Annotated in this window: 48 protein-coding genes and 2 tRNA genes (1 of these 50 running past the window's edge); 41 read left to right on the top strand and 9 right to left on the bottom strand. The window is 47.1% G+C overall.

All coding sequences use genetic code 11. From position 1 onward, the window contains the following. The first annotated feature begins 208 nt into the window (after window positions 1-208). Entirely contained in the window at window positions 209-1,171 is a 963-nt protein-coding gene (locus QOX44_RS07845) for a hypothetical protein (protein WP_283682491.1), read from the top strand. Window positions 1,172-1,184: 13 nt separating this feature from the next. Beyond that, window positions 1,185-1,847 (top strand): Ig-like domain-containing protein, encoded by a 663-nt coding sequence (locus QOX44_RS07850; protein WP_283682492.1) that lies wholly within the window; start codon window positions 1,185-1,187, stop codon window positions 1,845-1,847. A 205-nt stretch (window positions 1,848-2,052) separates the two neighbouring features. On the opposite strand, the gene QOX44_RS07855 is transcribed toward QOX44_RS07850, so the two are convergent. Beyond that, the gene (locus tag QOX44_RS07855) at window positions 2,053-3,027 is read right to left on the bottom strand and encodes an Abi family protein (protein ID WP_283682493.1); all 975 of its coding nucleotides are present in this window, start codon (window positions 3,025-3,027) and stop codon (window positions 2,053-2,055) included. 239 nt (window positions 3,028-3,266) lie between these two features. On the opposite strand from QOX44_RS07855, the gene asnS reads away from it, so the two are divergent. The 9 genes from asnS (at window position 3,267) to rpsR (ending at window position 9,788) form a co-directional block, all read left to right on the top strand. After that, complete coding sequence (asnS, locus tag QOX44_RS07860) at window positions 3,267-4,655, top strand: asparagine--tRNA ligase (RefSeq protein ID WP_283682494.1); 1,389 nt, start codon at window positions 3,267-3,269, stop codon at window positions 4,653-4,655. Window positions 4,656-4,750: 95 nt separating this feature from the next. Beyond that, window positions 4,751-5,446 carry a VanR-ABDEGLN family response regulator transcription factor gene (gene vanR, locus QOX44_RS07865; RefSeq protein ID WP_283682495.1) on the top strand — a complete coding sequence of 232 codons (696 nt, stop codon included), beginning with the start codon at window positions 4,751-4,753 and terminating at the stop codon, window positions 5,444-5,446. Then, window positions 5,436-6,563, top strand: a complete 1,128-nt coding sequence (locus QOX44_RS07870) for a sensor histidine kinase (protein WP_283682497.1) — start codon at window positions 5,436-5,438, stop codon at window positions 6,561-6,563. The genes vanR and QOX44_RS07870 overlap by 11 nt, the downstream gene beginning before the upstream one ends. Before the next feature lie 38 nt (window positions 6,564-6,601). Next, window positions 6,602-7,465, top strand: coding sequence for a class B sortase (srtB, locus tag QOX44_RS07875; RefSeq protein ID WP_283682498.1), 864 nt, complete (start codon window positions 6,602-6,604; stop codon window positions 7,463-7,465). A 47-nt stretch (window positions 7,466-7,512) separates the two neighbouring features. After that, a complete protein-coding gene (locus QOX44_RS07880) occupies window positions 7,513-8,238 on the top strand; it encodes an NAD-dependent protein deacylase (RefSeq protein ID WP_283682499.1) in 726 nt (241 codons plus the stop codon). 68 nt (window positions 8,239-8,306) lie between these two features. Continuing rightward, the gene (locus tag QOX44_RS07885) at window positions 8,307-8,501 is read left to right on the top strand and encodes a DUF951 domain-containing protein (protein ID WP_283682500.1); all 195 of its coding nucleotides are present in this window, start codon (window positions 8,307-8,309) and stop codon (window positions 8,499-8,501) included. A gap of 168 nt (window positions 8,502-8,669) precedes the next feature. After that, the gene (gene rpsF / locus QOX44_RS07890) at window positions 8,670-8,957 is read left to right on the top strand and encodes a 30S ribosomal protein S6 (RefSeq protein WP_283682502.1); all 288 of its coding nucleotides are present in this window, start codon (window positions 8,670-8,672) and stop codon (window positions 8,955-8,957) included. 19 nt (window positions 8,958-8,976) lie between these two features. After that, window positions 8,977-9,447 (top strand): single-stranded DNA-binding protein, encoded by a 471-nt coding sequence (locus QOX44_RS07895; RefSeq protein WP_283682503.1) that lies wholly within the window; start codon window positions 8,977-8,979, stop codon window positions 9,445-9,447. Between the two features lie 77 nt (window positions 9,448-9,524). Beyond that, a complete protein-coding gene (gene rpsR, locus QOX44_RS07900) occupies window positions 9,525-9,788 on the top strand; it encodes a 30S ribosomal protein S18 (protein ID WP_158439533.1) in 264 nt (87 codons plus the stop codon). Window positions 9,789-9,885: 97 nt separating this feature from the next. Here rpsR and QOX44_RS07905 read toward each other — a convergent pair whose 3' ends face one another. After that, complete coding sequence (locus tag QOX44_RS07905) at window positions 9,886-10,719, bottom strand: IclR family transcriptional regulator (RefSeq protein ID WP_283682504.1); 834 nt, start codon at window positions 10,717-10,719, stop codon at window positions 9,886-9,888. Window positions 10,720-11,127: 408 nt separating this feature from the next. Between QOX44_RS07905 and QOX44_RS07910 the strand changes: the two genes are divergently transcribed. The 14 genes from QOX44_RS07910 (at window position 11,128) to QOX44_RS07975 (ending at window position 29,278) form a co-directional block, all read left to right on the top strand. Then, complete coding sequence (locus QOX44_RS07910; RefSeq protein WP_283682505.1) at window positions 11,128-12,021, top strand: dihydrodipicolinate synthase family protein; 894 nt, start codon at window positions 11,128-11,130, stop codon at window positions 12,019-12,021. Between the two features lie 21 nt (window positions 12,022-12,042). Beyond that, window positions 12,043-13,017 carry a Bug family tripartite tricarboxylate transporter substrate binding protein gene (locus QOX44_RS07915; RefSeq protein ID WP_283682507.1) on the top strand — a complete coding sequence of 325 codons (975 nt, stop codon included), beginning with the start codon at window positions 12,043-12,045 and terminating at the stop codon, window positions 13,015-13,017. A gap of 126 nt (window positions 13,018-13,143) precedes the next feature. Next, window positions 13,144-13,629, top strand: coding sequence for a tripartite tricarboxylate transporter TctB family protein (locus QOX44_RS07920; RefSeq protein WP_283682508.1), 486 nt, complete (start codon window positions 13,144-13,146; stop codon window positions 13,627-13,629). A gap of 18 nt (window positions 13,630-13,647) precedes the next feature. Beyond that, complete coding sequence (locus QOX44_RS07925) at window positions 13,648-15,168, top strand: tripartite tricarboxylate transporter permease (RefSeq protein WP_283682509.1); 1,521 nt, start codon at window positions 13,648-13,650, stop codon at window positions 15,166-15,168. Window positions 15,169-15,205: 37 nt separating this feature from the next. Then, entirely contained in the window at window positions 15,206-16,168 is a 963-nt protein-coding gene (eda, locus tag QOX44_RS07930) for a bifunctional 4-hydroxy-2-oxoglutarate aldolase/2-dehydro-3-deoxy-phosphogluconate aldolase (protein ID WP_283682511.1), read from the top strand. 33 nt (window positions 16,169-16,201) lie between these two features. Continuing rightward, a complete protein-coding gene (locus QOX44_RS07935; protein WP_283682512.1) occupies window positions 16,202-17,224 on the top strand; it encodes a sugar kinase in 1,023 nt (340 codons plus the stop codon). Between the two features lie 26 nt (window positions 17,225-17,250). After that, window positions 17,251-18,243 (top strand): dihydroxyacetone kinase subunit DhaK, encoded by a 993-nt coding sequence (locus QOX44_RS07940; protein ID WP_283682513.1) that lies wholly within the window; start codon window positions 17,251-17,253, stop codon window positions 18,241-18,243. 11 nt (window positions 18,244-18,254) lie between these two features. Then, entirely contained in the window at window positions 18,255-18,893 is a 639-nt protein-coding gene (locus QOX44_RS07945) for a dihydroxyacetone kinase family protein (RefSeq protein ID WP_283682514.1), read from the top strand. A gap of 304 nt (window positions 18,894-19,197) precedes the next feature. Next, entirely contained in the window at window positions 19,198-23,571 is a 4,374-nt protein-coding gene (locus QOX44_RS07950; RefSeq protein ID WP_283682516.1) for a SpaA isopeptide-forming pilin-related protein, read from the top strand. A gap of 139 nt (window positions 23,572-23,710) precedes the next feature. Continuing rightward, window positions 23,711-24,394: a GTP pyrophosphokinase family protein gene (locus tag QOX44_RS07955; protein WP_331488354.1), complete on the top strand. Its 684-nt coding sequence runs from the start codon at window positions 23,711-23,713 to the stop codon at window positions 24,392-24,394. A gap of 273 nt (window positions 24,395-24,667) precedes the next feature. Beyond that, window positions 24,668-26,734: a DHH family phosphoesterase gene (locus tag QOX44_RS07960; RefSeq protein ID WP_283682517.1), complete on the top strand. Its 2,067-nt coding sequence runs from the start codon at window positions 24,668-24,670 to the stop codon at window positions 26,732-26,734. 2 nt (window positions 26,735-26,736) lie between these two features. Next, window positions 26,737-27,183, top strand: coding sequence for a 50S ribosomal protein L9 (gene rplI, locus QOX44_RS07965; RefSeq protein WP_283682518.1), 447 nt, complete (start codon window positions 26,737-26,739; stop codon window positions 27,181-27,183). Between the two features lie 78 nt (window positions 27,184-27,261). Next, window positions 27,262-28,590, top strand: a complete 1,329-nt coding sequence (gene dnaB, locus QOX44_RS07970; RefSeq protein ID WP_283682519.1) for a replicative DNA helicase — start codon at window positions 27,262-27,264, stop codon at window positions 28,588-28,590. Between the two features lie 91 nt (window positions 28,591-28,681). Further along, window positions 28,682-29,278: a MerR family transcriptional regulator gene (locus tag QOX44_RS07975; RefSeq protein WP_283682520.1), complete on the top strand. Its 597-nt coding sequence runs from the start codon at window positions 28,682-28,684 to the stop codon at window positions 29,276-29,278. 118 nt (window positions 29,279-29,396) lie between these two features. Here the strand turns inward: QOX44_RS07975 and QOX44_RS07980 are convergent, their stop codons facing one another. Next, on the bottom strand, window positions 29,397-29,567 hold the full coding sequence (locus QOX44_RS07980; RefSeq protein ID WP_283682521.1) for a DUF362 domain-containing protein: 171 nt from the start codon (window positions 29,565-29,567) through the stop codon (window positions 29,397-29,399). 362 nt (window positions 29,568-29,929) lie between these two features. On the opposite strand from QOX44_RS07980, the gene QOX44_RS07985 reads away from it, so the two are divergent. Then, window positions 29,930-30,142: a DUF1858 domain-containing protein gene (locus tag QOX44_RS07985; RefSeq protein ID WP_283682522.1), complete on the top strand. Its 213-nt coding sequence runs from the start codon at window positions 29,930-29,932 to the stop codon at window positions 30,140-30,142. A 165-nt stretch (window positions 30,143-30,307) separates the two neighbouring features. Here QOX44_RS07985 and QOX44_RS07990 read toward each other — a convergent pair whose 3' ends face one another. Together QOX44_RS07990 and QOX44_RS07995 are read right to left on the bottom strand one after the other, a co-directional pair. Next, the gene (locus QOX44_RS07990; RefSeq protein ID WP_283682523.1) at window positions 30,308-31,081 is read right to left on the bottom strand and encodes a TIGR03915 family putative DNA repair protein; all 774 of its coding nucleotides are present in this window, start codon (window positions 31,079-31,081) and stop codon (window positions 30,308-30,310) included. A gap of 55 nt (window positions 31,082-31,136) precedes the next feature. Continuing rightward, complete coding sequence (locus QOX44_RS07995) at window positions 31,137-32,462, bottom strand: putative DNA modification/repair radical SAM protein (RefSeq protein ID WP_283682524.1); 1,326 nt, start codon at window positions 32,460-32,462, stop codon at window positions 31,137-31,139. Window positions 32,463-32,736: 274 nt separating this feature from the next. Between QOX44_RS07995 and QOX44_RS08000 the strand changes: the two genes are divergently transcribed. From QOX44_RS08000 to QOX44_RS08030, 7 genes are all read left to right on the top strand, one after another. Next, complete coding sequence (locus QOX44_RS08000) at window positions 32,737-33,492, top strand: MerR family transcriptional regulator (protein ID WP_283682525.1); 756 nt, start codon at window positions 32,737-32,739, stop codon at window positions 33,490-33,492. A gap of 193 nt (window positions 33,493-33,685) precedes the next feature. Next, window positions 33,686-33,964 carry a DUF2325 domain-containing protein gene (locus tag QOX44_RS08005; protein WP_283682527.1) on the top strand — a complete coding sequence of 93 codons (279 nt, stop codon included), beginning with the start codon at window positions 33,686-33,688 and terminating at the stop codon, window positions 33,962-33,964. 126 nt (window positions 33,965-34,090) lie between these two features. Next, window positions 34,091-34,501, top strand: coding sequence for an EamA family transporter (locus QOX44_RS08010; protein WP_283682528.1), 411 nt, complete (start codon window positions 34,091-34,093; stop codon window positions 34,499-34,501). Window positions 34,502-34,628: 127 nt separating this feature from the next. Beyond that, window positions 34,629-35,300 carry a response regulator transcription factor gene (locus QOX44_RS08015; protein ID WP_283682529.1) on the top strand — a complete coding sequence of 224 codons (672 nt, stop codon included), beginning with the start codon at window positions 34,629-34,631 and terminating at the stop codon, window positions 35,298-35,300. Beyond that, window positions 35,284-36,702 carry a sensor histidine kinase gene (locus QOX44_RS08020; RefSeq protein WP_283682530.1) on the top strand — a complete coding sequence of 473 codons (1,419 nt, stop codon included), beginning with the start codon at window positions 35,284-35,286 and terminating at the stop codon, window positions 36,700-36,702. Before QOX44_RS08015 ends, QOX44_RS08020 begins: the two co-directional genes overlap by 17 nt. Window positions 36,703-36,831: 129 nt before the next feature. Continuing rightward, window positions 36,832-37,644, top strand: a complete 813-nt coding sequence (locus QOX44_RS08025; protein ID WP_283682531.1) for a hypothetical protein — start codon at window positions 36,832-36,834, stop codon at window positions 37,642-37,644. Between the two features lie 213 nt (window positions 37,645-37,857). Further along, window positions 37,858-40,569 (top strand): ATP-dependent DNA helicase, encoded by a 2,712-nt coding sequence (locus tag QOX44_RS08030; RefSeq protein ID WP_283682532.1) that lies wholly within the window; start codon window positions 37,858-37,860, stop codon window positions 40,567-40,569. A gap of 313 nt (window positions 40,570-40,882) precedes the next feature. Here QOX44_RS08030 and QOX44_RS08035 read toward each other — a convergent pair whose 3' ends face one another. Further along, the gene (locus tag QOX44_RS08035) at window positions 40,883-42,001 is read right to left on the bottom strand and encodes a PD-(D/E)XK nuclease family transposase (protein WP_283682533.1); all 1,119 of its coding nucleotides are present in this window, start codon (window positions 41,999-42,001) and stop codon (window positions 40,883-40,885) included. 425 nt (window positions 42,002-42,426) lie between these two features. Here QOX44_RS08035 and QOX44_RS08040 point away from each other — a divergent pair, with 425 nt between their 5' ends. The 3 genes from QOX44_RS08040 to QOX44_RS08050 all read left to right on the top strand — a co-directional run bounded on the left by QOX44_RS08040 (window position 42,427) and on the right by QOX44_RS08050 (window position 50,215). After that, window positions 42,427-43,413: a 2-hydroxyacid dehydrogenase gene (locus QOX44_RS08040; protein WP_283682534.1), complete on the top strand. Its 987-nt coding sequence runs from the start codon at window positions 42,427-42,429 to the stop codon at window positions 43,411-43,413. A 254-nt stretch (window positions 43,414-43,667) separates the two neighbouring features. Then, window positions 43,668-47,513 (top strand): phosphoribosylformylglycinamidine synthase, encoded by a 3,846-nt coding sequence (locus QOX44_RS08045; RefSeq protein ID WP_283682536.1) that lies wholly within the window; start codon window positions 43,668-43,670, stop codon window positions 47,511-47,513. Further along, window positions 47,513-50,215 (top strand): CapA family protein, encoded by a 2,703-nt coding sequence (locus QOX44_RS08050; RefSeq protein ID WP_283682652.1) that lies wholly within the window; start codon window positions 47,513-47,515, stop codon window positions 50,213-50,215. Before QOX44_RS08045 ends, QOX44_RS08050 begins: the two co-directional genes overlap by 1 nt. A 70-nt stretch (window positions 50,216-50,285) precedes the next feature. Here QOX44_RS08050 and ltrA read toward each other — a convergent pair whose 3' ends face one another. Both ltrA and QOX44_RS08060 read right to left on the bottom strand, forming a co-directional pair. Continuing rightward, window positions 50,286-51,677: a group II intron reverse transcriptase/maturase gene (gene ltrA / locus QOX44_RS08055; RefSeq protein ID WP_283681000.1), complete on the bottom strand. Its 1,392-nt coding sequence runs from the start codon at window positions 51,675-51,677 to the stop codon at window positions 50,286-50,288. A gap of 46 nt (window positions 51,678-51,723) precedes the next feature. Further along, window positions 51,724-51,864: a hypothetical protein gene (locus QOX44_RS08060; protein ID WP_283680641.1), complete on the bottom strand. Its 141-nt coding sequence runs from the start codon at window positions 51,862-51,864 to the stop codon at window positions 51,724-51,726. Between the two features lie 472 nt (window positions 51,865-52,336). Here QOX44_RS08060 and QOX44_RS08065 point away from each other — a divergent pair, with 472 nt between their 5' ends. The 5 genes from QOX44_RS08065 to QOX44_RS08085 all read left to right on the top strand — a co-directional run bounded on the left by QOX44_RS08065 (window position 52,337) and on the right by QOX44_RS08085 (window position 55,155). After that, window positions 52,337-52,870: a hypothetical protein gene (locus QOX44_RS08065; protein ID WP_283682537.1), complete on the top strand. Its 534-nt coding sequence runs from the start codon at window positions 52,337-52,339 to the stop codon at window positions 52,868-52,870. Window positions 52,871-53,296: 426 nt separating this feature from the next. After that, a complete protein-coding gene (locus tag QOX44_RS08070) occupies window positions 53,297-53,980 on the top strand; it encodes a hypothetical protein (protein ID WP_283682538.1) in 684 nt (227 codons plus the stop codon). Window positions 53,981-54,219: 239 nt separating this feature from the next. Continuing rightward, the gene (locus tag QOX44_RS08075; RefSeq protein WP_283682539.1) at window positions 54,220-54,903 is read left to right on the top strand and encodes a phosphatase PAP2 family protein; all 684 of its coding nucleotides are present in this window, start codon (window positions 54,220-54,222) and stop codon (window positions 54,901-54,903) included. A gap of 92 nt (window positions 54,904-54,995) precedes the next feature. Then, window positions 54,996-55,068: transfer RNA gene (locus QOX44_RS08080), tRNA-Val, on the top strand. A gap of 13 nt (window positions 55,069-55,081) precedes the next feature. Further along, a tRNA-Met gene (locus tag QOX44_RS08085) sits at window positions 55,082-55,155 on the top strand. 181 nt (window positions 55,156-55,336) lie between these two features. Here QOX44_RS08085 and QOX44_RS08090 read toward each other — a convergent pair. After that, a protein-coding gene (locus QOX44_RS08090) for a cation-translocating P-type ATPase (RefSeq protein ID WP_283682540.1) crosses the window boundary here: on the bottom strand, window positions 55,337-57,671 show its 3' portion. It continues 266 nt past the right edge of the window; 2,335 of the gene's 2,601 nt are visible here — the last part of the coding sequence; the start codon falls outside the window, past its right edge — the gene reads right to left on this strand; its stop codon occupies window positions 55,337-55,339.

Here is a 57,671-nt window from a genome sequence, read left to right on the forward strand (position 1 = left end):
CGGACGCGAAGTCCAAGAAAGGAAGCCGACATACCGATTGCTCCATCATTATACAGCTTAAGCAACAAGATGGATAATTCCTTACTGGCTGTAAGGGATATTAACCATATTTATATTGTAGTAGAAAAATGATTGAAATGATTGAAAAAAATTAGGAGAGAGATTAATATGAAAGTATAAAATCTAAAAAAGAGGGAGGATGTTGAAAATGAAGCAAATAAAGAGGTATTTGTGGGGAATACTTAGTATGATGTTTGTATGTTGGGTGTTTTTAAATACTCACATGATACATGAGGTACAGGCAAGCGGGTACGATACGACGGCTCCCAAGTTAAATGGAGTGACTTTAGACAAGGCAGAGATTATTCTGCCAGGAGTTGTAAATGTAACTTTGGATATCACAGAAGAAGAAACAGGTGTAGAATCTGTGTTTATTCAGTTGAATTACGTTAAAGAAAATGGCGAATGGGTTAATAATGTATGTAGAATGGTACAATATACTTCAGGTGTAGATGGAGGAGCGTTATTTACCGGAAAACATACTTTTTCCATTGCCATGCCAAGCAAAATTCCGGCGGGAACATATGTTGTATATGTATCGTTAAATGATGGGCAGCAAAATAGAGCGGAATATTGTGGAGTAGAAGAACCTCATGGTGATGAACAAGGAAATATTGTAAGTGTGGGTAGACCCTTAATTTTGCAAAATGTGAACGGCAAAGAAGACGATCGTTGTCCGCTTAATACGTTCCTTACTGCAAAATCAGAGTTTGATGTTGCTTTTCAGAATGGCATTGAAAATCCTAAACTTTATGACAATTTAAAACAGATGAATAATAATGCGACAGCTATGGTTAACTATACTACATCGTCGCATATAGCGCCGGAACAGTTTTTTGAGGCTATAAAACAGACGGGTAAAACGTTGGTATTTTCGGATAATGAAGTACAATGGGTATTTCGCGGAAATGATATTATCAATCCGCTAAAAGCTGTGGATCTGTCGGTTAAAATTAGAGAGGTAGATGGCTCTGTATATGGAAACGATAATCGAGTGCTACAGCTTGATTTTGCCGAGAATGGTCTTTTGCCCGGAAAGGCCAGAATTCGTTTAAAGTCAGATTATATATATACATTGTTTTCGCTGAAGGAACCGGTTCGTTTATATTGATAAAACAGCTACGTTGCAGGATGCAAATGTAAAACTTATCGTCGATGGGACAGACAGTTGGTGCGAATTTTATGTGACACATAACTCTAGATATGTTCTCAGTTCTGGAAAAGTAACTTTACAGAATGCAGAAAATCCAAATAAAAAAGTTAAGGTTAAAAAAGTCAAGATTACAGGCGAGAAATCCGCACCGGCAGGAAGCAAGATCCGTCTGCAGGTAAAGGTTACGCCGAAGAACGCGACGAATAAAGACGTAAAGTGGAAGAGCAGCAATACGAAGGTGGCGACAGTCAACGCAAAAGGCGTTGTGACGCTGAAGAAGAACAGCGGCGGCAAGACGGTGACGATCACGGCGACGGCGAAGGACGGAAGCGGCAAGAAAGACACGATCAAGATCAAGTCCGAGAAGAAGCGCGCAAAAGTAAAATCCATTAAAATTTCGGGCAAGACAAAAATGAAAGCCGGAAAGACGCAGAAGCTCAAAGCTACTGTAAAGGTACAGGGGAATGCGCCGAAGAAGGTAAAATGGTCGGTGGATAACAAGAAATACGCGACGGTCAGCGCGAACGGCACGGTCAAGGCAAAGAAGGAAGGAAAGGGAAAGACGATCCGCGTGACCGCGAAGGCGATGGACGGATCGAATGTAAAGGCTACGTTTAGAATTAAGATCAAGTAATTTGAAAATTTAAAGTCAGTCCAAAAACAGAGCTTGTGCGATACTAAGGTATTGGCACGGCTCTGTTTTTATTTGGAAAAGGGCAACATAAAAGGGAGCCACAGAGTGACTCCCCCAGTGCAGTCCTAAAACATACACCTCTTTCAATAAATATAATATACAGTACAAGCAAAAAAAATGCAAGGAAAATTTTATGCCTAAACAATTAGGTATTGAGATAGACCTCTAACGCAGTTATCTTTTGCGTGACATTTTGCTGTATAATTTGAGCATAAATTGTAGGTGCAACATTGGCTTGAAGAAGCTGATTTTGATTTTTGTAGGCATGAACTAATTGTTTTGCTCTTGTTGAACTAAAATCAACGCGTTTTAACAAACAACATACAATAATTATGTAGTCAATCAGAGAATATAAAGTAATATTTTGTATACCGGTTTCTTTTTCAATCCATCTTTTAAGTACAGGACTGATTCTTCTGTCCTTGAATCTGGTATCAAAAATTATATTATTATGGGCAACACAGTTGCGCAGAGCTTTGATGGTATATAACATGCTGCTTAACAGGTTTCTGTTTGTATCAATGGAAACATCAAACATATTTAATTGTACCATAATGTGTTCTCTTAAAGTCTTGTTTAAACATTCAAAAAAACTGGCAAGATCACTAAGATATAGTATTTCAAAAACGACCCACAAAGGGGCATCTTCTCCACGGTTGTAAAAATGGCGCACCATTTGATTGTCGCTGTCTTCCTCATCGTGATAGCGCGCGGATAATTTTGAATATACAGAATTTCTTAATCTGAGTCGCTTGGACTGTAATTTTGTGTTTGTGGTATTATCACGCATGCGTTCTTTATAGACATGTTCGAATGTTCCGAGTTTTAGACCATTTACAGACTCATTGCAGACAATATTTTTTATGGCAGTTTCGATAAACATGAAGTCAGAATATAACGCGGATTTTAAATTATTATCGTATTCAATTACAGCTACTATTTCGCTGAAGTCTGTATATGGAATTTGAGTGTGTCTGTTTCTTACGAAGCGATAGCCTTTATATCCGTGATAGTAACCGTAACTGATTAATTGCTGCTTTTGATAACTGCCGCGGATCTGAATATTACAGTCATTTCTTAAATGCCGCATTAACCCGTTTATTGTTTGTGGAGCGCTCATTTTGCACCTTCTTTCTATATACTATATAAAGAGTATAACAGTAAATGAAAATAGACACAATATAAATTTAGTTATACAGAAACAAAATCTCTCCTCAAGCCCTCTCTTTTTAGAACTTGCAGGAATGAAAGAAAAACGGTATAATAACTTAAATATACGCAAATTCCGTGTGTCGGGGTGGCAGAGATGCTGTGCGGCATGCGGGAGCACGTAAAGAAGCGGACAGAAGGAGAATTATTATGAAATTTACTACGGTCAGAGAATTATACCGCAACAGCGATGCTTACATCGGAAAAGAGGTTACGGTAGGCGGATGGGTAAGAAGTATCCGCGACTCAAAAACTTTTGGTTTTATTGTACTGCATGACGGTACGTTTTTTGAGACACTGCAGATCGTGTACTCAGATAAGCTTGAAAATTTTGCCGAGATCTGCAAGCTGAACAGCGGAGCTGCGATCATTGTAAAGGGGACGCTTGTCGCGACTCCGAATGCAAAGCAGCCGTTTGAGATCCAGGCAGAGAGCGTTTCTGTAGAAGGAACCTCTACGCCGGATTATCCGATGCAGAAAAAACGTCATTCCATGGAGTACCTGCGCACGGTGCCGCATCTGCGTCCGAGAACGAACACCTTTCAGGCAGTGTTCCGTGTGCGCTCTCTGATCGCGTATGCGATCCACAAGTTCTTTCAGGAGAGAGATTTCGTGTATGTGCATGCGCCTCTTATTACAGCGAGCGACTGTGAAGGCGCCGGAGAGATGTTCCAGGTAACAACGCTTGATCTGACAGATGTGCCGAAGACGGATAAGGGTGAGGTTGATTTTTCACAGGATTTTTTCGGAAAGGCAACAAAGCTTACGGTAAGCGGGCAGCTTGATGTGGAGGCCTTCGCGCAGGCGTTCCGCAATGTTTATACATTCGGACCGACATTCCGCTCTGAGAATTCCAATACTGCGCGCCATGCGGCTGAGTTCTGGATGATCGAGCCGGAGATCGCATTCGCAGATCTGCAGGATGATATGAGACTGGCTGAGGATATGATCAAATATATCATTGCCTATGTACTGGAGCATGCACCGGAAGAGATGAAGTTCTTTAATTCTTTCGTGGACAAGGGCCTGATCGAGCGCCTGACGCATGTGATGAATTCTGATTTTGGTCATGTGACATATACAGAAGCGATCGAGATCCTGGAGAAAAATAACGACAACTTTGAGTACAAGGTATCCTGGGGCTGCGACCTGCAGACGGAGCATGAGCGGTATCTGACCGAGCAGGTTTACAAGAAGCCGGTGTTCGTTACAGACTATCCGAAGGAGATCAAAGCATTCTATATGAAGCTCAACGATGACGGAAAGACGGTTGCAGCAATGGACTGCCTCGTGCCGGGTATTGGTGAGATCATCGGCGGAAGCCAGAGGGAGGATGATTTTGACAAGCTGCAGGCGCGTATCGAGGAGCTTGGCATGAATGCGGAGGATTACAAGTACTATATGGATCTGCGCAGATATGGTACTACACACCATGCGGGCTTTGGCCTTGGCTTTGAGCGCTGCGTGATGTATCTGACTGGTATGTCAAACATCCGCGACGTACTTCCGTACCCGCGTACAGTTGGAAACTGCGAGTAAATAAAACGGCATGCCGGGGGACTGATCCTGCAAGCAGTCCCCGGTATGCGGATTTATAAAACAGAAACAAATGACAGGTTTTATGGGGAGTAAGCATGAGCAGTAAAATTTTAGTACTGGATGATGAAAAAGAGATTGCAGATGTCATTGCCCTGTATTTAAAAAATGACGGATACGAGGTGGAGACTGCATATACGGGGCGGGAAGCGCTTGCGATGATTGGCAGGGAGCAGCCGGATCTGGCGCTGCTTGATGTGATGCTTCCCGACATTGACGGCTTCCGTATCCTTGAGAAGATCCGCGAAAAATACAGATTTCCGGTGATCATGCTGACGGCGAAGACAGAGTACACAGACAAGATCGAGGGGCTGACTTTAGGAGCCGACGATTATATCGCAAAGCCGTTTAACCCGCTGGAGCTTGTTGCGAGAGTAAAGGCGCAGCTGAGGCGGTATACAAAGTACAATGAGACAGGGAAGCAGCAGGGAAATGTGATCGACTTTGCCGGACTTTTGATGAACCGTGATACGCATGAGTGCACGTACAATGAGCGGGAGCTTGTGCTGACGCCCATTGAGTTCGATATTCTCTGGCTGCTGTGTGAGAATCGCGGAAAAGTGATCAGTTCAGAACAGCTTTTTGAGGCGATCTGGAAAGAAAAATACTTTAAAAACAGCAATAATACAGTGATGGTCCATATCCGTCATCTCCGCGAAAAGATGGGAGACGGACGGAGGAAGGATGATTTTATAAAGACTGTCTGGGGAGTGGGTTATAAGGTTGAAAAATAATTACAGCAGACTGAAACGCTCGATTGTTGCCCGGACCCTTTTGATCTCCGTATTGTCTGTGGCTGTAGGATACGGCATTCTGACATTTCTGGTAGACGGCGTGTTTCAGGACAGCTTTGCTAATCTCGTTGTCCGTGTGTTTATGAAGTTTGGGATGAACGAATGGCGCGCGATCGAGTGTTATAATGAGATTTTTATTTACAATAAAACACAGTTTGTGGTCGGAGGCTTCTGCATTCTGTTTTTATTTTCCTTTTATGTGTCGGTCGGCAGACTGACCAGATATCTGAACAGCATCAGCGAAGCGCTGGAGAAGACGCTGGATGTATCTGATGAGCCGATCCTTCTGCCGCCGGAGCTGGAGCCGATGGCGGATACGCTCTCTACGCTGAAACAGAAGCTCAAGCGGCGTGAAAAACAGGCGGCGGAGAGTGAAAAACGGAAAAATGAGCTGGTCGTTTATCTGGCGCATGATCTGAAGACGCCGCTCACATCTGTGATCGCGTATCTGACGATGCTGGATGAGCAGCCGGATATGTCTGCGGAGGATCGTGCGAAGTATACCCATATAACGCTTGAAAAGGCGATCCGCTTAGAAGAGCTGATCAATGAATTTTTTGATATTACACGCTTTAATCTGCAGAACATTGTTCTGGATAAAGAGCTGCTTAATCTGTCGATCCTGCTGGAGCAGCTGGCAGATGAGAGCTACGGTATGCTGAGTGAGAAAAATATGACGTGCGCCGTCGACGTTGAGGAAAAGCTGATGTTTCGCGGCGATCCTGACAAGCTGGCGCGCGTTTTTGATAATCTGCTGCGAAATGCGGCAGCGTATGGATATGAGGATACGCAGATTTTGATCCAGGCGCGCGGCGGAAACGGAAGGATTACGATCATATTTACAAATGAAGGACCTCAGATCCCTCAGAAAAAGCTGGAAATGATCTTTGAGAAATTTTACCGCGTAGATGATGCGCGTTCCAGCCGGACAGGAGGCGCGGGGCTGGGGCTTGCGATCGCCAGACAGATCGTAGAGCTGCACGGCGGCTCGATATCTGCCGCGAGTGACAGCCGCAATACGCGGTTTATTGTAAGCCTGCCATCGCAGGAGGTCTAGGCGGTGTCGGAGAGTAAAACTGATGGGGAGGTGGCCGGATGGCACAGAAGAAAAGGCGGAAAAGGAGCAGATTCGCAGATATTATGAGCGGTCTTTTGATGGCGATCGCGCTTGTTGTGTTTCTGTTCTCCGGGTATATGCTGTACGGATATTATAAAGAGTATAAAGCGGGGACGGATGAGTACGATAACCTCGAAAACAGCTATACGGTGGAGCGGCAGTCGGAGCAGGATTTTGAGGAGCTCGAGGATGATTCGGCGCTGCAGGAGATCACCGGACATGAGGTGCGCACAGTTATGGAGAACGGACAGGAGATCACGGTCCCTGTTGTGAGCAATCCGATTGATTTTGAAGAGCTTGAGGCGGTCAATGAAGATATAGTAGGGTGGCTGCGCATCAGCGCGCTGGATATATCCTATCCGGTCGTCCAGGGGGATGACAATGACTTCTATCTGCACCGGACCTTTGAAAAGGAAGACAATTTTGCGGGCTGCATTTTTCTGAATGCAGATAATAAGGATGATTTTACGGATCAGAACACGATCATATACGGACATAATATGAAAAATGGTTCGATGTTCGGGAAGCTGAAAAATTTCCGGGACGAAGAGGTATTTAACAAAAGCAAATATTTCTGGATGTTTACGGATGATCTGATCTACCAGTATCGGATCTTTTCTGCATCCGTTGTAAATAAGACAGGACTTACGTACCAGACATTTTTCCTGAATAATGAGTTTGAGGAATTTATAAATGCAGCGTACGCAAATTCTGAGGTGGATACGAGCGGTGTGGAGGTAACAAAAGAGGATCGCGTCATGACGCTCTCTACCTGTACCGGCGATGATGCAACGCGCTTTGTCGTTATGGGCAAGCTGGCGCAGATCTATGCGTCAAAATAGAGACAGACAGGCGTCGATGAAAGCTCTGTAAAAGGAGGGATCTGTGGATGGAGGACAGTGTAAAAAGACTTCAGGAAATGGTTGATGAGAGCAGGCGGATTGTATTTTTTGGCGGAGCCGGCGTCTCGACAGAGAGCGGTATCCCGGATTTTCGAAGCGTAGACGGACTGTACCATCAGAAGTACGATTTTCCGCCGGAGACGATTTTAAGCCATACGTTCTTTGTGCGCAATACCAGGGAATTCTATCGGTTTTACCGGGACAAAATGCTTTGTCTGGATGTAGAACCAAACGCGGCGCACCGGAAGCTTGCCGAGCTGGAGAAAAAGGGCAGACTGACTGCTGTAGTGACACAGAATATTGACGGGCTCCATCAAAAGGCCGGAAGTACAAATGTGCTGGAGCTGCATGGCAGTGTGCATAGGAACTACTGCCAGAAATGCGGAAAAAGCTATGATGCTCAGTATATGAAGGACGCGCCGGGAGAGGTACCGCTGTGCAGCTGCAAAGGAGTGATCAAGCCGGATGTTGTACTGTACGAGGAGGGCCTTGACCAGCAGACGATGCAGGCTGCGGTCTATCATATTTCGCACGCAGATATGCTGATCATCGGAGGCACATCGCTGGCAGTCTATCCGGCCGCCGGGCTGATCGATTATTTTGAAGGAAAATATCTCGTTGTGATCAACAAATCTCCGACTCCCCGGGATAAATTTGCCGATCTGTTGATCGCGGACAGCATTGGCGAGGTTCTCGGAGGGATACGGGTGTGACGCAGGGCAGCCGAAATTCAGGCTGCAGATGCGACAGGCAGAGCGCAAGGTAAGGATACAGGTGTGATATGGAACGGCAAAATTATGAAGTGGGCGATATTGTAAAATTAAAGAAGCCGCATCCCTGCGGAAGCCAGGAATGGGAAATCCTGCGTGTGGGAGCAGATTTTCGCCTCAAATGTATGGGCTGCGGCCATCAGATCATGGTCGCGCGGAAAGTAGTGGAGAAAAATACGAAAGGCTTGAGAAAAAAAGAAGCGTAGCAGAAATACTGATAAAACAGAGAAAATCCTGCAAAAAATAGGAATAATTCCATGTGGAAACTTCTTGAAAATCATCGAGACGTATGCTAGAATAAATACTTGTGATATATTATTTCCTTGCTCCTTTCATGGAAAAGGGGCCAGAGACCATAAGGAGGTGCGAGAAGCATGAACAAATATGAATTAGCAGTGGTTGTCAGCGCAAAACTTGAAGACGACGACAGAACCGCTACGATCGAGAAGGTAAAAGAGTACATTACACGCTTTGGCGGTACTGTAACAGAAGTAGAGGAGTGGGGCAAGAAGAAGCTCGCTTATGAAATCCAGAAAATGCATGAAGGATTCTATTACTTCGTTCGCTTTGAGGCTGATGCAACATGTCCGGCAGAAGTCGAGAGACGTGTCCGTATCATGGAAAATGTCATCAGATATTTATGCGTTAGACAGGATGCATAAATAGAAAAGAGGAGATAGAATGAATAAAGTCATCTTAATGGGACGTTTAACGAGAGACCCTGAAGTACGTTATTCCGCAGGGGATAATTCCATGGCGATCGCCAGATATACACTGGCAGTTGACCGCAGATTCCGCCGCGACGGCGCAGACCAGCAGAGCGCAGATTTTATCGGCTGTGTTGCGTTTGGCAGGAGTGCGGAGTTTGCTGAGAAATATTTGCGTCAGGGTACAAAGATTGTAGTGACTGGACGTATTCAGACGGGAAGCTACACCAACAGGGATGGCCAGAAAGTATATACGACAGATGTAGTCGTAGAAGATCAGGAATTCGCCGAGAGTAAGGCAGCATCCGCAGACAGCGGTATGCCGCGTTATTCGCAGCCGTCGCCGATGGCAGCGGCTTCGATGCCGTCACCAAGTCAGGCGTCAGCAGGAGACGGATTCATGAATATTCCGGACGGAATCGATGAAGAGCTTCCGTTCAACTAAATGCTCGGATATTCCCCGGCGATACGGTGCCGAGGCATCCGACGCATCCAGATAATGCGTAAAAGGAGGAATAAGCAATGGCATTCAATAAAGACAGAGGCGATGCTCCGATGAAGAGAAGAGGCGGCATGCGCAGAAGAAAAAAAGTTTGCGTTTTCTGTGGTAAAGAGAACAACGAGATCGATTACAAGGACGTAAACAAGCTGAAGAGATACGTTTCCGAAAGAGGAAAGATCCTTCCGAGAAGAATCACAGGAAACTGTGCAAAGCATCAGAGAGCACTGACTGTTGCGATCAAGAGAGCACGTCACGTTGCACTTATGCCGTACGTTCAGGACTGATCCTGACTGAATTAAGAGAAAAAATAAAATCCCCTCAAATACCGGTTTCGGTGTTTGAGGGGATTTTTAGATATCACCTTCCAGGTCTGAAAGCATATCATTCTTCTTCGCTGGATTCTTTTAGCTGTTTTAAGAGCAGCATCTGACCGGCAGGAAATTCATTGGCATTGGAAGACAGCGCCCGGCAGGCGTTTGTCAGAAAGTCTGCATACTGGAAAAACTGATCCTCCTGCATAGAAAGAACGGCGCCGGAAATACTGATTGCGGCAGTCGGATAGCCTTGCGCATTGCGGATGGGCGCCGCTACGCATCGGACGCCGAGCGTTTCCTCCTCATAATCTATAGAATATCCCCGGGCTCGGATTTCTTCCAGCTGCTGATAAAGCGTGTTTCTGTCTGTGATCGTGTTGGGAGTAGAGGCCGGGAGGCCTTCTGTATTTAAAATGTGTTCGATTTCCTCTGGGGGCAGGAAAGCAAGCATGGCTTTTCCGCATCCTGTACAGTGCATAGGCAATGTTTTGCCGCTGATGGAGTAGGAATACATTCTTCGATTTTGATGAAAGACATCCAGATAAAGCACGCGTCCGTTGACGTGAGTCGTAAGATAAATAGTTTTTCCTGTTTTTAGCTGCAGATCCTCCAGAAAAGGAAGTGTAAACCGAAGTACAGGCATGGACATCTGTGTGCAGTAATTTAACTGCATGATAGAGTAGCCAAGCCGGTAATTCATGGAGGGGGCAGTGCGGATAATGTATCCGTAGTATTCCAGGGTGCGCAACAAATTTAAGACGGTACTTTTCGGAAGCCCCAGCTTTTTACTGATGTCTGCCAGACTTAATTCTGGAGTATCTGGAGTAAAGCAGGATAAAATATGAATTGCCTTTGTGACAGATTTCACCTGCCATGGGGGCGCAAGATCATTTTTTTTCAAGATCAGATATCCTCCTTTGTTCAATATAGCTGAATGGTTGTGCTTAAATACAAAATCGTTTTTGTTATATCATGAAAAATAAGGCATGTCAATGAAAGAAAAACTATTTCTCCTGCAGGAAGAATTCTTTTCAATTTCCACTTAAAATTCTGTATATGAATTCTGTATTACTGAACGATAATGCAGAAAACAGAACGGCTATAAAAACCTAAATCATTATACTACACTCATCATGCAATTGTAAATGAAAAGAAATTGGATAATATGCATAAAAATTAGATATATAAACAGGCAAAATATACAAAATATTGAAAACATCTTGACAATAGATATATTTGAATGTATATTGAAATTACAAAAAATATATACGATATTCAGTAATACTGAACGAGAAGAGGGGGCATTTTTTTGAAGAAACTATATGGTGTAATTACAGCTATGACGACTCCGTTTACCGTGGAGGATTGTGTAGATGTATCAGCTTTAGAACAGCAGACAGAATTTTTGATCGAGAAGGGTGTCGACTGCCTGTATCCTACAGGAACTACAGGTGAAATGTATCTGATGAGCCCGGAAGAACGTGAGCTGGTAGCAGAGACTGTAGTGAAAAAAGCTGCGGGGAGAGTGACCGTATTTATCCATGCAGGTGCGATGACCCTGGAGGAAACCATTCGTCTGGCACAGCATGCGCATAAAATTGGCGCAGATGGTGTGGGGGTAGTAACTCCCAGCTACTTTACGGTGGATGATCGCGCTATGGTTCAGTATTACAAAGACGTATGCAGTGCGCTGCCACAGGATTTTCCGGTGTATGTATATGTAATTCCGCAGCTGGCTCACAATGATATTTCGCCAGAAACGATGAATGAAATCTGCAAAGCCTGCCCGAATGTGATAGGTGTAAAATACAGCTATGCGGATATGGGAAGAGTATTGCAGTATCTTCGCGTGAATGACGGAAACTTTTCGGTGGTATTTGGTGCAGACTCTATGTTCCTTCCGGCTCTGGTAGCTGGCTGTGACGGAACTGTTTCCGGATGCTCCGGTCCGTTTCCGGAATATTTTGTGGAAGTATACAGACAGTTTAAAGCCGGAAATATGGAAGCGGCAAAAAAGGCGCAGGATACGGCAAATGATCTGGTATGGCTGATGAAGGCCGGTGCAGATATGTCAATCTTCAAAAATATTCTGACATTCAGGGGGATTCCCGGAGGCCATATGAGAAAACCGCTTCTGGACCTGTCGCAGGAAGATGTGAGAACTTTGTATGAGGCCGTTCAGCCTTATATTAAAAATTTATAAAAACAAAGGGAGGATTTACAAATGAACATGAAAAAACTGGTATCCGCAGCAATCGCTGCAGCAATGTGTGTATCGCTGACAGCTGCATCTGTCAGTGCAGCAGATTTTCCGGGTAAGAAATCTATTACGATCGTTTGCCCATACGCAGCAGGAGGAGCATCCGATACGACTTCTCGTATTTTTGCATCTGAGCTTGAAAAAGCCATCGGAACGACGGTTATGGTGCAGAATACGACGGGTGCATCAGGCGCGATCGGTCTGGAAACTGTCAGAAACAGCAAGCCGGATGGTTATACGATCGCTTATATGCCTGTAGAGTCGACCATGCTTTCTGCTTTAGGATATACGGATTTAACTACAAATGATTTTCGGTTTATCGGACGTGCTATGACGATTCCGGCAGCGATCACAGTCAAGGCTGACAGTGAATGGGAAACTTTTGAAGACTTTATCGCATATGCAAAAGAGCATCCGGGTGAGGTTCGTGTAGGAAATTCCGGCACAGGTTCAATCTGGCAGGTGGCAGCAGCTTCTGTAGAGGAAGTCTGCGATGTTGAGTTTAACCATGTTCCGTTTTCAGATGGTGCAGCGGCAGCAGTTACTGCTCTGCTTGGCGGAAACATTGAAGCAGTAGCAGTAAGTCCGTCTGAGGTGTATACAAATGTTGAGTCTGGAGATTTCCGTACGCTGGCAATTTTAGGCGAAGGTCCGTCCTCTGTTCTTCCAGATGTTCCGGTGGCAACAGATCTTGGATATGATATCGTGATCCAGGGATGGGGTGGATTTGCAGTACCGAAAGATACTCCGGACGATGTGGTTGAGATTCTTGAGGCTGCAGCTGAAAAAGCAATCAACTCTGACGCTATGAAGGAGCTTCTGGAAAGCAATGGATATGAGCATGCATATTTAAATGGCGCTGATATGGATGCTAAGGCGGCAGAAGAGCTGGAGTACTACTCAGAATTAATTCCTACTATGGGGATTGTAATGGAGTAACCTTACTGCGGTGAGCAGGGAGTCATAAAGAAAATATGTGAAAAGCTTAGAAGATATCGTAGAGATGCAGCATCACGCCCGGAGTGGTGTGGTGCTGTTTCTCTTCAGAAGGAAAGGACTGATGTTATGAAAAAATTGAGTGCAGATGCGATTGCCGGCCTGCTTTGCATGGCATTTGGTATCTTTTTTTTGATTATGACGGCGACAAATCCTCAGCTTAGTTTTATTGCCACTACCTCAGACGGGGTTCCGGGAGGCGGGTTCTTCCCGTATATCCTGAGTATTGCTGTGATCATTATGGGAGGCGCACTGACGGTGCGGGGAATGAAAGGAAACAGCAGAAAATATGTGGAAATGACACCGGAAAGGAAGAAAAATCTCAGAGTTTTATTGCTGACGGTGGCAGGACTTATCGTTTTTCTTGGAGCATGGAAGATAACCGCTCCTTATTTTGGAAATACGGCATTTATGGTGTGTGTATTCCTGTTTGAAATCTATCTGAATAAACTGTTTGAGCGTACGTGGAAATTTGCCCTGATCTATGCAGTCATCTTTACCGCATTTATTTATCTGGTATTTAATATGGGATTTTCCATTTTGTTCAATGCATAACGGGAAGGAGATACAGGTATGGGAATAGGATTGGATGTATGGGCTGCCGGTCTGTCAGAATTGATGCAGCCTTCGGTAATTATGTTTCTGTTTTTGGGCGTTCTGGTCGGAACGATGATCGGTGCCTTACCGGGATTATCAGCGACGATGGGTATTGCAATCATGACCCCGATTACGTTCTGGTTTGATCCAGTGGATGGTTTTGCTATGCTGATGGGGCTTTGGAATGCAGCTATTTTTGCAGGAGGCATTACTGCAATTTTGATCAATACCCCGGGCACCCCGGCTTCTATTACGCAGTCGTTTGACGGCTATGCCTTATATAAGCAGGGAAAAGGCGGACTGGCGCTTGGAATTAATGTGATCTTCTCATTTATTGGAGGCATGATCAGTACTCTGGCGCTGATTCTTCTGGCAACACCGATTGCAAAGTTTACAGTTACCTTTAACTCAGCGGAGTATTTTATGCTGGCTGGTTTTGGTCTGAGTATGATGGTAGCAGTATCCGGCGGAGATGTGTTAAAGGGACTGATCCTCGGATTAGCAGGGATTCTTCTTTCTACGATTGGTCTGGATCCGATTTTGGGAATTAAGCGTTTTACTTTTGGAAATGTAAATCTTCTGGCAGGTATCTCCTTTATCCCGGTAATGATTGGTATGTTTGGTATCGGTGAAGTAATGTATCAGATTTTCACCAGGGATAAGGCTCAGGAAGCAAAGGATATCGAAGCCAGAAAAGTAAATCTGGCGCTTGGAAAAGTACTTCCTTCAAAAAAGGAAATGAAAGAACTGATGCCAAGAGGTATTGTAGCCTCTGTCGTAGCGACGATCATCGGAGCGATCCCGGCAGCGGGCGGAGATATTTCTGCTATTATCTGCTGGGGTAATGGAAAGAAGTTCAGCAAGCATCCGGAAGAGTATGGAAAAGGTTCGGTGGAAGGTCTTGCTATCAGTTCTGCTGCGAATAATGGTGTGCTGGGCGGCGCTATGACAACAATGATGACACTCGGCATTCCGGGTGATGCAGTGACAGCCATCCTGATCGGTTCCCTGACTATGTATGGAATGCAGCCGGGGATCAAGATGTTTACAGAAAATGCAAAATTTACAACTCAGATCATGGCATTGATGGTTCTTGCAAATATTGCGTTTTTGATTCTGGGTCTGCTCACTGCCAAGGTATCGGCAAAGGTCCTCAATGTGGCTCAGCCTACTGTCTGGGCGGCAGTAACGATCCTTTGTGTAGTAGGCTCCTACGCGCTGAACAACAACTTTTTTGATGTAATGATCATGTTTGCAGCAGGAATCCTCGGTTTCTTATTTAAAGTATTTGAATTCCCTACCGGACCGTTCATTTTGGGTATCCTGCTGGGCGGTATGCTGGAGAGTAATATGCGCCGTGCGCTGGTAATGAGCAACGGAAGCTATGCAACCTTTATTACCCGGCCGGTTTCGTGTGTTCTGCTCATTCTGGTCGTACTGACCTTCCTGTATCCGGTTATAAAAAGCATGCGGAAAAAGAAGACAGTGGAAAAATAACAGCTGAAAACAGATGTAGAGGGGAAAAGGTAAAGATATGACCATTTTTGAGAAAATGAAGGAGACAGGTATTGTTCCTGTAATAAAAATTCCATCAGCAGAACATGCAGTACCTTTGGCAAGAACACTGCTGGAGGCAGGGATTCCTCAGATTGAAGTGACTCTGAGAAATGAATGTGCACTGGACTGTATCCGGGCGATAAAAAAGGAACTTCCGCAGATGACAGTGGCTGCGGGAACAGTTCTCTCACCAGAGCAGGTGCAGCTGGCAAAGGAAGCCGGAGCCGAGCTGTGTGTGACGCCGGGATTTAATGAAGACGTTGTAAAGGCCTGCCAGGAGGCGGATATTCCGGTCCTTCCCGGCGCAGTCACAGCGACGGAGATTGAACGGGGAATGAAGCTGGGGCTTCATATATTTAAATTTTTCCCGGCAGAGCTTTTGGGCGGCGTTAAGACGATCAAAGAGCTGACAGGACCGTATTCAAATATCGAATTCGTCCCGACTTCCGGGATCAGGATGGATAATATGGGAAATTATCTGTCTAATCCAAAGGTGGCGGCAGTAGGAGGAAGCTTTATGGCTCCGGCGGATAAGGTTCTCGCAAAAGACTGGGAAGGTATCAGAGCATTATGTGAAAAGGCTGTTGCGGTCTCACACAATTTCCACCTGGTACATATTGGGCTTAATCTTGAAAATGAGGCGGCGGCAAAGGATATGGCAGAGGAATTGGGAGCGATGTTTGGGATCGGTTACCGCGCAGGCGGCAGAAGCGATTTTGCCGGAGAGCTGTTTGAATGCTGCAAAATCAAGTTTCCCGGAGAAAAAGGACACATTGCAATCGGTGTCAGGAGCGTAGAGCGTGCTATGGCATATCTGCAGAAAAAAGGATATGCGATGAGAGAGGAATTTAAGAATTATACCAGCGCCGGAAAACTGAATGCAGTTTACCTGGAAAAGGAATTTGGCGGTTTTGCGATTCACCTTTTAAATCGTCCGTAGAGAGGATCTGTTTGACAGGGAAAGGAATATTATATGAAAAAAGTAGTTGGTTTTGGAGATTTTCTGGTGCGGTTGAGCCCGCCGGGATATCTCAAATTTATACAGGCAGATACGTTTGATATAAATTACACGGGAGCAGAAGCAAATGTACTGGTATCTTTGTCCTGCATGGGAGTAAAGACGGAATTAGTGACCCGCGTTCCGGATCACGCGATTGCAGACAGCGGTCTGGCCATGATGCGCAAATTTGGCGTAGGTGTTGAGCACGTAGTAAAAGGCGGAGAGCGTATGGGAGTATTTTATCTGGAAAAGGGAGCCTCTCAGCGTCCTTCGAGGATCGTATATGACAGAAAATACAGTGCTATTGCTATGGCAGAACCGGGGATGTTTGACTGGGATGCAGCTTTTGAAGGAGCTTCTCATTTCCATATCACGGGAATTACCCCGGCGCTTGGAACAGCCATGCCGGAGGTATCGATCGGAGCGGTCAGGGCGGCAAAGGAACACGGGCTGACGGTAAGCTGTGATCTGAATTACCGCAAAAATATGTGGTCTGCGGATGCGGCCAGAGACTGTATGGAAAAAATGCTTCAGTATGTAGATATCCTCATCGCCAATGAGGAGGATGCAGATAAGGTATTGGGGATCCGGGCAGCGGATACCGATGTGACCACAGGAAAATTAAACAAGGACGGATATGTAGATGTAGCCGCGCAGCTGTGTGACAAGTATGGAGTAAGGGAAGTAGGGATCACGCTGCGTAGGAGCATCAGTGCTTCCGATAATGAGTGGGGTGCACTGTTGTATTCTGACGGAAAGCCGTATTTTTCCAGAACCTATCCAATCCATATTGTAGACCGCGTTGGGGGCGGGGATTCCTTTGCTGCGGGATTGCTCTATGGAGATCTGCAGGGATTTGAATCTCAGAAAAAGATTGAATATGCTGCGGCTGCATCATGTCTGAAGCATTCTATTGAGCTGGATTTCAATCTTTCCAGTGTATCGGAGATAGAGCTTTTGATGAATGGAGACGCGTCAGGACGGGTACAGAGGTAACTGTTCGTATTGTGGAGGGATGCTTTATGAAGAAAATTATGAATCAGGCAGAAAATTATACAGATGAGATGCTTAGAGGGATTTATGCAGTGCATAAAGATCAGGTGAAATGTGCTGCCGGAGACCTTCGGTGTTACTGTACTGCTAAAAAGGTTCCGGGTAAAGTAGCGATTATTACAGGGGGAGGAAATGGCCATCTGCCCTTATTCTTAGGCTATGTGGGGGATGGAATGCTGGATGGCTGCGGCGTGGGAGATGTATTTCAGTCTCCCTCTGGAAAACAGATTTATCATATTACAAAAGAGGTGGAAGCAGGGGCAGGAGCGCTGTATCTGTATGGCAACTATACGGGAGACGTCATGGTATTTGATGATGCTGCAGAGCGGTGTGAGATGGATGATATTGAAACACGCAGTATTGTTGGCGCCGATGATGTAAACAGCAGTCAGGATGTAACTGTGCGCCGAGGTGTGGCAGGTATCTTCTTTATGTATAAAGCAGCGGGAGCGAAGGCCAGAGCCATGGGCACTTTGGATGAAGTGCTGGCAGCTGCCCAGAAAGCAAAGGATGCTACCCGCACAGTCGGATTTGCTTTAACGCCTTGTATCATTCCGGAAAAAGGGGTTCCTAATTTTGAGCTTGGTGAAAACGAGATGGCTATGGGGATGGGAATCCACGGAGAGCCGGGGATTTGGAATGGTCCGGTCAAAACGGCAGATGAAATAGCGAAGGAGAGCTGTGATACGATATTAAAGGATATGCCCGTAGAGAAAGGAAGTCAGGTAGCGCTTTTGATCAACGGGCTTGGAAGCACACCGCTGGATGAGCAGTATATTCTGGCGAACAGTGTGATGGAATATCTGAAAGAAAAAGGCATCACGGTTTATCGTACCTGGGTGGGAGAATACGCTACAAGCATGGAAATGGCGGGCGCGTCTGTGTCTATTTGTAAGGTAGATGAGGAACTCAAGGGCTGGCTTGATGAACCGGTAAATACGCCATTTTATAAGCAGGTGTAAGGAGGCAGAAAATGGAAAAAGTGACAGTAAAAGAGCTTCCGGAGCTGTTTGGGACAATTGCAGTGAAATTTGAAGAAAATGCAGAGCTGCTTTGTGAAATGGACAGTAAGATGGGTGACGGGGATCTGGGTCTGACTATGAAAAAAGGCTTTGGCGGACTTCCTGAGATTATCCGGACAATGGAGGAAGAGAACTTTTCCAGAAAACTCCGTAAAGCCGGAATGGAAATGACAGATTTAGTTCCATCTACTATGGGAATGCTGATGGGAACAGGCATTTCTTTCGGCGGAAAGGCACTGGGGGAAAAGTCAGAATTAGACGGAGAAGGTCTGGTTTTGTTCCTGGAAGGCTTTTGTTCCGGGATTGTGAAACGGGGCAAATGTGCGGAAGGCGACCGGACAGTTCTGGACTGTTTTGCGCCTGCGGCGAAAAAGGCGAGAGCTTTGCTGGAGGAAGAGAAGGGCGCATCCTTGAAGATGATTTGTGAGGCTGCCCTGGAAGGTGCCAAGGAAGGTGTAGAAGCGACCAAAAATATGGTTCCAAAGTTTGGTAAAGCTGCAGTCCATGCAAATATAGCTTATGGAGTGGCTGACCAGGGGGCTGTGGCAGGACTTATTATGATAGAAGGAATGGCAGACTATATATTATAAATAATAGAGCAGTAGAAAAAAAGGATCCTCTCAAATGCCGGAACAGGTACTTGAGGGGATTTTTAGATTTGAAGAAATACTCATAATACTCATAACACGAATATAAATACTCATAATATATATTGAAATATCACAAAAAGTATGTTATAATCAATGCAACATCTGAAGACCTTCTGGCGTTCGCCAATATTCCCTGTATTTCAGAAGTAAACAGTATGCAACATAAAACAGATCAAGGAAAGCACATTCCACCTGTATGCAGCGGGTGGATCAGTGAAAAGCAGTCAAAGCAAAAGGAGTATTTATGAGATTTTCAAAAAACTGGAAAAGACCAGGTGTATGGTGTATGCTCTGTATCATTTTATTTTTGCATGTCGGGAGCGGGTATCTGGCAGCAGAACTGCCGGGAAAGAGGGAGCTGGGCGCATCAGTGACACAGCAGCAGACTCCAGAGACAGGGGCGCAGCTGTCAGAGACAGAGACACCGTTATCAGAGAGAGAAACACAGGAGACAGAGCCATTGTCCTCTGAAATGGAGACACAGGAGCCGGAAACGGAAACACTGCCATCCGAAATGGAGACACAGGAGCCGGAGACGGAGACATCGTCCTCCGAAATGGAAACACAGGAGCCGGAGACAGAGCCGTCATCCTCTGAAATGGAAACAGCGGGGACACAGACAGAGGAAACGCAGACAGAGGATACAGAGAAACAGGAGATGGAAGAGGAAGAGACGCAGACACAGGCAGGAGAGGAGGCGCCGGAAGCATCGGAGGAAGAGACGCCTGAAGATGAGGAAACACAGACGGAAGAGGCGTGGACACAGGAGAGTAAACCGCAGGACAGCGGGACGGAGGCCGGGGATGAAGCGGAGACAGAAAAAAACCAGACAGAAGAGGGTGAGACAGATACAGATATGGAGACGGAGACAGAAGAGAGTGAATCAGCATATACAGAGCTCTGGAGGGACGGTGCGTTCAGACGGGCGGGCCGGATGGCGCGGTCGGGAGCTGCAAATCCAGTCGTAAAAAGGGATAATTCTCTGATCTTTACGTATCTGGAGTATCCCTGCTATTTTAAATATGTAACAAAGCATGGAATGGATACCGGGGGAAAGACGGTAGCGGCTTATTGTGTTTATAATACGTTGGAAGCACCGGAAAAGGAACCGTATCGTCCGACTGGAGACGGTGCATTTTCCAAAGAGATCACGTATTGCCTGTATAACGGCTGCCGTTACAGAGGAGAGACGGCGCACAGGAAAAAGTATTCTGTCGGTGACTGGAAGAAGGACTATTATATTACCCAGGTAGCGATCCATATTATCAATCATCAGCAGGGAAGAGAAAGCTCGATCGAGGATGCACTGCGGCCTTCAAAAGATACCGAGGTTTATAAAAAGATCATGAAGCTGGTCGAGGATGCGTATGCGGATACGGAGCTGGTGGGAAACGGCACGAATCAGAGCAAGGAAGTGACCTTTACGGTAGCGCCGCAGACGCAGGCACAGTGGCACCAGGAGAGTGACGGTACATGGAGGACGGCAGAGGATTACGTATGTGAGACGCCGTATCCCGGGCGTATTCTTTCTGCGGTTAAAGCGCTGGAGAGCGGGACGCCGCAGGGGATTTCACTGATTGAAAAGGAGCCGGGAAATCCCTGTTCTGCATTCTATTTTCGGGCAACAGATCAGGCATATCGGAAAATTGTCCGGGAGAAGCTCACAGTACGCGCGGCAGTTACGGTGACCGCGCAGGAGTATGGTGGCTGGTGGTATGAGCCTGTAGATGACAGCAAGAAGTGGCAGGCTGTCACGTATCTGGCGCTGGAACCGGTAAAAAAGGGGAAACGGCCAGTGGTATCGGCGAGTGCACATGCGTCTTATTTTGACGTGTGTATTTTGAAGAAGGATGATAAAAGTAAAAAGACGCTGCAGGGAGCAGTATATGGTCTGTATCGTGATGAAGCCTGCACGGGGCTTGTCGCACAGTTTCCGGCAACAGGCAAGGATGGAAGAGCAGAGCTTGGACAGATTTTGTGCGAACAGGATACTTATTATGTTAAAGAAATTACACCGCCTGCAGGATACTGTGTGAATAAGAAAGTATATCCGGTCTCTTCTGATAAGAGCCGGGTGGAGGTGACGGTGTGGGATCAGGCGCAGATGGCAGAAATTATCCTGAAAAAGACTGACAGTGATACTGGAAAGCCTGTCCCACAGGGAGATGCTTCGCTTGAGGGAGCACGGTATGGCGTATATGCAAGAGAGAATATTATCCATCCGGATGGCAGTACAGGAGTTTTATTTTCAAAAGGAGAGCAGGCGGCAGTTTTGCAGACCGGGGAGAATGGTACTGCACAGGCAGGTGGGCTGTATCCGGGCAGATATTATTTAAAGGAGATCACAGCTCCGCAGGGCTATGAGAAGGACCAGAAGGAATATGACCTGGATCTGCTTCCGGACGGAGGAAAGGTGCCGGTGATCCGCCGGGAAGTGACCGTAAAGGAGCAGGTGAAAAAACAGGCGTTTCAGATTATAAAACGGTCCGATCAGGGAAATGCCAGTCCGGAAGCGCTGTCGGGCGCCGGTTTTACGGTATGGATGATTTCTGATCTTTTGCACAAGGGAGAACAGGGATACGATACATCCGGCGCAGATCCCGTGGTAATCGGGCCGAAAGGAGAGACAGAGCTTTTTACAGATGAGAAAGGATATCTGTGTACAATCCCGCTGCCATATGGCAGATATCTGGTCCGTGAGACGACCGTACCGGCTGATCACAGCCCGGTAAAGGATTTTCAGGTAACAATTTCGGAGCATTCGCCGCAGGAGCCGCAGCCCTGGCTGATCCTGCTTGATAAGAGTCTGATGGCCCGGCTGAAAATCATAAAAAAGGATGCGCATACAGGCAGGCCGGTGCTGACCGCCGGGGCGGAATTTATTGTGACAGACCGCAGAAGCGGGGAGCGTATCGAGCAGACCACCTCTTATCCAGAGCATAAGGTACATACATCGTTTTTTACAAATGAAGAAGGATTTCTCATACTCCCACAGGCGTTGCCGCCTGGAGAATACCGGATTGAGGAAATCACAGCCCCGGAAGGATACATCCGAAATCCTGAGCCGATCGATTTTGAGATACACTCTGATACGGCATTTCAACAGGATGCGGATAACGGAGGGCTGATTGTGGAAAAAGAATGCCTAAATGAGCCGGTATGTGGAAAAATCAAGATTAAAAAATATGGAGAGCGGCTGTCATCCTGCCAGGAGGGAGCGTTTCTGTTTGAAAGAGCACAGTTGCCTGCGGTAGAGTTTGAGATCCTGGCGGCTGAAAATATTCTGGATTCAGAAAAAGAAATCATATTTGAAAAGGGCGTGCTTGTCGAAGAGCTTGTGACAGACGAGGAGGGGTGCGCAGTGTCACAGGAGCTGCCGCTTGGTACTTACCTTGTGCGGGAAAAACAGGCGCCTGATGGTTTCATTACCGATCAGCAGGGTGTGGAGGTAAAGCTCCAATATAAGGATCAGGAAACCGGGATCGTGATGGCAGAGATTGATTATGAGAACGTGAGACAGAAGATACAGATAAAAGTGATCAAGAGAGACAGACAGTCCGATAAGCTGCTTTTTGGCGCAGGATTTGGCCTGTATGCAGGAGAGGATATAAAAAATGCAAAAGGGGATGTGATTGTAAAAAAGGATCAGAAGCTTGCTGAATGCACAACGGATCAACAGGGCGAGGGGAGATTTTCGATCGATCTTCCGCATGGCAGATATTATATCCGGGAAGAAAGAGCGCCGGAAGGCTATGTAAATGAGCATGAAGTGAGAGAGGTAGATGTTACGGAGTGCGACGGCGTTACAGCTGTGATAGAGAAAGAGCTGCTGTTTGGCAATACGAGTACGCAGATACAGATCAGCAAAACGGATATTACAGACGGAGCGGAGATTACAGGTGCAAAACTGGAGATCCGTGATGAGCAGGGAAAAATCGTGGAGCAGTGGGTTTCTGAAAGCAGGCCGCACCAGATCCGCGGACTTGAGAAGGGCAGGACGTATACGCTGACGGAGACGCAGGCGCCGGAGGGCTATTTGATCGCAGAGACGATTACCTTTAAAGTAGAGGATACAGGGGAGATACAGAAGGTACGGATGGAGGATGCGCGTGCCAGAGGAAAGCTTTTTATAGAGAAGAAGGATAAAGACAGCGGGAAGCCGCTGGCGGGCGCAGTATTTGAGCTGCGGACCGATACCGGGGATCTGGTGGAAGAGCTGACGACCAATCAGGCTGGAAAGGCAGAAAGTCAGCTGCTGGAGATCGCCGGCTTTGAAAACGGTGTCTGCAAAGATCCTGTTTCTTATATCCTTCGGGAGAGTGTGCCGCCGGACGGATATCTTCTGGACGAGACGGAGTATCCTGTTATTTTCACGTATGCAAATGGACAGACTCCTGTTGTAGAAGTACATAAGGAGCTCCTCAATGAGGCAGAGCCACAGGAAACAGAAACAGAGAGTGAGACAGAAAAAACGCCAAAGGCTCCCGGGCCACAGTCACCTTCTCCAAAAACGGGAGATGACACAAATCTGGCCGGGCTGCTCATGGCTTTGGTTCTCTCGGCAGGTATCGCTGCAGTACTGATCAGATTTCGCACGAAGCTCAGGGGAAAAAGCTGAAGTTTACTGATTTTTAAGGATTCCAGATGGTGTTATTAGGTGAAATGACTGGATTGCTGAAACGATATGTGGTATAAAAGAGATGTTGGCAGGTATGAAGCCAGCTGATATACCGAAGAGAATCAGGAGGCAGAAGATTGTGGAAAATATATTTAGTCTGATAGAAGAGCCGCCGTATATAAAAATGCTTGAGACAGGGAAAAGATATCAGGAGCTTATGAATCGCTACCGCTGTGCGATCATGGAGGTAGAGACGAAGCTGAACGTATTAAATCTGGAGTTTTCCCTTCATTATGACAGAAATCCGTTTGAATCGATCGAGAGCAGGCTGAAAACACCGCGCAGCATTATTGAGAAGCTAAAGAAAAAGGGAATCCCTTTTAATGAGGAAACGCTGGAGCGAAGCATTGAAGAAAATCTTTATGATGTGGCAGGGCTCCGTGTGATCTGTGCATTTCAGGAGGATATTTATCATCTGGCAGATCTGCTGGTACAGCAGGATGACATTACCCTGATCCGGACAAAGGATTATATTAAGAATCCAAAGCCAAACGGTTACCGGAGCCTCCATCTGATCCTGGAAATCCCGATTTTCTTAAAAGAGGGAAAGACGATGATGAAGGTGGAGGTGCAGTTCCGTACGATCGCAATGGACTTCTGGGCAAGTGTGGATCACAGGCTGCGTTATAAGAAGGATCTTCCGAATGAGGCAGAGATCCTGGAGAAGCTGAGAAATTGCGCAACAGTGATCGCAGGGCTTGACGAGGAGATGCAGCAGATACGGACCATGATTGAGCAGAGTGAAGAAGACGGAGCCGTCTGAGGCAGGCGCTTCATATACAGAAGGCAGAGAGCGTGCGGGTGATCGTACTTTCTCTGCTTTTTGTTTGGAACAGCTGATTCAAGCTGGCGGTTGAACGGTTTCCTTTTTAACGCGATATATCCTCTTTTCTATCTCTTTAAATTGTGATACAATAGGAATACTTGGCAAAGGATTTCCTGGCCTGCAAAGACAGATACAAAGATACTTCATGAGCCAGAATACAGTAAGTGATGATCGCGTCTGACGCGATCAATAGAAGAAATGGAGATAGCTATGAAGAAAAACAAATCAGGCAATAAAGCCCAGATTAAGTACAGTGGGAATCTGATGCATCACTGGTACTGGTGTGTACTGATGATTCTTTTCCTTCTGATCCTCACGGCAGCAGTATTGTATGTAGATACGCTGGCTGGCATGATCGTAGGAGGCTTTACGGCAGTGATCTTTCTGTCAGTGTTTCTGCTTGATGCGTACTTTAAGCCGCGCGTGCTGATCGAGCTGCTTGATTTTGCACATAAGTTCAGCGGCGTGGAGAAGGCGATGCTGAAAAGCTTTATTATCCCGTACGGGATTGTACAGACAGACGGCAAGATCCTCTGGATGAATGATATGCTGATGGGACTGACCGGAAAGAACGAGCATTATCACAAGAATATCATCTCCGTCTTTCCCCAGCTGAATCCTTCCCAGTTTCCGCTGGGCGAGGAGAGCCGCAGCGCGCAGATCGGACATGAGGGAAAGCTGTACCGCGTGGATATGAAAAAGATCGCGCTGGAGGATCTGGTGGACGGGCTTGACGGCGTAGAGCGTCTGACAGATGAGTGCTATGTGATCGCGCTGTATTTCTTTGATGTTACAGAGCTTGCGCAGTTCAAGCAGGAGAATTATGAGCAAAAGCCGGTGGTGGGGCTTTTGTATATGGACAATTATGATGAGGTCATGGACAGCGTCGAGGATGTGAGGCGTTCGATGCTGGAAGCGCTGGTTGACCGCCGGATCACCAAGTATATTTCCTCGATCGGCGGGCTGATCAAAAAGCTGGAGAAGGATAAATACATCCTGGTGGTGAAGCGGAAAGATCTGGAAACGATGGAGGCGGACCGTTTCTCGGTACTGGAGGATGTAAAGACAGTCAATATCGGAAATACGATCAATATGACCGTCAGCATCGGTATTGGTACGAACTGCGGTGATTATGCGAAAAACTGTGATGCTGCCAGAGTTGCGATCGAGATGGCGCTTGCCCGGGGCGGAGATCAGGCAGTTGTCAAGGAACAGGAAAAGATGTCTTTCTTTGGAGGAAAGACGCAGCGCGCAGAGCGAAATACAAGAGTGCGGGCGCGCGTAAAGGCGCAGGCGCTGCGCGAACTGATCAGTACGCGCGAGCGGGTCATCGTCATGGGGCATAAGATGCCGGATATTGATTCCTTTGGGGCATGTATCGGCGTCTGCCGCGCGGCACAGCAGGCAGGAAAGCCGGCGCATGTCGTGCTGGGAGACAGGAACAGCAATATCCGCCCGTGGATCGAGGTGCTGGAAGAGGAATGCGGGTATGACGAGAAGTTTTTCCTCACTCACGATCAGGCGATCGAGATGACGAATCAGAATACAGCAGTGATCGTCGTGGATACCAATCGTCCGAGTATGACAGAGTGCGAGCAGCTTCTGTATCTGACAAAGACGATCGTTGTCCTGGATCACCACAGACAGGGAACAGAGAAGATTGAAAATGCATCGCTGTCCTATATTGAGCCTTCGGCATCCTCATCGTGTGAAATGATCTCTGAGATCTTGCAGTATTACGATGACACGATCAAGCTGAAGCCGGAAGAAGCAGACTGTATTTATGCAGGAATTATCGTGGATACGAACAATTTTGTGGCAAAGACAGGTATGCGGACATTTGAAGCGGCTGCATTTTTGCGCAGGAACGGCGCAGACATGACACGGGTACGCAAATCCTTCCGCAATGATATGGATACGTACAAAGCGCGTGCGGAGGCGGTCCGCCATGCGGAGGCATTTATGGGATGCTATGCGATCAGCGTCTGTCCAAGCGCAGGACTCGAAAATCCGACTGTCGTAGGAGCGCAGGCAGCGAATGAGCTGCTCAATATCATTGGAGTAAAGGCATCTTTTGTACTGACAGATTATAATAATGTCATCTATATCAGTGCGCGGGCGATTGATGAAGTAAATGTGCAGATCATCATGGAGCGTCTTGGCGGCGGCGGACATATGAATATTGCGGGAGCGCAGCTTCCGGGGGCTGATATTGACGAGGCGCGCGTAAAATTAAAAGAAGTATTGACACAGATGACGAAAGAAGGAGCGATTTGATTATGAAAGTGATTTTATTACAGGATGTAAAGTCTCTCGGAAAAAAGGGAGATATCGTAGAGGTAAGTGAAGGGTATGCGCGCAACATGCTCTTGAAAAAGGGACTGGGAAAAGAAGCGACAGGGCAGAATATGAATGACCTGAAGCTGCAGAAAGCAAATGCGGAAAAAATCGCGCGGGAGATCCTTGAGGCAGCCCAGGCTCTGGCGAAGGAGATGGAAGGGAAGTCAATCCGGGTCGCAGTCAAGACAGGGGAAGGCGGGAGAGTCTTTGGATCTGTTTCGAGCAAGGAGATTGCAGAGGAGATCAAGAAACAGCTCGGATACGATGTGGACAAGAAGAAAATCCAGATCGACAATCCGATCCGTGCTCTGGGAGTGACGAATGTGGCGATCAAGCTGCATGCAAAGGTAACGGCGGAGATCGCGGTGAAGGTGGTAGAGCTTTAAGGCATAGCGAAACGATCATCAGGGGAGGCGGCAGAAAAAGTCTGCCGCAGCCCCTGAATTAGCGAAAGGAGAAATGTCATGGAAGAAGCATTGCTCAAGCGGGTGATGCCGCACAGTATTGAAGCGGAACAGTCCGTAATAGGCGCCATGATCCTTGACAGAGATGCGGTCACGGTCGCTTCGGAGATGCTTAACAGTGAGGATTTTTATCAGAAGCAGTATGGGATCCTTTTTGAAACGATGACGGAGCTTTACAGCGAGGGAAAGCCGATCGACCTGATCACGCTGCAGAACCGGCTGAAGGAGAAGGATGTGCCGCCGGAGGTGAGCAGTCTGGAATTTGTCCGTGACATGATCACAGCAGTTCCGACATCGGCAAATGTAAAGTATTATGCGGAGATTGTTTCGGAAAAAGCGCTGCTGCGCCGCCTGATCAAGGTAAATGAGGATATTGCTGCCGCCTGCTACGCCGGAAAAGAGCGTGTGGAGGATATTCTGGAGGATACAGAAAAGAACATTTTCAAAGTACTCCAGCGCAGGACGAATGATGAATTTGTGCCGATCAAGGAGGTCGTGCTTAACGCTCTGGATAAGATCGAGGCGGCGAGCCGTCTTAAGGGCAGTGTGACGGGGATGCCGACCGGGTTTATTGATCTTGATTACAAGATGTCCGGCTTTCAGCCTTCCGATCTGATCCTGATCGCAGCGCGTCCGTCTATGGGAAAAACAGCGTTTGTGCTGAATATTGCAGAGTACATGGCATTTCGCAGTAATGAGACAGTCGCGATCTTCAGTCTGGAGATGTCAAAGGAACAGCTGGTCAATCGTTTGTTCGCACTGGAGTCTCACGTAGATTCGCAGGTTTTACGTACCGGTAATCTCAGTGACAGTGACTGGGCAAATCTGATCGAGGCAGCCGGCACGATCGGGCGGTCAAATCTGATCATTGATGATACACCTGGTATCAGTGTGGCAGAGCTTCGCAGCAAGTGCAGAAAGTTCAAGCTGGAGCATAATCTGGGGATTATTATGATCGACTATCTGCAGCTGATGCAGGGCAGCAGACGTTCTGAGTCAAGACAGCAGGAAATCTCGGAGATTTCCCGTTCTCTGAAAGAAATCGCGCGAGAGCTGCATGTTCCGGTGGTCGCATTGTCGCAGCTTTCCCGTGCTGTGGAGCAAAGACCGGACCATCGTCCGATGCTTTCTGACCTGCGAGAATCGGGAGCGATCGAGCAGGATGCCGATGTTGTTATGTTTTTGTATCGTGATGATTATTATAATCATGATACGGAGAAGAAGGATGTGGCAGAGGTGATCATTGCCAAACAGCGAAATGGCCCGATAGGTACTGTGGAGCTGGCATGGCTGCCGCGTTTTACAAAGTTTGCAAATATGAAAAAATAAAAAACAGGTTCTATTTTCAGAAGCTTCTTCATATATTTAATCAGAGACACGAGTATGTGAGCAAATTGCAGCGGATAAGGGGAGAAGCTTTATGGAAGAGAAATCATATTCAGTATCAGAAGCAGTGCGGCTCGTCGGTGTAGAGTCGCACGTTCTTCGTTATTGGGAAGATGAATTGAACATTTCTATACAGAGAAATGCGCAGGGACACCGTATATACAGCAGCAGGGATATCAAAGTTTTCCGGAAAGCAAAGGACTGGAAGGAAAAGGGACTGCAGCTCAAGGCGATCCGGGTGCTTCTGGAACAGTCGGAGTCGTCAGACAGCGCAGGAGCGGTAAGCTTTAAAAAACAGATGTCAGACACACTTTTTTCAGACCATTCACAGTGCGATATAGAGGGAGAGGCCTGCTCGTACGAGATTGTTCCGACGATACAGGAGACGCAGGACAGTCTCAATCAGATTGCGGCGGTATTCCGGCAGATCGTGGAGGAAGTCGCTGAGACGCAGAATGAGCGTCTGGAACAGATGCTTGCGACTCAGCTTCGCGAGGAAGCCAGAGATCTCTATCTGCAGTATTTTCAGATGCTGCAGGAGGCAGCCTGCGCCAGAACATCGGCGGAGGACAGGCCCCGAAGCGGGAAATTCAGGCGGATCTGGGATATTTTATCCGGACGGGAAGAATGAGGGCGTAAAAGTCCATCAAAAAAGGTACTGGATCTTATGGATCAGAACAGGTCCGATCGAAAGAAACAGTACCTTTTTTCTATTTATCGGATGCAGTGCATCCGCTGTCCGCGACGGATTACTCAGCAGAGATAGCGTCTGTCGGACATACGCCTTCGCATGTACCACAGTCAAGACATGCATCCGGATCAATTACGTACTTGCCATCGCCTTCGGAGATAGCGTCTGCCGGACACTCACCTGCGCATGTACCGCAAGCTACACAATCATCAGAAATTACATATGCCATGATAATATCCTCCTTTTAGATTCTGTATTCGACTTTCGTAAGAAGTCTTTCACTTATTCTAATACATCTTGTCGAAATACACAAGCAGAAAAGCAGATTTTATGTTGTTTTTATATGGGAACAAAGGGAAAAGTAAGAAAAGAGGAGGAAAAACGGACAGGGGTATGTCGGGGAGAGGACAGATTCTGGCGGAAGATGCGGTGGATTCCTTGGTTTACAGAAACTACACTTGTATGGTATAATAGGAACACTTCATGAACCGAAGCGTAGCGAACGGTAAATTTAGTGATCATGGTATAATAGGAAAACACTTCATGCACTAAGAGAAGTAATAGTAAATGAAATAGAGGAGGAAATATAAAATGGCAGCAATGATTACGAAGGACACAACAATTGGTGAGATCATCCGTATTGAGCCGCAGCTTGCTCAGGTGCTTATGGCTGGCGGTATGCACTGTGTAGGATGCCCGTCTTCTCAGATGGAGACGCTGGAGGAAGCAGCTATGGTACATGGCATTGAGCTGGATGTGCTTCTGGCAAGACTGAATGCATTTATGGAAGCTCTGAACAAATAAAACAAAAAGTCAGTAAAATCGGCAGAGCTGCAGGTCAGGATGGACATGCTCTGTCAAAGCGGCGGGTATTGCAGTCTGGGAGGAGGATGCCAGGCTGCAGTACCCGTTTTATATCTCATAAAAATGTGAAAAATCCGCCGGATATCAAAGTCTTCAGAGGGATATCTACTGCCCTTCTGTCATCCACGGGCGGAATTTAAGGGGCCAGAACTGCTGCTGCAGGTGCGGATTCTTTCTCTGCTCGATAGCGATGCTGCTGCAAAAGCCGCGCCACAGTTCCTGCATCTGCTGTTCCAGCAGGGAGATATCTTCCTTTTGGAGCGCATCCGGCCGGGTGTCACGCAGAATAAACCAGGGGCGTGATCCGCCGTGGATCAGGCAGTCGTTATGAGTGTTGTCGTAGATCATGAAGTTTTCATTTGGAAAACGGTCGGAAAAATGATCGCCGATCAGAGGGAGGATCTGATTTTCCGCGTGGATTTCCGAAAACAGAACACCGTTTTTTAACTCACGGAACCGCACAAACTGGAGATAGCGGTGTGCTTCATTGCCTGTCCTGCGGGAAAGCTCAAAGATACGGGAAACATGGGGATCCTGCAGCTTCCAGATTACTTTTCGGGCCTCTTCGGACGGAGTATGGCGGGACATCCCAAGGAGTGTGACGCGATAGATGTGGTCCGCGCGGTCGGGGCTTTTGCTGAGGGCGGCCTGATAGATAGTCTGATAGGCATCCAGCCCCATTTTCTCTCGGATTGAGCGGGCTACTTTTTCTGCTTTTTGAGCATCTGCAGATACCTGACGGTATTCGGCAAACAGCTCCAGATCCATCGGAGCATGGATGCGCAGGGCAATGCAGTCATGCCCCAGACGGCTGGCCCATGCGTCATAGATACCAGTAAAAATGCCGTCGACACTGTCTTCACATAAAAAAATCACCATATGCTTTCCTTTCCGCTGCAGCCATATCGCAGAAGATCTGCTGCAGCTGTAGCATTTAAGCGCCTGCCTGCAGCAGTTTGTCCGGGATGCTCCCAAATATCTGATCATCGTCAAACAGGGAGAGCTGGCGATAGGTCAGTGTCTCAGAAGGAGCGGGGCCGCGGCTCTGCAGCAGATTGCGCAGGATCGTATCTTCCTCTATACGAAGCGGGTACATCTGCCTGCCGCTGCATGTGATAAAATACACGGCACGCTTCAGGACAACGCCGGCCTTCTTGAGATCCGGAAAATCGAGAGAACCGCTTTTTCTCGCATAAAGGATCCGCCGGGCGGATTTTGGCCCAATACCGGGAACCCGCAGGAGCGTATAATAGTCTGCGCGGTTGATCTCTACCGGAAAGTGCTCCAGATGCGAGAGCGCCCAGTCGCACTTGGGATCCAGAAAGACATTAAAATTGGGGCGCTTTTCACTGAGCAGCTCCTGAGTCTGAAAGCCGTAAAAGCGGAGCAGCCAGTCAGCCTGATAGAGCCTGTGCTCTCGCAGGAGAGGAGGACCGCCTGGCAGAGCCGGGAGCATCGCATCCTCATTGACCGGTACAAAGGCTGAGTAGAACACGCGCTTTAAATCGAATTTTTGGTACAGGGACTCTGCAACGGAAAGGATCTGATAATCATTTTCCGGAGTAGCGCCAATGATCATCTGCGTGCTCTGCCCGGCAGGGACGAACTGCGGGGCATTGCGAAAAAGCATCAGCTCGTGTTTATTTTCCTGTGTCTGTAACTGGACCTGCCGCATCGGAGCAAGGATTTTTTTGCGGGTCTTGTGAGGGGCGAGTTTTCGCAAGCTGTCTGCGGTGGGAAGCTCCAGATTGACACTCATGCGGTCTGCAAGAAAGCCTGTCCGGGTGATCAGCTCCTGTGGGGCGCCCGGAATGGCTTTTACGTGGATATATCCCTCGAAGTGATGCTCATGACGGAGCTTATACAGGGTCTGATACAAAAGTTCCATCGTGTAGCCAGGATTTTTCAGTATGCCGGAGCTTAAAAACAGACCTTCGATATAATTTCTCCGGTAGAACTCCATGGTAAGGGTGCATACTTCATCCGGTGTAAAGGAGGTGCGCGGCACGTCATTGGAAGAGCGGTTCATGCAGTACTTGCAGTCAAAGATGCATTCATTCGTAAAGAGGATCTTGAGCAGAGCGATGCAGCGCCCGTCTGCCGAGAAGCTGTGGCAGATGCCAGCTGCGGTGCAGTTCCCCATGCCTTTGCCGCTGCCCTTGCGATCTACTCCGCTGGAGGTGCAGGCGACATCATATTTCGCGGCGTCTGTGAGGATATTCAGTTTTGTGTACAGGTCCATTTCTTTTGCTATCTGCATAATGCGCCTCCACTTTAAAAGAATCGAACATATGTTCTGAAAATATTATAGCATACCCGCGGGAAAATGCAAGGACTTAAATGCAAGGAGAGAACGGAAAAATATTTTTACAGATCGTCTGGATGGATACAGAAAATTGCTTGACTTTGACGCTGCGTCAACGGTTATGATGACAGTACCGGCGTGGCAAGGCTTGTACGCAGGTGCTGCCGCAAGTGATACAGACAGACGTGCTGCTTCATTTGCGCAAAAAAACAGATCAGGAGATGGAAGGATGGAATACAGTATCAGTGAATTATCCGGGCTGGCAGGTGTGAGTACCAGAACCCTGCGTTATTATGGAGAGATAGGGATTTTATCCCCTTTGTATGTCAGCGCGGCAGGTTATCGGTATTATGGCGATAAAGAAGTGGAACGGCTGCAGCAGATCCTGTTTTACAGGGAAAGAGGATTTGAATTAAAGCAGATCCGGGAAATTCTGCTTCATCCGGATTTTGACATAGAAACAGCGCTTCGGGAGCATCTGTCTGATCTAAAAGAAAAAAGAAAACGCATGGACCGTCTGATTGAGACCGTAGAGCAGACGATCGCAGCGGGAAAAGGAGAACGGATGATGAGTGACAGACAGAAATTTGAAGCGTTTAAGCAGCAGACAGTGCAGGAAAACGAGCTGCGGTATGGAGAAGAGGTGCGCCGGAAATATGGCTCTCAGGCGCTGGAGGCATCAAACCGAAGAATGCTCGATATGACACAGGAGCAGTGGGATCATTTTCAGAGTCTGGAGCATCAGATAAGAGAGGAGCTTGCGCGCGGCGTGAAGGCGGGTATCCGACCGGAAAGCGAGGAAGCGGGCAGGATTGTGCAGCTTCATAAGGAATGGCTTCAGATGACATGGAAGCAGTATTCCCCGCAGATGCACCGGGGCCTGGCTGGCATGTATCTGGCAGATGAACGATTTCGGGCGTATTATGACAGGAAAGTATCAGGCTGTACCAGACTGCTTTGCGCTGCCATCGAGCATTGGATCTGACAGCGCAGGAGGAGTGTTGACAAAAGGGATCTGAAATTGTATAATACAACAAAAGTTAGCGGCAGCTAACCAAAAAAAGCTGCCGCGTGTTTTTTATAAATGAGTTAGTGCGAGCTAACTCATTGCTGTGAAACGACCTGCCAGAAGAAAAGCAGGATCCATACAGGATGTACAAAATCAGGAGGATACAAATATGAGTATTGTAATTGTAGGGGGAAATGAATGTATGGTCCGCCAGTATAAAGAACTCTGTCAGAAGTACAGGTGCCGGGCAAAGATTTATCCCAAAATGACAACCGGGCTGCGAAATATGGGATGTCCGGATCTGCTTGTTCTGTTCACGAATACCATGTCCCATAAAATGGCGCGCTGTGCCGTAAGCGAGGCTAAGGGACAAAATATTAAGATCGCACGTTCTCACAGCAGCTCGATGGCGGCGCTTCGGACAATTCTGGAGGAGCACACCGCATAAACAATTACACCGTATAAGTATAAAAAGAATGTTCCGGTTGACAATTCATGAAAACCGCACTACACTGACGCTGTATCAGACAGAAAAGCTTTCAGGAACAGATACAGGAGAAAGAAGGGGCAGAGTATGTGGTTTTTATTTGCGATAGGCTCCGCGGTGTTTGCCGCGCTGACCTCTATTCTGGCTAAAGCAGGTATTTCGGGCGTCAACTCAAATCTGGCAACCGCTATCCGCACGGCAGTAGTTCTGATCATGGCGTGGGGCATCGTATTCCTGACAGGAGGACAAAATGGGATCTCGGGAATCAGCAGAAAAAGCTGGATGTTTCTCATTTTATCCGGACTGGCGACAGGCGCATCGTGGCTTTGCTATTACCGGGCACTGCAGATAGGAGAGGTATCCAAGGTTGTGCCGGTAGATAAGCTGAGTGTGGTGATCACGCTGGTTCTGGCATTTGTGTTTTTAAAAGAACCGTTTACAGCAAAGAGAGCCATTGGGGCAGTGCTGATCACAGCGGGGACATTATTTATGCTGTAAGAAGGTGTGTGCGCGTTACTTTTATGCCGGTTTTGGAGTATAAATACATCAGACTATTTGTTTAAACTACACAAGAATCACAAAAATCTATAGTACAATAGGAGGATGTGAGGAGGTGTACGTTTTTATGCAGCATATTTTAATTGTGGAAGACGATTTGGATATCCAGGAACTTCTAAAAAATTTTTTGCAGGAGGTCGGATACGAAACTACGGTTGCCGGTGACGGCATGGAGGCTATTGCGCTGTTTTCTACAAATCATTTTGATTTAATACTATTAGATATCCTGCTGCCGAAGATTGATGGGTTTACGGTCTGCGAATTGATTCGTAAACAATCACAGGTACCTGTTATCATGCTTACTGCTTTAAATGGAGAGGAAGAACAGATCAGGGGATTAGATTTGCAGGTAGATGATTACATCACAAAACCATTTTCTATGCCTATCTTAGTGCGTAAAATTGCTGCGGTTCTGCGGCGAAGCACAATGATGCCGGATCAGGCTCATCAAACAATATCCTATAAAAGTCTGATTTTAGATTTGGACAGTTATTCTGTGACAGTATATGGCGAATCGCATGAATTAACACAGCGGGAATTTGAAATCCTGCGGGAATTACTTTTGAATCAGGGACGTGTCCTGACTCGTCAAAATCTTTTGGAACGTCTCTGGAAATATGATTTCTATGGTGATGAGCGTGTCGTTGATACTCATATTAAGAATTTAAGAAAAAAACTGGGTATTGATTTTATACAGACGATCAGAGGAGTAGGATACAGAATTGACAGGGAAAAATAAGAGCAGCTTATTTACTAAAATATTTGTTATCACAGTTATTATGACAAGCCTGTGCTGTATTATCACTTATAGTGCGACTATGTGGCTTGTTCCAAAAACCTACAGTACCATTCTTGATGAGAATTTAGATCGTACAGTAACGTCTCTTCTCAAAAATGTTGAGAATGTCACTCCGTCGGAGAGCGGTTTATTTTTTGATGAATTTATATTAAACCAAAACGATGTGCTGCTTCAGTTATTTGATTCTTCGGGCTGTGAAATCGAAGTTCCGTCGCGAGATAATGTAACGTTCCCTGTTTCTGTTACAAGTGGGGTGGCAATTGAGAGCGATGATCCGGCGGCATATCGGGCAACACATCGTTACCTTTTTACTTTCGCAGATTCAGATGAGACTTATACATTAACGGTTGCAGGCAGCGCACAAGAAGTTAATTTACTCAAGGATACGTTGGGTGAAATCTTTTTTGTTCTTATTTTTATGGTTTTGACAGTTGCTGTGCTGGCTTCGGGCATTTATTCGCACTACGTGACCAGACCGGTTTTGCGTATCAGCGATGCGTCAAAAAAAATGGCGGAACTGGATTTTAGTTGGAGATGTGAAGAAAACAGAACAGACGAGCTTGGAATACTGGCGCATAGTCTGAATGAAATGTCACAGAAGCTGTATGCCGCGATGACAGAACTAAAAAGTGCGAATGAGAAATTGCAAAAAGATATTGAGCGTGAACGTGCATTAGAACAGGCGCAGTTGGATTTTTTTTCGGCAGTTTCCCATGAACTGAAAACGCCGATTACGATCATCAAGGGTCAGACAGAGGGTATGATCCTGAAGGTTGGTGATTATCAGGATCGTAATAAATATCTGGGGCGGTCGTTAGAAATCATCAATACTATGGAGGGAATGGTGCAGGAAATTTTAACGATTTCCCGTATGAAATCTTCAAAAGCCGGATTAAAAAAAGAAACAATCCAGTTTTCAAAGATGCTGAAACAGGAGTATGCGGCATTTGAAGATCTGATTATGAAAAAACGTATAGACTGGAACGAAAATATTTTTCCTGATTTATATATTGTTGGGGAAAAGATGCTGATACAGAAAGCAGTTAATAACTTAGTTTCTAATGCAATTGTTTACTCGCCAGAGGGTAGTGCTATTTATTTGAATGCTTTTTCTGAGAATGGAGTTGTTCAGTTTTGTCTGGAAAATACAGGCGCTCATATTCCAGATTCGGAGCTTTCAAAGGTGTTTGATGCATTTTACAGAGTGGAGCATTCTCGTAATAAGAGAAATGGCGGAAGTGGTTTAGGCCTATATATTGTTAAAACGATTTTGGAAAAGCATCAGGCGGAGTATAGTATAGAAAACACAAAAAGAGGCGTTTTATTTATCATTCGATTCTAAAAGCAAGAGGTCTGCACAAAAATAGTGTTCTCTATTTTATAACTACATGTAAAAAACATATTTGCCACAAGGACATCTCAAAAAAAACTGGTAACATGGAGACATCACCAGAAAGGAGTTGTTTGAAATATGAAAAAACGTGCAGTTACAATTTTACCACTCACTATGGCGCTGTGTGTATCAGCAGTATTTAGTTACCGTACGCCAAACGCTGCGGCAGAACAAATGTCGGCGAAAGCAATGACTAAGCCAGAGGCTGTGAAGGAGATCGATCATAGCACAGCCGCAGCTGTTTCGGATGTTGTATTCGAAGCAGATGCTTATGAAAGCTGCGAGGAGATTTCCGCGGAGCGGAGAACAAAGGCGGAAGAAAAGCGCCGGTCAGAGATTGCAGAGCAGTATTCTATTTATGAGCCATATGGTATGAGTTATAACCAGGAAAACGATCGCTTTTTTTACAATGGACAGATTGTAAGATACTTTAAAGATGAGATTAGTACGGAGAATACAAATTCATTTTTCTTTGAGGATGGTGTTGTGGATATAGAACCGATTAGAGATGCCAGTGGCGCCTTGACAGGTGTGAAGCAGTTATCGGACGCAGATTTTCAGATGAGGACCCAAAAGCAAGAAGCAATACGACAGGAACTCGAGGATGTCGGTGTTGCCGGAATCAGCGGCAGTTTTGAACAGGGGGATCTTAACAAACGAGATGATAGTCTGGAGGCTTATACTGCATTTGGTGTTTCCTATGACAAAAATTCTGATAATTGGCTGTATGATGGAAAGACAATTCATATCCTCTATGATGAAGGTTATAGCACCTATTGCGATAATGGTATAAGGGATGGGATCTGTCTGAAGGTAATTCGTGATCAGAAAAATAACATTGAAAAACTGGTAAAAACCGGAAAACAGGAATTAGAGCGATATGTCAACTGAATAAAGGGCAGTCGTATGAGGAGCAGCCATTATTTTAGCAGATAAGAGAGTTTTTCTTATGAAAAGGCGGGCACTGTGAAAGGAGAAATCTTTCATGATGCCTGTCTTTTTATAATGCAATATTGTAGTCAGGATTTCCTGTCCTGCGGTTGTGCGTGCATCCTGTCAGTGGTATCATAGAGTGCAAGAGACAGGATATGCAGGAGTGAAAAGATGCAGATTTCGGAAAATGAGAACAGGCCAAATGCCGGAAAAGAAGCAAACGAAGAGCAGGCAGATGCGGATAAAGGAGAACGTGTGAGCAGAGCAGCTGTTGATGAAACAGAGCGTAATGAAAATAATAAGCTGCACAGTACAGAGAAAGAAAAAATCAGAATATCTGTGCGGAATCTCGTAGAATTTATTCTGCGCTGCGGAGATATTGACAGCCGGAAAGGGGGATTCGGAGAAAAAGAAGCAATGCAGGAGGGGAGCCGCATCCATCGCAGGATACAAAGCCGGATGGGTGGAGACTACCGGGCAGAGGTGCCGCTGGCAATTGATGTAGAGGAAGAGGAATTTATTCTGACTGTGGATGGACGTGCAGATGGGATCTTTACAGGGACATCCATAGCAGACAGGAATTTCACAGAAGAATCACAATCAGATGAAGTATTTACAGAAGAAACAGTATCAGGCGGGTGTGCCTCTGGGGAGGCAGGTACGTCAGGGCAGGCGGGATGGTCTGACTTTATGGGATGGGAGAAGGAGGCGGAGCGTTCGGAAGAGCTCGTATTTATTGATGAGATCAAAAGCCTGTATCGTGATGTTATGCTTCTAAAGGAACCATATGCGCTTCATGCAGCGCAGGCAAAGTGCTATGCATGGATTTATGCAAAGCAGCACCGGCTGGCGCGGATCGGTGTGCAGATGACGTACTGTAATATTGAGACAGAGGAGATCCGGCGGTTTCGTCAGGAGTTTTCCTCAGAAACACTGGGCGCATGGTTTGGAGAGATCGTGGGAAAATATCAGAAATGGGCCAGACTCCAGCTGGAGTGGAAGAGGGTACGGCAGGCATCGATTGTCGGACTGCAGTTTCCTTATCCATGGCGGGCAGGACAGAAGGATGTGGCAGCCTCTGTATACCGGACGATGCTTCGGAAAAAAACGTTATTTATACAGGCTCCAACGGGGACGGGGAAAACCTTGTCTACTGTATTTCCGGCAGTCAAGGCAGTCGGCGAGGGACTGGCAGATCGTATATTCTATGCAACAGCAAAGACCGTGACAAGGACCGTTGCGGAGGATACGTATGCTATTTTACGCTGTCAGGGGCTTCGGATGAAGACGCTGACACTGACGGCCAAGGAGAAAATCTGTTTTATGGAGGAAACGCAGTGCAATCCAGATGCGTGCCCATATGCGAAGGGGCATTATGACCGTGTGAACGATGCAGTGTTTGATCTGATTTCGCACAGCGAGATTTTTGACCGTCCGGTTATTGAGGCGCAGGCAAGGAAGTGGCAGGTGTGCCCGTTTGAGTTTGGACTGGACGTATCGCTGTGGTCAGACGTAGTGATCTGCGACTATAATTACATTTTTGATCCGCGGGCGCGTCTGAAGCGTTTTTTTGCAGAAGGAGCAAAGGGAGCGTACCTGTTTTTGATTGATGAGGCGCATAACCTGGTCGAGCGTGCACGGGAGATGTTTTCTGCCAGCTTATATAAGGAAGATTTTCTTGAGCTCAGAAAGCAGGTCAAAGCATACAGTCCCAAGATGGCGCGGGCGCTCAACCGCTGTAATCAGTGGCTGTTAGAACGAAAGCGGGAAGAATGTCTGTCTGAGGAGGGACGGACAGAGCGATATGGAATATCGGAAAAGGTGCGTATATGGAACAGTATAGGGACATTCCCGATTTATCTTATGAATCTGTGCGGTATCATGGAGGAGTTTCTGGAGGATTCCAGAAATCAGGAACTAAATGACCAGGTCCTTTCCCTGTATTTTGAGGCGCGCCGCTTTCTTGATACGTGTGACCGTGTAAATGAAAATTATGTGATCTATACAGAGCTGTGTGGAGACGGAAGATTTTTGATCCGGCTGTACTGTATTGATGTTTCAGAAAATCTGCAGGAGTGCCTGAATAAGGGGAGAAGTACGATTTATTTTTCTGCGACCTTCCTCCCAATCACGTATTACAAAAGTCTGCTCAGTACAGAACAGGATAATTATGCGATTTATGCCCATTCTGTTTTTGACCCGACAAAGCGTCTGGTACTGGTAGGGACGGACACGAGCAGTCGGTATACGATGAGAAATACAGATGAATATCGCAAGATGGCAGAATATGTGCTGCAGATGATCCGGGCCAAAAGGGGAAATTATATGGTATTTTTTCCGTCCTATAAAATGATGGAGGACGTCGCGCAGCAGTTTGAGGATCTGTGTTTTGAACAGGATGAAGAAGTCGAGCTGCTCTGTCAGACCTCCGGTATGGATGAAGAACAAAGAGAGACATTTCTGACTCAGTTTGAACAGATACATGAGCATGGGCTGGCTGGTTTCTGCGTTATGGGCGGGATTTTCGGAGAAGGGATTGACCTGAAAGCAGACCGCCTGATCGGCGCAGTGATCGTGGGCACAGGATTGCCGCAGGTCTGCAACGAGAGGGAGATCCTGAAGAATTTTTATGATAAGCGCGGGGAAGATGGATTTTTCTATGCCTACCTCTGCCCTGGCATGAATAAGGTACTGCAGTCGGCAGGACGCGTCATTCGTACGGAGGAGGATGCGGGGGTGATCCTGCTTCTGGACGAGCGGTTTGCCACAGCACGATACAGAAGAATGTTTCCGGTGGAGTGGGAAGATACCCGGTACTGTACGCTGCGGACTGTGCGGGAAAAGACAGAGCAGTTTTGGCGGGCGATGGATACAGGAGGATAAAAAGAAAAACGCAAGGAGATGGGTTTGTGGATAATTTCGGATATTTGCAGAGTCAATGGATGTTTTTATAATGGAGCAGGACTACTGCGTTTCAGCACTGCATTTGGCCTGGATAAGGAAGAAGCGTTATATTGGTAGCTTTTATGGTATATATATTTGTTTTTTACTGCTTAAAAAGCAGATCATACAGTGGGACGATATTTTAGGAAAATATACGAGACGGGTACTCGGGAAAAGCCAGCACCGATGTTTGTGCTGGCTTTATCGTTAGAAAACTCATGTTTGGCAGGAGGTCGTAGTAGATCACATATCGTCATGTTTTTGTATTCGGTTCCTCTGCGCCTGCCAGCACCGCCTGCACTTCTTCAAGCGATATTCCGGTTTGCGCGGCAATCTGGGCAGCATCTTGAATAGAGTCAGACAGTAATAAAATCATTTTATGAATCTGGTGCTGTCGGCTGTTAAGTTGCTGTTGCTGTGTAACAAGCTGCTGCTTTTGTATGCTTATTTCTTCTTTTTGTACATTGATTTCGTCCTGCATCTCATCGATCATCAGCTGTACGGTATTCCGATCTAATTCAGCCAGTTCCTTCGAAAACATCTGCATCACCTCTTCTATATTGAGACATAGCCGGTATGCTTCCTCATACATTGGACGAAATTCGGGATATTCTTCGATCAGGTGAAGAATCATATCAGGATCATCAATACTGAGAAAGGTCAGCCATGCCTCCAGCCTGTTTTCTATCTTGTTATCTTTATTGTGCTGGTTTTTACGGAAGATGTCAAGAGGGATGAAGAGATATTGTTGCAAAAGATCCAGTTTTAGACCGGTGTCAGAGCGTTGCCGGAAGTAATGGCGGTAGTGATTCGGGAAGGTATGAAATTCTGCCGGACTTCGTTCAAATAAAACGATAGTGTAGACTTCCTTGATGTCTTTGTAGCTAAATGAGAGATTTTTTTGTTTGGCTCTGCTGCGGACACGTTTGTATTGGCGCAGAAGCAGATCAGCCGAATAGCAGGCGCTGCGCGCGCCGGGAAATTTGTATCCGATTTTCTGGACTTCGAGATTGACGATCGAGCCGTTGCCAAGTTGTACCACAATATCCATGATTAACAGTGAGCTCTCATCTGCAATACGGGTAGAATCAGGTGGCAACGCCTCCAGGATCTTAACTGGTATGCCAAGCAGAAGGGTGAGAAATTCTTCCAGACGCTCAGGGACATACTCGGGGTTCAGGATTTCCTTGAAAAAAGAGTCATAAAGAAATCGGATGCCGCGCACGCCGGTGCAAAAATCAAGAAATTCGTTTTGTTGTTCTTCGTTCCAGTTGTAGAAAATGCGCTGCAGTTTTTCGCTTTTTTTAATTTCCATCTGTACCTCGATACGGTCGCGGATGATGGGAAAGGCTTCTTTTAACGTAGTGGTCATTTGTACCTCCATATGTTTCTTTATATTATATCTTATACTGATTTAAAATGAAACATAACAATTATAAATATTTTAAGCAGGAGAAAGTTGTCACAATATATATAAGAAAATCTGTGTTCAGATGTAATAGCAAGGAAAAGGTATCAAAAAAACTTACCGCATTTTAGAGAAGAGTGCAGGAGATTATCAGAGAGCGATTGAGATTGCCCAAATGAGATTAAAGTAGTTTGATAGTTGAATGAATAACGTTAATACGGTTATAGAAGAAAATATGTGTGAAAAATTTGTTAGCGATTATTGAACAGTAACACATATATGTCTGCTGATTTCCCCTTGATTTTTAAAAATCTCTTTGCTAAACTGGATACCGGAACCCGTAAAAGGCAATATAAAGGGAAACCGGCAATAGGAAAGGAGCTTTTATTATGCGTATTACATTTTTTGCAGCAAAGAGCTATGACATGGATTCTTTTAATAAAATCAAGGATCAGTATCCTGAACTGGAGCTGGAGTACTGGGAGACAGAGCTTTCGCCAAAGACAGCGTCTTATGTAAAGGACAGTGAGGCGGTTTGTGCGTTTGTAAGCTCTGATGTCAGCGCAAAGACGCTGAAAGTACTTCATGAAAAGGGTGTAAAGCTGGTACTGATGCGTTGTGCCGGATTTAATAATGTAGATATTGATGCAGCAACGGAATATGGGATCAAGGTGATGAGAGTACCGGGGTATTCACCGGAGGCAGTAGCGGAGCATGCGATGGCGCTTGCAATGGCGGCGAACCGTCACCTGCATAAAGCATATATCAGAGTCCGCGAAAACAACTTCAGTCTGCAGGGGCTGACAGGGCTGAATTTTTATGAGAAAACAGCCGGGATCATCGGTACAGGAAAGATCGGTGCAGCGATGGCACGCATCTGCCGCGGCTTCGGTATGAAGGTGATCGGCTACGATATGTACAAAAATCCAGATCTCGATTTTGTAGAGTATGTGGAGCTGGACGAGCTGCTTGGGCGAAGTGATCTGATTTCTCTGCACTGCCCTTTGATGGACAGCACACATCATCTGATCAATATTGAGACGATCAACAAGATGAAAGACGGCGTGGTACTCGTCAATACCTCCCGCGGCGGTCTCGTAAAGACGGACGACCTGATCGCAGGTATCCGCGAGCATAAATTCTCAGGCGTCGGTCTTGACGTATATGAGGAGGAGACACAGAATGTCTATGAAAACCGTGAGGACGATATTCTGATGCATTCCACAACGGCACGTCTTTTGTCATTCCCGAATGTCATCGTGACTTCTCACCAGGCATTTCTGACAGAGGAGGCGCTTGGCGCGATCAGCCAGGTGACGATGGACAATGCAATGGCATTTCTGAAGGGAGAAAAGTCCGGCACAGAGCTGAACTGAGTAAATGAGAAAAAGCGGGTGTTACAAAAACCGGATCCTGATGCAGGAGATCCGGTTTTGTGACGCCTTTTTTTGTGCCCTCTGGCAAATAATCGTTTCTCGAATCTTGTCAGATAACCACGCATATGATAAACTTTATACAGGATTATGTCCAAAAATCTTATACCGCGTTGTTGTCTTATGACACCGACGTGACACTGTTTTTAGTGCTATGAGCAACATATTATAAATCAGGCAGAAGCAGGAGGGCTTTCATGAGCAAGGTAAGAAGAGTTTATGTAGAAAAGAAAGACGATTTTGCAGTAGCAGCGAAGGGGCTGGCACATGAGGTGAGAAGTTATCTTGGTGTGCAGGGTCTGGAAAAGATTCGCGTTCTGATTCGCTATGATGTGGAAAATGTTTCAGACAGCGTATTTGAGGATGCGTGCCGTATGGTATTTTCTGAGCCGCCGGTAGACAATCTGTATGAGGAAGAATTCCCTCTGGCAGAAAATGAGCGTGCGTTTGCAGTAGAGTTCCTTCCGGGGCAGTTTGACCAGAGAGCTGATTCTGCCGTACAGTGTGTGAAGTTTTTAAAAGAGGACGAGGAACCGATCATCCATTCTGCGACTGTTTATGTCGTAGCCGGCAACGTGTCAGATGAAGAATTTGAGGCAGTAAAGGCACACTGCATCAATCCGGTCGATTCCCGGGAGGCGGGATTTGATAAACCGGAGACGCTGGTGACAGAGTTTGATGAGCCGGCAGATGTGATCACGTTTGACGGTTTTTCCGGGATGCAGGAGGATGAGCTTAAGGAACTGTATGCTTCCTTGAACCTTGCCATGACATTTAAGGATTTTCTGCATATTCAGAATTATTTTAAGACAGAAGAAAAACGTGACCCGTCTATGACGGAGATCCGTGTGCTGGATACCTACTGGTCGGATCACTGCCGTCATACGACGTTCTCGACAGAGCTTAAGGATGTAACATTTGAGGACGGATATTACCGTGCGCCGATCGAAGGCACATATCAGCAGTACCTTGCTGACCGTGAGGAGATCTTTAAAGGGCGTGACGATAAGTTTGTCTGTCTGATGGATCTTGCCCTGATGGCGATGCGCAAGCTGAAAAAAGAAGGTAAGCTTGATGATCAGGAAGAATCAGATGAGATCAACGCATGCAGTATCGTAGTGCCGGTAGAGATTGACGGAAAGACAGAGGAGTGGCTTGTAAACTTCAAGAATGAGACGCACAATCATCCGACAGAGATCGAGCCGTTCGGAGGCGCTGCTACGTGTCTTGGCGGAGCGATCCGTGACCCGCTTTCCGGCCGTACATACGTATATCAGGCGATGCGTGTGACAGGAGCTGCTGATCCGACTGCTTCTGTAAAGGATACATTAAAGGGTAAGCTGCCGCAGAAGAAGCTCGTGCGTGAGGCTGCACACGGCTACAGCTCTTATGGAAACCAGATCGGTCTGGCAACAGGCTATGTAAAGGAAATCTATCATCCGGATTATGTGGCAAAACGTATGGAGATCGGTGCGGTGATGGGTGCTGCTCCGAGAAGCGCCGTGATCCGTGAGAATTCTGACCCGGGCGATATCATTATTTTGCTTGGCGGACGGACAGGACGCGACGGTATCGGAGGGGCGACAGGTTCTTCCAAGGTACATACAGAGGCTTCTATTGAGGTCTGCGGTGCAGAGGTACAGAAAGGAAATGCGCCGACAGAGCGCAAGATCCAGAGACTGTTCCGCCGTCCGGAGGTCAGCAGTCTGATCAAGAAGTGCAACGACTTCGGTGCAGGCGGTGTTTCGGTAGCGATCGGCGAGCTCGCGCCGGGACTTCGGATCAATCTTGACCGGGTACCGAAAAAATATGCGGGTCTTGACGGAACGGAGATCGCGATCTCCGAGTCTCAGGAGCGTATGGCAGTTGTCGTAGATCCGAAGGATGTAAAAGAATTTATGGGATATGCGGCACAGGAGAACCTCGAGGCGATCGAGGTCGCAGTTGTGACAGAGGAGCCGCGCCTTGTACTGACATGGAGAGAGAAGGAGATCGTTAATATCTCCAGAGCCTTCCTTGATACGAATGGCGCGCATCAGGAGACGGCTGTTACGGTGGAGATGCCGTCCGAGACAGATAAATATTTTGTGAGAAATGAGATTGCTGATGTAAAAGCAAAATGGCTGGAGACGCTTGCTGACTTAAACTGCTGCTCTCAGAAGGGTCTGGTCGAGATGTTTGACGGATCGATCGGAGCAGGCTCCGTATTTATGCCGTACGGAGGTCAGTACCAGCTTACCGAGACGCAGGCGATGGTGGCAAAGCTTCCGGTGCTTGACGGTAAGACGGATACTGTGACGATGATGAGCTATGGCTTTGATCCGTATCTGTCCAGCTGGAGCCCGTACCACGGAGCTGTTTATGCGGTGCTGGAGTCTGTGGCAAGGATCGTTGCGAACGGCGGTGATTACAGCAAGATCCGTTTTACGTTCCAGGAGTATTTCCGCCGGATGACAGAAGATCCGAAGAGATGGAGTCAGCCGTTTGCAGCTCTGCTCGGCGCATATTCGGCTCAGCTTGGCTTTGGCCTGCCGTCGATCGGAGGAAAGGACAGTATGTCCGGTTCATTTAATGAGATTGATGTACCGCCGACACTCGTTTCCTTTGCGGTAGACGTGGCAAGTGACAAGACGATCATCACGCCGGAGCTCAAGAAAGCAGGCAGCAAGCTTGTGCTTTTGAAGATTGAAAAGGATGCGTATGATCTTCCGGTTTACAGCCAGATCATGGAGCAGTATGCGAAGTTCCATGAGGATATCAAGGCAGGAAATATTATTTCTGCATACGCCCTTGATGGCAAGGGCCTGGCAGCAGCTGTTTCTAAGATGGCATTTGGAAACGGCAAGGGTGTAAAGATCGAGCACAATGTAGACGAGAGAGATCTCTTTACAGCAGGCTTCGGTAATATTGTGGCAGAGGTACCGGACGGAGCAGTTGGAAAGCTTGGCATCACATATACGGTGATCGGTGAAGTCACAGATGCATTTGCTTTTGAATATAAGGATATGAAGATCAGCATCGACGAGGCGCTGGATGCATGGAAGGGTACGCTGGAGCGCGTATTTAAGACAGTCTCTGGCATCCCGACGGTAGGCGGCGGACTTGATATGGACGGCAATCCTGCAGATGGCGCGACCGCTTATATCTTCACAGAAAAGGATGCGGATGATGACGGGGCTGCAGTGCGTGAGAATGGTCTTTACAAAACGTCAGATATCTATGTCTGCAAGAATAAGACAGCGAAGCCGCGTGTATTTATTCCGGTATTCCCGGGCACAAACTGTGAGTACGACAGCAAGAAGGCGTTTGAGCGCGCAGGTGCAGAGGTTGACGTAAAGGTATTCCGCAATTTAAGCGCGCAGGATATCCGCGAATCAGTAGATGAATTTGAGAAGTCTATCGCACAGGCGCAGATCATTATGTTCCCGGGCGGTTTTTCAGCAGGCGATGAGCCGGATGGCTCTGCAAAATTCTTTGCGACTGCATTCCAGAATGCAAAGCTTAAAGAAGCGGTTATGAAGCTGTTAAATGAGCGTGACGGACTGGCTCTTGGTATCTGCAATGGTTTCCAGGCGCTTATTAAGCTCGGTCTTGTACCACATGGGGAGATCGTGGGGCAGACACCGGATTCTCCGACTCTGACATACAATACGATCGGACGCCATATTTCAAAAATGGTTTATACGAAGGTTGTAAGCAACAAATCCCCGTGGCTTTCCGGCGCACAGCTTGGCGGCGTGTATACAAATCCGGCGTCACACGGTGAGGGACGTTTCGTAGCAAACAAAGAATGGCTGCAGAAGCTTTTTACAAACGGACAGATCGCAACACAGTACTGTGATGTGAACGGCAATGTGGATGTCAGTGATGAAGAGTGGAATGTCAATGGCTCTTATTTCGCGATCGAAGGAATTACAAGCCCGGACGGACGCGTGCTTGGTAAGATGGCACACTCCGAGCGTCGCGGTGATTCCGTAGCTATTAATATTTACGGAGAGCAGGATCTGAGGATCTTTGAGTCGGGAGTGGCATACTTTAAGTGATGAAAAAGAGGATACGGACAGACGGGGTAGAGGAATTATTTGAAATCGTAAAAGCGATTCAAAATGGTGAGGAACCGGATGAAGCGGTTCAGAAAAAGCGCGACGAACGGGCGGAGATCGCCCGTCAGGAAGCGCTGCGGCAGGAGGAAGCTGCCCGTCAGGAAAAGAAGCGCAGGGAAGAAGAGGCGCTTTTGAAAAAGCAGCGGCGGGAAGAAGCTGCCCACCAAAGGCGCAGACGCGCAGAAGAAAATCAGGAAGAAGATTTTTCAGATGAGGACGCGGACGCTTTGCCAGAGGGGGTTGGCGCACGGTTTCGTAAACGGCTGCAGTCTTTGAAGGAGAGATGGCAGGCGAACACAGAGCAGGAAGAGACCGGCCGTCTGGACGAAGGCTTTGAGGATTTTGAAGACACATCAGAAAGCCTGGATGAAACGCATACACCGGAAGGAAAGATCCATGATATGTCTGCGCACGTATCGAAGCGGGCAGCTGCAGCTGCCCGTGAAAGACATGCGTCTGAGAAAGAAGAAACGGAAGAAGAGACAGGAGAAGCAGCGGCAGAAGAAACAGAGGATGCGCAGGTCTTTGACCGTCTGCTCGAGAGAGAGCCTCAGGCGGAGCATGAAGAAGAAGTAGACACATCGGAGGATCAGGAGCACAAGGGCTGGATCCTGGAAGAGGATATGATGGCTGCCGTAGCGGCTGACCGGCGCTCACAGCCGCCAGAGGATCAGGCAGAAACAACAGATGGGGATGCAGCAGAATCAAAAGCGGCAGAGCCGGAGCTTTCAACGGACAGGCAGACCGGGAAAAGAGAGCGTTTGCGTCTTTCGGCAAACAGCGTGCGCGACTATATAAAAGACAGGAAAGAAAATCTTGCGCAGCGGGGAATTCAAAAGAAGGAACTGGCCATGATCGGGATTGGTCTTTTTCTGGCTGTACTGATCATAGTTTTGATCGTAAATGCAGTTACTTCTTCTATAGAGCGCAGGAAAAAAATGGAGCATGTGACAGCGCAAAAAGGGCTGACTGTATTGGTGGAGCAGGAGCCGCAGAAGTGGTGCAGTTCTTATCCGGTGAAGCTTCAGGTACGGGTAAAAGGAAAACAGCCGTCTCATGTAGAGGTGAGCGGAAAAAGCTACAAGCTGGATCAAGACGGCATGGTCGTAGTGGAAGCAGAGGACTACCTGCTTGACCTGACGGTACAGGCTGAGAAGGAGACGCTTACCGCGCAGATCGAAATACCAAAGATCGATGCGCAGGATCCTGCAGTGAGCGTGGCGAGAAAGGACAACACCATTACTGTGACAGCTGCGGATAACCGTTCTGAGATCTCTAAAATATGGTATGCGGCTGTGAAAAAAGGAGATTATATCCAGATGCCGCTGTATCACCAGTACCGCGAGCCTCTGACCTTTGAGGCAGATACAAGATATTACTTTTATGCACAGGACAAAGCAGGGAATACCAGCGCTCCGGTGGTGACAACGATGGAAACTGCACAGAGTATCGCGTTTGTACAGGAAGAGCTCTCCCTCTTCCCTGGTGATACGGCATATCTGGAGCTGCAGGCGGAACCGGAAGGTGCGCTTTTAAACAATCTGAAGTATAAGAGTGCAAATCCGGAGATTGTTTCTGTGGACAATACAGGGGCAGTAAAAGCGCTTGGCGAGGGGACGACCATGATCCACGTAAGTGCAGATGGCGTAGAGGAAATATCCTGCCCGGTTACGGTCAGCAGTGAGAGGAGTGTCACGATCAGTGCGGTGGGAGACTGTACGCTCGGAAGTGATGCCTCCTTTAATACAAACACAAATTTTGACGCGTTTGCCGCGGTCAATGATCTTTCCTACTTTTTCGCCAATGTAAAAGAAGTGCTGGAAAATGACGATGCGACATTTGCTAATTTTGAGGGGACGCTGACAACGGCAGATACAAGGGAGACGAAGCAGTACGCCTTTAAGGGTGATCCGTCTTATACGGAAATACTGACAGGAGGTTCTGTAGATGTCGTGACTCTGGCAAATAATCACAGCAGCGATTACGGAGAGCAGAGTCATACGGATACGAAACAGTATCTCAGCGCGGCGGGGATTGATTACTGTACCGGTGATGAGATTGCAGTGAAAGATGTAAATGGCATCAGGACAGCCTTTATCGGTATTTATGTACTGGATGAAGGGATTGCAAAGGAGACTCAGGTTCGGGAGACGATCGCCGCGGCAAAGGCGCAGGGTGCCCAGTTAGTGATCGTGGCATTCCACTGGGGCAGTGAGAAGGCAGAACAGCCGGATGAGACGCAGGTATCATTGGCGCATACGGCGATTGATGAAGGCGCAGACCTTGTGATCGGGCATCATCCGCATGTCCTTCAGGGGATCGAGAAATACAATGGAAAATATATTGCGTACAGCCTTGGCAATTTCTGTTTTGGAGGGAACAGTACTCCTTCCGATATGGACACTATTATCTTCAGACAGACCTTCTCTGTGACAAAGGAGGGTGTGCAGCCGGATGCTCAGACAGAGATCATCCCGTGTTCCATCTCTTCTGTGGAGGGCTACAATAACTATCAGCCGACCCCGGCACAGGGAGCGGAAGCAGACCGTATTATGGAAAAGCTAAACAGCCGCAGCAGTGCATACGGGCAGAGCTTTGAAGCCTCGACAGGGCTTGATGAAGCACAAAAGCCGGGTGTATAATCGAGTAGGAGGCGGTGATTAGCCGCCGTCCTCTCACACCACCGTGCGTACCGTTCGGTACACGGCGGTTTCAATAGTTGATGTGCAGAGACTGATAGGCTGTGGCTAAATCATAGAAGCCCCAGTTTATCAGTCTTTCTTTTGTTAATGCTCTTTTGACCACACCCGTGTTAGACATCCTCCAGTAGGATTTTCTGCTGTATGCTCCTTCGCATGCTGCCCACTCTGATAACCCCAGTCCTATCAGCTTTCTCCTCCTGGTCTTTGGCAGTTTCCACTGTTTCCAGATACACATCCGTATCCGGCGGTACAGCCATCCGTTCACGCTTTCGATATTGTTCTTCATATCCGCTATCCCATAATAGTTTAGCCATCCTCTCATGTAGACTTTTACCTTTTCCATAGTTCGGACGACACTTCCGCACTTGCTCCGGGAAGTGAGCCTGCGCAGTTCATCCTTGGCTTTCTCCCATGACTTTCCATGGACTCGGATATAGATTCCTTTTCCGTTCTTCCCAAAACAGAAGCCAAGGAACTTAAAATTTCGGATTGCGAATACACTGACTGTCCGGCTCTTTTCCCGGTTCACTCTCAGTTTCAACGTTTCCTCCAGATATTTCGTGCTGGATTCCAGCAGTCGCTCTGCGGCCCGTTCGCTTTTCGCCAGCAGTACGATATCGTCTGCGTAGCGGATGCATGGCACACCCCGCCTGTGAAACTCCCAGTCGAATTCATTCAGATACACGTTTGCTAAGAGTGGAGATAGATTTCCTCCTTGCGGGGAGCCTTCCTCCGTCTCTGTTACAACACCGTTTTCCATCACTCCGCTCTTCAGATATCGCTTTACCATCTGTACCACTCTTTCATCTTTTACCTGTTTCCTCAACTGGTTCAGCAGTATCGTATGGTTCAGCGTATCAAAGTATCTCGACAGGTCGAGGACGACTGCCCTCGTATATCCCTGCTCGATGTACTCTTTTATCCTCCTGACAGCGTCTTTTGCCCCTCGACCCGGACGATAGCCATAACTGTCCTTCGAGAACAGAGGTTCATAGATTGGCATCAGCTGCTGTGCCATGGCCTGTTGGATGATGCGGTCTATGACAGTAGGGATTCCTAGCTTTCTTGTCCCTCCATCCGGCTTCGGGATCTCCACTCTCCTGACTGGGGAAGGGCTATATTTCCCCTTCCTGATTCTTTCTACCAGTTCGTGATTATTCTCCCTCAACCATGGTAACGCCGCTTCAATAGTCATCCCATCAACTCCTGGCGCTCCCTTGTTCGCCTTCACTCTTTTGTAAGCTCTGTTCAGGTTATCCTTATTCAGTATCTTACTTAGGATATCTGGCTCTGCACTGTCCCTTTCCTTCCATATCCGGTTGAATGAGCGGTGCGCTCTCACATACCCTTTGCGTTCCGCGCTATCTCTTTGTGAGCAGCTTTCTCTGTTTTCTGTACCCATTCTGCCCATTCCTCCTTTCCCAGTCGTACGAAAGACTCCTATTGATTCAGCCCTTCGCTGAAAAAAAATCAACTACTATGGCCTCTGCTGACTTCTGTACGTTCAGCGTTACCTTCCGATAACGGTTACTCTTTTCAGAGCGTTCCGTACAGACCTCCCTGGGTACCACACGTTTCTTTCCCTCCATCCATCTGCCGCATTTACTGCACATGATTCCGTGTAGTTATCGGGCTTCATCTTGTCTTGCAGACTTACCCTCATGTACAGCCTTATATGCGATTTCTGTCCGTCAGACCAGAGGTTTGCCCGTGGGTTAGTAAGTTTCCCACATCTGGCTTCCTTCAGATTCCATCTCACGATGGACACCCTTGCCTTCGGCTATATCCTTCCCACTACCGGGCGAATTCGGGACTTGCACCCGTTAGAAACGTGCGCCGCCAGGCGCACAAGCAAAAAAAGGTGCGACATTATGTTGCATCTTTTTTTATATCCGCTATTTTCAAGGGGCACAAATAATGCCATATTATAAAAAATAAGTATGACACTAATTGTTTCAATATGTTGAAAAAAGTATATAACAATACTATAATGAAAATGCAAAGGCCAGTATCTGGCGATTTATCTTTTCTGATTTTTCATTATAAGAGGGGGCAATCTATATGTCATATCAAAGCAGGTCATTAAAAAAAGTCTATTATCATATCGTAAAAGGAAGCCGCTATATTCTTGCAGATGAGAGGAACAAGAAAAAATTGCTGGATATTGTCCTTGGCATTTATAAAGAAAATGACTGGGAAGTGTGTGCGTTTTGCGTCACGGACGATGGCATGTATTTTGTGACAGAAGCCAGGGAGCAGGATGCAGTACGCCATGAGACGAAAAGAGCAATAGATGAGTTTTTCATTAAATGCAAAGAGCATATTCCGCAGCTGCGGGGGATCGCCCCATTTTTATCAGCAGTCAGCCTGAAGGAGCTTGACTCTATGGAAGCAGTAGCAAAATACTGCAGAGAGATCCATCAGCTTCCGGTAAAAGCAGGATATGTCAACAGGATCGAGGATTACTGGTGGAGCAGCTACCAGACATATGCAGGAACATATGACTGGAATGCAGTAGACTGCCGGCTGTTTCTGCACTTTTTTTCTCTGAACCCAGAGACAGCAAGACAAAAACTTCTGTATTTCCATCAATGAGCGTTAGAAATCCTGTTCTTTTACCGCTTACTATATATAACGTATTACCGGGGAAAATGTGAGCCGGACAGCGGTTTTTATAAGTATTTCTAAAGCATATCTTTTTAATCTTTTGATTAAAATCCTTTTATATTAGTTAGAGAGGATTATAGAGGAGTTTCAATCCAAAAGCAGGAAGGCAGCGTAATTGGTGTCAGATTGGTGTCAAAGCAGGATAAAATGTCGATTTCAAATCAGAAGACGCGTCAAAAATCCCTATTTATAGGGTATTTCTATACTTACTAAAGTAAATCATATCTTTTTCTTAATAAAATCTAAATATCATGACAAGTGAAAGGAAACATGTTAGAATGCAGTCAAAAGAAAGTTGAAAGGTTAAAGAGCTGTCCAAAGGAATTTTGGCGATTGTATAAGGGGAGGATTACTATGAAAAAGAGAAGTCTGATGCTTGCAGCGACTGCAATTGCAGCTGCGATTATGTTGACGGCATGTTCTTCGGGAGAGGATAAAAAGTCAGATACAGGGAACACTTCGGCAGGAACGCAGAAACCGGCACAATCTGAGCAGGTGCAGAAGGATACGACGGGAGAAAAAGCTGATACAGATCAGCTGCCGTCACAGGGAGAGATATCTGGAACCCCTGTGGGAGAGGACAGCACAGCTGCGCAGACGGATGCGCAGAGTACAGGAGGGACTTCTGATCAGGCGTCACAGTCCGGGGCACAGTCTGAGATGGAGCCGCAGTCTGAGACACAGGCAGAGTCAGAGAATATTCCGCTGATCGATCCGGGAGAGGGACCGGAGGCTTCAGGAGGTACAGCTGACACCGGAGCAGAGGCATCCGGGGATCTTTGGAGCGGCACATATTCAAGTGAAACAGAGACGCTGACTATCACGTATCTGGATGAAGAGTCTGTCTCATTTTCTTTTAAGCAGTCCGGGATTTCCGGGACGGCGGCTCTGTCAGGGACGCAGGCCGTATATAAAGGAGATGACTATCACGATGTAGTCTTTGGCCTGAACGGTGATACGATCACGGTGGCTGTGTCAAGTGAGGAGGATTACGATTCTTCGGAGTCACCACTGATCGGTACGTATACGAAGGAATAAGGGAAGCAGAACGGGCGTATAAGTATACCGGAGATGCGAAGCAGGCGCTGCAGATTTTCATTGCGGCCTGGCAGAAAAGGTGATATGATTAGACCCGTTGCGATCAAGAATGAAAAGAGGAACCGTTCGACCATACGCCCGGATCAGCCGCTGCGCAGTCTATATTGCACATATGCGGTTAAAATCTCGCTTATGGCAGAACTTTGTAACAGAAAATATACTGAATGGGGAGAGACAGTATGAGCATTGAACGTATAAAAGGCTGGTGCAAAAGGCACCCGTATGGCATGGCTTTGTGTTATCTGGCATTTTACATGGTTACTTTTCAGTGGCTGGAGGCGAATGTAGAGCCGAAATATATCATACACAGCAAGCTGGATGAGTTTATTCCGTTTTGCGAGGTATTTATTATTCCATATGTGTTCTGGTTTCCTTATGTGGCAGGCGCATTCCTGTGGTTTAAAAAACGTGGCTGGCAGGATTATTCCAGATTGTGCGCAATGATTTTTTCCGGGCTTACGATCTGTCTTATCATTTATTATATTTTTCCGACGGGTCTGAACTTAAGACTGGCGGCTGATACGCATGAGACAGGGTTCCTCTATAATATGGTAGGAATGCTCCGGGCGATTGATACACCGACGAATGTCTGTCCGTCCATCCACGTGATGAACACGGTGATGATTTTTCAGGCGATCTGCAGTCTGGATCATCTGAAATACAGGAAGGCAACCATTGCTGTTCACTTTGTGATCATGGTATTGATCTGTGCATCTACCGTACTGCTGGATCAGCATTCGATCATTGATGTGATCTGCGGGATTATGATGAGCTTTGTGATCCACGGTCTGATCTATAAGGTGGAGTGGAAGGAAGAACTGGCGCGTTTTAAAGCAAATGCAGAGATCAGAAAAATTTCATGAAAAGATGGCAAAAAAAAATAAAATTAGTGCTTGACATTTTATAGGAAATCATATTATAATAGCAAAGCGAGCTGAGGACAGCTCGCAAGCATGGGGTCTTAGCTCAGCTGGGAGAGCATCTGCCTTACAAGCAGAGGGTCATAGGTTCGAGCCCTATAGGCCCCATACAATTGAATATGGCGGAATAGCTCAGTTGGCTAGAGCATACGGTTCATACCCGTAGTGTCGAGAGTTCGAATCTCCCTTCCGCTATGACTTAAAAGTATCCGGAAGCCTTTATTTATACGGCTTCCGGGTTTTTTGCGTTTTGAGAAAATTTCGAATCTAATCAAAAAGTTAATCATCTATTATCTATAAAAAACTCCCTTCCAGATAACAGGCGTTTTGCCTGTCTGTCTGAAAGGGAGTTTATCAGTTCCTGACTGTATCAGTATCAGCGGTGCTCGCGGATGACCTTTACTGCCTGGATGATGATTGTCGGGATTGCTGCCAGTGCCAGTACACAGCCGTACAGCGCCATAGAAAGCGATGTGACGGAAAACAGGTGCTGGAGTACTGGTACGAACAGTACAAGGTTTAAAAGGACGATACCGATGGCAAATGCGCCGAGGCTGTACCAGTTTCCGGAGAATCCAATCCGGAAGATGGAGTGTGTGCTGCGGCAGTTAAAGCCATGGAACAGTCTTGCGGCAGTCAGTGTGGCAAAGGCCATTGTGCTTGCCATTCCGGCTCCACCGGCATTCAGGCCGATATAGAAGGCTGCCATGGTGGAGACTGCGATCAGGCCGCCCTGTACAAGGAGACGGAGAAGGAAATCTTTTGTCAGGATTTCTTCCTTTGGATCACGCGGCTTCTGTGAAAGCAGATCGCGCTCTGCAGGCTCCATACCGATCGCGATCGCCGGGAGCGAATCCGTCAGCAGGTTGATAAACAGCAGGTGGACGGGAGCGAATGGTACAGGGAGTGCCATCAGTGAGGTATACAGCACTGCGAGGATTCCGGCCATATTGCCCGAGAGCAGGAACTGGATCGCATTGCGGATGTTCCGATATACATTTCTTCCGTTTGCCACTGCCTTGATGATGGTGGCGAAGTTGTCATCCATAAGAATCATGGATGCGGCGTCCTTGGAGACTTCAGTTCCTGTGATGCCCATTGCAACGCCGATATCTGCCTTTTTCAGTGCCGGAGCATCGTTGACTCCGTCTCCTGTCATGGATACGACATTTCCTTTCCGCTGCCATGCATCCACGATACGGATTTTATTTTCCGGTGAAACACGGGCGTAAACAGAGATTTTTTCGATATTCTGATCGAGCTCCTCATCTGTCATTGCATCGAGCTCGCTTCCTGTAACGGACATGTCGCCGTCATGGAAAATACCGATCTGTTTTGCGATCGCAGTGGCTGTGATCTTGTGGTCGCCAGTGATCATTACCGGACGGATGCCTGCGCGGATGGCATCTGCGACGGCTGCCGCGGATTCTTCTCTTGGCGGGTCCATCATGGAGATCAGACCGGTAAAGATATAATCTGTCTCATCTTCGAGCGTGAGGACATCGGCTTCATCTGTTTCCTTGTATGCAAATGCAAGCACACGCAGGCCATTTTCTGAGAAACGCAGGTTGGTATCGAGGATTTCTTTCTTATCCTGTTCGGTCAGAGGCCGGATCCCCTCAGAGGTACGGATACGGCTTGTCCGGTCAAGCAGGATGTCAAGCGCGCCCTTCGTCAGGATGGTCGGTACGCCGTGGAGACGATACTTTGTAGTCATCAGCTTCCGGTCGGAATCAAATGGGATTTCTTCCAGTCTCGGCATAAGATCGCGGATCGCTTCATCCTGCAGATCAATGTCACGCGCCATTTTCACGAGGGAGAACTCGGTCGGATCTCCGATTCCCTTTCCGTCTACGATAGTAGAGTCGTTTGTCAGGATCGCATTATAGAGCAGGTAGCGATGGAGCTGGTTGCGGATATCCAGATCTTCCTTGCGGATGATTTTTCCATCAATATAAATATTCTGTACGGTCATTTTGTTCTGTGTCAGGGTTCCTGTTTTGTCAGAGCAGATAACAGATACGCAGCCAAGGCTCTCTACTGCTTTGAGATCCTTGATCACTGCCTGCTCGTTGGCCATCTTCTGTGTGCCCATGGCCTGTACGATCGTGACGATGGAGCTGAGTGCTTCCGGGATTGCAGCCACGGCTAATGCTACGGCAAACATCAGAGAGTCCAGAAGCGGCATTTTGCGGTACAGACCGAGTGCAAAGACAACGGCGCAGATTGCCATGATAATGACGGCAAGGCGGCTGCTGAAGCGGTCGAGACTGATCTGGAGCGGCGTCTTTTTTTCTTTTGTCGCATTCATAAGGGCAGCGATCTTTCCGATCTCCGTATCCATTCCCGTACCGGTAACGGCTACTGTCGCGCGTCCGTATGTGACAAGGCTGCTTGAGAATACCATATTTGTCCGGTCTGCAAGCGGCACCTCCTCTGTGATGAGGCGGTCTGTTTTTTCTACATTGGTAGATTCGCCGGTCAGGGCGCTTTCGTTTACCTGAAGGGAAAAGTTTTCGAGGATGCGTCCGTCAGCGACTACGAGATCGCCGGCTTCAAGAAGCAGAATATCGCCGGGTACGACGCTTTTAGAGGGGATCTCCAGCTTCTGTCCGCCGCGCAGGACCTTTGCGCTTGGGGAAGACAGTGATTTCAGGCTTTCCAGCGATTTTTCTGCCTTTTTATGCTGGACAGTTCCCAGGATCGCATTG

Source organism: Parablautia sp. Marseille-Q6255, assembly GCF_951230155.1.
Taxonomy (GTDB): Bacteria; Bacillota; Clostridia; order Lachnospirales; family Lachnospiraceae; genus Choladousia.

Coding starts and splice junctions, on each gene's coding strand:
- QOX44_RS08065 (WP_283682537.1), top strand. CDS start 52,337: ATGTCATATCAAAGCAGGTCATTAAAAAAAGTCTATTATCATATCGTA.
- QOX44_RS07920 (WP_283682508.1), top strand. CDS start 13,144: ATGAAAAAATTGAGTGCAGATGCGATTGCCGGCCTGCTTTGCATGGCA.
- QOX44_RS07915 (WP_283682507.1), top strand. CDS start 12,043: ATGAACATGAAAAAACTGGTATCCGCAGCAATCGCTGCAGCAATGTGT.
- rpsF (WP_283682502.1), top strand. CDS start 8,670: ATGAACAAATATGAATTAGCAGTGGTTGTCAGCGCAAAACTTGAAGAC.
- vanR (WP_283682495.1), top strand. CDS start 4,751: ATGAGCAGTAAAATTTTAGTACTGGATGATGAAAAAGAGATTGCAGAT.
- asnS (WP_283682494.1), top strand. CDS start 3,267: ATGAAATTTACTACGGTCAGAGAATTATACCGCAACAGCGATGCTTAC.
- QOX44_RS08005 (WP_283682527.1), top strand. CDS start 33,686: ATGAGTATTGTAATTGTAGGGGGAAATGAATGTATGGTCCGCCAGTAT.
- QOX44_RS08015 (WP_283682529.1), top strand. CDS start 34,629: ATGCAGCATATTTTAATTGTGGAAGACGATTTGGATATCCAGGAACTT.
- QOX44_RS07935 (WP_283682512.1), top strand. CDS start 16,202: ATGAAAAAAGTAGTTGGTTTTGGAGATTTTCTGGTGCGGTTGAGCCCG.
- QOX44_RS08070 (WP_283682538.1), top strand. CDS start 53,297: ATGAAAAAGAGAAGTCTGATGCTTGCAGCGACTGCAATTGCAGCTGCG.
- QOX44_RS07975 (WP_283682520.1), top strand. CDS start 28,682: ATGGAAGAGAAATCATATTCAGTATCAGAAGCAGTGCGGCTCGTCGGT.
- QOX44_RS07855 (WP_283682493.1), bottom strand. CDS start 3,027: ATGAGCGCTCCACAAACAATAAACGGGTTAATGCGGCATTTAAGAAAT.
- QOX44_RS07990 (WP_283682523.1), bottom strand. CDS start 31,081: ATGGTGATTTTTTTATGTGAAGACAGTGTCGACGGCATTTTTACTGGT.
- QOX44_RS08075 (WP_283682539.1), top strand. CDS start 54,220: ATGAGCATTGAACGTATAAAAGGCTGGTGCAAAAGGCACCCGTATGGC.
- QOX44_RS07940 (WP_283682513.1), top strand. CDS start 17,251: ATGAAGAAAATTATGAATCAGGCAGAAAATTATACAGATGAGATGCTT.
- QOX44_RS07960 (WP_283682517.1), top strand. CDS start 24,668: ATGAAGAAAAACAAATCAGGCAATAAAGCCCAGATTAAGTACAGTGGG.
- srtB (WP_283682498.1), top strand. CDS start 6,602: ATGGCACAGAAGAAAAGGCGGAAAAGGAGCAGATTCGCAGATATTATG.
- QOX44_RS07945 (WP_283682514.1), top strand. CDS start 18,255: ATGGAAAAAGTGACAGTAAAAGAGCTTCCGGAGCTGTTTGGGACAATT.
- QOX44_RS08035 (WP_283682533.1), bottom strand. CDS start 42,001: ATGACCACTACGTTAAAAGAAGCCTTTCCCATCATCCGCGACCGTATC.
- rplI (WP_283682518.1), top strand. CDS start 26,737: ATGAAAGTGATTTTATTACAGGATGTAAAGTCTCTCGGAAAAAAGGGA.
- QOX44_RS08030 (WP_283682532.1), top strand. CDS start 37,858: ATGCAGATTTCGGAAAATGAGAACAGGCCAAATGCCGGAAAAGAAGCA.
- QOX44_RS08025 (WP_283682531.1), top strand. CDS start 36,832: ATGAAAAAACGTGCAGTTACAATTTTACCACTCACTATGGCGCTGTGT.
- QOX44_RS07845 (WP_283682491.1), top strand. CDS start 209: ATGAAGCAAATAAAGAGGTATTTGTGGGGAATACTTAGTATGATGTTT.
- QOX44_RS07950 (WP_283682516.1), top strand. CDS start 19,198: ATGAGATTTTCAAAAAACTGGAAAAGACCAGGTGTATGGTGTATGCTC.
- QOX44_RS07925 (WP_283682509.1), top strand. CDS start 13,648: ATGGGAATAGGATTGGATGTATGGGCTGCCGGTCTGTCAGAATTGATG.
- QOX44_RS08045 (WP_283682536.1), top strand. CDS start 43,668: ATGAGCAAGGTAAGAAGAGTTTATGTAGAAAAGAAAGACGATTTTGCA.
- eda (WP_283682511.1), top strand. CDS start 15,206: ATGACCATTTTTGAGAAAATGAAGGAGACAGGTATTGTTCCTGTAATA.
- QOX44_RS07980 (WP_283682521.1), bottom strand. CDS start 29,567: ATGGCATATGTAATTTCTGATGATTGTGTAGCTTGCGGTACATGCGCA.
- QOX44_RS08050 (WP_283682652.1), top strand. CDS start 47,513: ATGAAAAAGAGGATACGGACAGACGGGGTAGAGGAATTATTTGAAATC.
- QOX44_RS08010 (WP_283682528.1), top strand. CDS start 34,091: ATGTGGTTTTTATTTGCGATAGGCTCCGCGGTGTTTGCCGCGCTGACC.
- QOX44_RS07995 (WP_283682524.1), bottom strand. CDS start 32,462: ATGCAGATAGCAAAAGAAATGGACCTGTACACAAAACTGAATATCCTC.
- ltrA (WP_283681000.1), bottom strand. CDS start 51,677: ATGGGTACAGAAAACAGAGAAAGCTGCTCACAAAGAGATAGCGCGGAA.
- QOX44_RS07895 (WP_283682503.1), top strand. CDS start 8,977: ATGAATAAAGTCATCTTAATGGGACGTTTAACGAGAGACCCTGAAGTA.
- QOX44_RS07880 (WP_283682499.1), top strand. CDS start 7,513: ATGGAGGACAGTGTAAAAAGACTTCAGGAAATGGTTGATGAGAGCAGG.
- QOX44_RS08040 (WP_283682534.1), top strand. CDS start 42,427: ATGCGTATTACATTTTTTGCAGCAAAGAGCTATGACATGGATTCTTTT.
- rpsR (WP_158439533.1), top strand. CDS start 9,525: ATGGCATTCAATAAAGACAGAGGCGATGCTCCGATGAAGAGAAGAGGC.
- dnaB (WP_283682519.1), top strand. CDS start 27,262: ATGGAAGAAGCATTGCTCAAGCGGGTGATGCCGCACAGTATTGAAGCG.
- QOX44_RS07885 (WP_283682500.1), top strand. CDS start 8,307: ATGGAACGGCAAAATTATGAAGTGGGCGATATTGTAAAATTAAAGAAG.
- QOX44_RS08000 (WP_283682525.1), top strand. CDS start 32,737: ATGGAATACAGTATCAGTGAATTATCCGGGCTGGCAGGTGTGAGTACC.
- QOX44_RS08060 (WP_283680641.1), bottom strand. CDS start 51,864: ATGGAGGGAAAGAAACGTGTGGTACCCAGGGAGGTCTGTACGGAACGC.
- QOX44_RS07985 (WP_283682522.1), top strand. CDS start 29,930: ATGGCAGCAATGATTACGAAGGACACAACAATTGGTGAGATCATCCGT.